The organism is Stenotrophomonas sp. CCNWLW162, assembly GCF_037203745.1.
Classification (GTDB): Bacteria; Pseudomonadota; Gammaproteobacteria; order Xanthomonadales; family Xanthomonadaceae; genus Stenotrophomonas; species Stenotrophomonas maltophilia_AQ.
Window position 1 is genome coordinate 739,182 of the sequence record NZ_JBBCBL010000002.1, and the last position, 57,136, is coordinate 796,317.

The 57,136-nt window shown below is 66.2% G+C and carries 51 protein-coding genes, 1 tRNA gene and 2 pseudogenes (1 of these 54 running past the window's edge); 15 read left to right on the forward strand and 39 right to left on the reverse strand.

The features are described 5' to 3' along the window. Positions 1 to 639: 639 nt before the first annotated feature. The 3 genes from V9K93_RS08370 (at position 640) to V9K93_RS08380 (ending at position 3,467) form a co-directional block, all read left to right on the forward strand. Positions 640 to 710 (forward strand) — tRNA-Gln (locus V9K93_RS08370). 355 nt (positions 711 to 1,065) lie between these two features. Further along, positions 1,066 to 2,190 (forward strand): slipin family protein, encoded by a 1,125-nt coding sequence (locus tag V9K93_RS08375; RefSeq protein ID WP_337302363.1) that lies wholly within the window; start codon positions 1,066 to 1,068, stop codon positions 2,188 to 2,190. A 56-nt stretch (positions 2,191 to 2,246) separates the two neighbouring features. After that, positions 2,247 to 3,467 carry an RtcB family protein gene (locus V9K93_RS08380; protein WP_337302364.1) on the forward strand — a complete coding sequence of 407 codons (1,221 nt, stop codon included), beginning with the start codon at positions 2,247 to 2,249 and terminating at the stop codon, positions 3,465 to 3,467. Positions 3,468 to 3,618: 151 nt separating this feature from the next. Here the strand turns inward: V9K93_RS08380 and V9K93_RS08385 are convergent, their stop codons facing one another. Both V9K93_RS08385 and V9K93_RS08390 read right to left on the reverse strand, forming a co-directional pair. After that, positions 3,619 to 4,524, reverse strand: a complete 906-nt coding sequence (locus V9K93_RS08385) for an NAD(P)/FAD-dependent oxidoreductase (protein ID WP_337302365.1) — start codon at positions 4,522 to 4,524, stop codon at positions 3,619 to 3,621. Then, complete coding sequence (locus tag V9K93_RS08390; protein WP_337302366.1) at positions 4,514 to 4,969, reverse strand: Rrf2 family transcriptional regulator; 456 nt, start codon at positions 4,967 to 4,969, stop codon at positions 4,514 to 4,516. Before V9K93_RS08390 ends, V9K93_RS08385 begins: the two co-directional genes overlap by 11 nt. A 183-nt stretch (positions 4,970 to 5,152) precedes the next feature. Between V9K93_RS08390 and V9K93_RS08395 the strand changes: the two genes are divergently transcribed. After that, entirely contained in the window at positions 5,153 to 7,273 is a 2,121-nt protein-coding gene (locus tag V9K93_RS08395; RefSeq protein ID WP_337302367.1) for a methyl-accepting chemotaxis protein, read from the forward strand. Positions 7,274 to 7,356: 83 nt separating this feature from the next. Here V9K93_RS08395 and V9K93_RS08400 read toward each other — a convergent pair whose 3' ends face one another. Further along, positions 7,357 to 8,259, reverse strand: a complete 903-nt coding sequence (locus V9K93_RS08400; RefSeq protein WP_337302368.1) for a LysR substrate-binding domain-containing protein — start codon at positions 8,257 to 8,259, stop codon at positions 7,357 to 7,359. A 107-nt stretch (positions 8,260 to 8,366) separates the two neighbouring features. Here V9K93_RS08400 and V9K93_RS08405 point away from each other — a divergent pair, with 107 nt between their 5' ends. Next, a complete protein-coding gene (locus tag V9K93_RS08405; protein ID WP_337302369.1) occupies positions 8,367 to 9,581 on the forward strand; it encodes an MFS transporter in 1,215 nt (404 codons plus the stop codon). An 88-nt stretch (positions 9,582 to 9,669) separates the two neighbouring features. Beyond that, positions 9,670 to 10,479: a 2,5-didehydrogluconate reductase DkgB gene (dkgB, locus tag V9K93_RS08410; RefSeq protein WP_136639702.1), complete on the forward strand. Its 810-nt coding sequence runs from the start codon at positions 9,670 to 9,672 to the stop codon at positions 10,477 to 10,479. A 119-nt stretch (positions 10,480 to 10,598) separates the two neighbouring features. Here the strand turns inward: dkgB and V9K93_RS08415 are convergent, their stop codons facing one another. The 3 genes and pseudogenes from V9K93_RS08415 to V9K93_RS08425 form a co-directional block, all read right to left on the reverse strand. Further along, positions 10,599 to 11,300: an alpha/beta fold hydrolase gene (locus V9K93_RS08415; RefSeq protein ID WP_337302370.1), complete on the reverse strand. Its 702-nt coding sequence runs from the start codon at positions 11,298 to 11,300 to the stop codon at positions 10,599 to 10,601. A gap of 40 nt (positions 11,301 to 11,340) precedes the next feature. Then, positions 11,341 to 11,616 (reverse strand): annotated as a pseudogene (locus tag V9K93_RS20795) (ATP-binding cassette domain-containing protein); the annotation flags it as partial. 365 nt (positions 11,617 to 11,981) lie between these two features. Next, on the reverse strand, positions 11,982 to 12,359 hold the full coding sequence (locus V9K93_RS08425; RefSeq protein WP_295378172.1) for a hypothetical protein: 378 nt from the start codon (positions 12,357 to 12,359) through the stop codon (positions 11,982 to 11,984). A 973-nt stretch (positions 12,360 to 13,332) separates the two neighbouring features. On the opposite strand from V9K93_RS08425, the pseudogene V9K93_RS08430 reads away from it, so the two are divergent. Further along, a pseudogene (locus V9K93_RS08430) lies at positions 13,333 to 13,440 on the forward strand (YbjQ family protein); the annotation flags it as partial. A gap of 24 nt (positions 13,441 to 13,464) precedes the next feature. On the opposite strand, the gene V9K93_RS08435 reads toward V9K93_RS08430, so the two are convergent. Together V9K93_RS08435 and mgtE are read right to left on the reverse strand one after the other, a co-directional pair. Then, positions 13,465 to 16,191 carry a bifunctional acetate--CoA ligase family protein/GNAT family N-acetyltransferase gene (locus tag V9K93_RS08435; protein ID WP_337302371.1) on the reverse strand — a complete coding sequence of 909 codons (2,727 nt, stop codon included), beginning with the start codon at positions 16,189 to 16,191 and terminating at the stop codon, positions 13,465 to 13,467. 84 nt (positions 16,192 to 16,275) lie between these two features. After that, a complete protein-coding gene (gene mgtE / locus V9K93_RS08440; RefSeq protein ID WP_136639698.1) occupies positions 16,276 to 17,646 on the reverse strand; it encodes a magnesium transporter in 1,371 nt (456 codons plus the stop codon). 340 nt (positions 17,647 to 17,986) lie between these two features. On the opposite strand from mgtE, the gene V9K93_RS08445 reads away from it, so the two are divergent. Further along, on the forward strand, positions 17,987 to 19,774 hold the full coding sequence (locus tag V9K93_RS08445; RefSeq protein ID WP_046983490.1) for a monovalent cation:proton antiporter-2 (CPA2) family protein: 1,788 nt from the start codon (positions 17,987 to 17,989) through the stop codon (positions 19,772 to 19,774). Positions 19,775 to 19,979: 205 nt separating this feature from the next. On the opposite strand, the gene V9K93_RS08450 is transcribed toward V9K93_RS08445, so the two are convergent. The 30 genes from V9K93_RS08450 to V9K93_RS08595 form a co-directional block, all read right to left on the reverse strand. Beyond that, entirely contained in the window at positions 19,980 to 23,318 is a 3,339-nt protein-coding gene (locus V9K93_RS08450) for an ankyrin repeat domain-containing protein (protein WP_337302372.1), read from the reverse strand. After that, positions 23,311 to 23,571 (reverse strand): YcgL domain-containing protein, encoded by a 261-nt coding sequence (locus V9K93_RS08455; RefSeq protein WP_012512459.1) that lies wholly within the window; start codon positions 23,569 to 23,571, stop codon positions 23,311 to 23,313. Before V9K93_RS08455 ends, V9K93_RS08450 begins: the two co-directional genes overlap by 8 nt. A 163-nt stretch (positions 23,572 to 23,734) precedes the next feature. Continuing rightward, positions 23,735 to 24,973, reverse strand: a complete 1,239-nt coding sequence (locus tag V9K93_RS08460) for a beta-ketoacyl-ACP synthase (protein ID WP_046983488.1) — start codon at positions 24,971 to 24,973, stop codon at positions 23,735 to 23,737. Next, positions 24,973 to 25,704 (reverse strand): 3-ketoacyl-ACP reductase FabG2, encoded by a 732-nt coding sequence (locus tag V9K93_RS08465; protein ID WP_046983487.1) that lies wholly within the window; start codon positions 25,702 to 25,704, stop codon positions 24,973 to 24,975. The genes V9K93_RS08460 and V9K93_RS08465 overlap by 1 nt, the downstream gene beginning before the upstream one ends. Then, positions 25,701 to 26,156 (reverse strand): hotdog family protein, encoded by a 456-nt coding sequence (locus V9K93_RS08470; protein WP_136639696.1) that lies wholly within the window; start codon positions 26,154 to 26,156, stop codon positions 25,701 to 25,703. The genes V9K93_RS08465 and V9K93_RS08470 overlap by 4 nt, the downstream gene beginning before the upstream one ends. Continuing rightward, on the reverse strand, positions 26,153 to 27,337 hold the full coding sequence (locus V9K93_RS08475) for a beta-ketoacyl-ACP synthase (RefSeq protein ID WP_295378156.1): 1,185 nt from the start codon (positions 27,335 to 27,337) through the stop codon (positions 26,153 to 26,155). Before V9K93_RS08475 ends, V9K93_RS08470 begins: the two co-directional genes overlap by 4 nt. Then, on the reverse strand, positions 27,337 to 27,822 hold the full coding sequence (locus tag V9K93_RS08480) for a DUF3261 domain-containing protein (protein ID WP_489686267.1): 486 nt from the start codon (positions 27,820 to 27,822) through the stop codon (positions 27,337 to 27,339). Before V9K93_RS08480 ends, V9K93_RS08475 begins: the two co-directional genes overlap by 1 nt. Positions 27,823 to 28,037: 215 nt before the next feature. Continuing rightward, complete coding sequence (locus V9K93_RS08485) at positions 28,038 to 30,392, reverse strand: MMPL family transporter (RefSeq protein WP_337302374.1); 2,355 nt, start codon at positions 30,390 to 30,392, stop codon at positions 28,038 to 28,040. Beyond that, a complete protein-coding gene (locus tag V9K93_RS08490) occupies positions 30,385 to 31,014 on the reverse strand; it encodes an outer membrane lipoprotein carrier protein LolA (RefSeq protein ID WP_136639766.1) in 630 nt (209 codons plus the stop codon). The genes V9K93_RS08485 and V9K93_RS08490 overlap by 8 nt, the downstream gene beginning before the upstream one ends. After that, positions 31,011 to 31,442 (reverse strand): acyl-CoA thioesterase, encoded by a 432-nt coding sequence (locus V9K93_RS08495; protein ID WP_136639767.1) that lies wholly within the window; start codon positions 31,440 to 31,442, stop codon positions 31,011 to 31,013. The genes V9K93_RS08490 and V9K93_RS08495 overlap by 4 nt, the downstream gene beginning before the upstream one ends. After that, positions 31,429 to 32,979, reverse strand: a complete 1,551-nt coding sequence (locus V9K93_RS08500; RefSeq protein ID WP_337302375.1) for an HAL/PAL/TAL family ammonia-lyase — start codon at positions 32,977 to 32,979, stop codon at positions 31,429 to 31,431. The genes V9K93_RS08495 and V9K93_RS08500 overlap by 14 nt, the downstream gene beginning before the upstream one ends. Continuing rightward, positions 32,969 to 33,910 carry a lysophospholipid acyltransferase family protein gene (locus V9K93_RS08505; RefSeq protein WP_046983480.1) on the reverse strand — a complete coding sequence of 314 codons (942 nt, stop codon included), beginning with the start codon at positions 33,908 to 33,910 and terminating at the stop codon, positions 32,969 to 32,971. Before V9K93_RS08505 ends, V9K93_RS08500 begins: the two co-directional genes overlap by 11 nt. Before the next feature lies 1 nt (position 33,911). Further along, on the reverse strand, positions 33,912 to 34,682 hold the full coding sequence (locus V9K93_RS08510; protein ID WP_337302376.1) for a glycosyltransferase family 2 protein: 771 nt from the start codon (positions 34,680 to 34,682) through the stop codon (positions 33,912 to 33,914). Further along, complete coding sequence (locus tag V9K93_RS08515) at positions 34,672 to 35,439, reverse strand: ApeI family dehydratase (RefSeq protein ID WP_337302377.1); 768 nt, start codon at positions 35,437 to 35,439, stop codon at positions 34,672 to 34,674. Before V9K93_RS08515 ends, V9K93_RS08510 begins: the two co-directional genes overlap by 11 nt. 27 nt (positions 35,440 to 35,466) lie before the next feature. Then, positions 35,467 to 36,357, reverse strand: coding sequence for an AMP-binding protein (locus V9K93_RS08520; protein ID WP_337302378.1), 891 nt, complete (start codon positions 36,355 to 36,357; stop codon positions 35,467 to 35,469). Continuing rightward, positions 36,350 to 36,901: a COG4648 family protein gene (locus V9K93_RS08525; RefSeq protein ID WP_136639770.1), complete on the reverse strand. Its 552-nt coding sequence runs from the start codon at positions 36,899 to 36,901 to the stop codon at positions 36,350 to 36,352. The genes V9K93_RS08520 and V9K93_RS08525 overlap by 8 nt, the downstream gene beginning before the upstream one ends. 22 nt (positions 36,902 to 36,923) lie before the next feature. Continuing rightward, complete coding sequence (locus tag V9K93_RS08530; protein ID WP_046983476.1) at positions 36,924 to 37,181, reverse strand: acyl carrier protein; 258 nt, start codon at positions 37,179 to 37,181, stop codon at positions 36,924 to 36,926. Between the two features lie 18 nt (positions 37,182 to 37,199). Further along, positions 37,200 to 37,457: a phosphopantetheine-binding protein gene (locus V9K93_RS08535; protein WP_046983475.1), complete on the reverse strand. Its 258-nt coding sequence runs from the start codon at positions 37,455 to 37,457 to the stop codon at positions 37,200 to 37,202. Then, complete coding sequence (locus V9K93_RS08540) at positions 37,444 to 38,241, reverse strand: lysophospholipid acyltransferase family protein (protein WP_136639771.1); 798 nt, start codon at positions 38,239 to 38,241, stop codon at positions 37,444 to 37,446. The genes V9K93_RS08535 and V9K93_RS08540 overlap by 14 nt, the downstream gene beginning before the upstream one ends. Then, positions 38,234 to 38,974: a beta-ketoacyl synthase chain length factor gene (locus V9K93_RS08545; protein WP_046983473.1), complete on the reverse strand. Its 741-nt coding sequence runs from the start codon at positions 38,972 to 38,974 to the stop codon at positions 38,234 to 38,236. The genes V9K93_RS08540 and V9K93_RS08545 overlap by 8 nt, the downstream gene beginning before the upstream one ends. Positions 38,975 to 39,188: 214 nt before the next feature. After that, positions 39,189 to 40,202: a cytochrome d ubiquinol oxidase subunit II gene (cydB, locus tag V9K93_RS08550; protein ID WP_046983472.1), complete on the reverse strand. Its 1,014-nt coding sequence runs from the start codon at positions 40,200 to 40,202 to the stop codon at positions 39,189 to 39,191. Position 40,203: 1 nt separating this feature from the next. Then, a complete protein-coding gene (locus V9K93_RS08555; protein ID WP_136639772.1) occupies positions 40,204 to 41,601 on the reverse strand; it encodes a cytochrome ubiquinol oxidase subunit I in 1,398 nt (465 codons plus the stop codon). Between the two features lie 128 nt (positions 41,602 to 41,729). After that, positions 41,730 to 42,929 carry an ABC transporter permease gene (locus tag V9K93_RS08560; protein ID WP_046983470.1) on the reverse strand — a complete coding sequence of 400 codons (1,200 nt, stop codon included), beginning with the start codon at positions 42,927 to 42,929 and terminating at the stop codon, positions 41,730 to 41,732. A 1-nt stretch (position 42,930) separates the two neighbouring features. Next, the gene (locus tag V9K93_RS08565; RefSeq protein ID WP_337302379.1) at positions 42,931 to 44,229 is read right to left on the reverse strand and encodes an ABC transporter permease; all 1,299 of its coding nucleotides are present in this window, start codon (positions 44,227 to 44,229) and stop codon (positions 42,931 to 42,933) included. A 33-nt stretch (positions 44,230 to 44,262) separates the two neighbouring features. Next, positions 44,263 to 45,081 (reverse strand): hypothetical protein, encoded by an 819-nt coding sequence (locus V9K93_RS08570; protein ID WP_337302380.1) that lies wholly within the window; start codon positions 45,079 to 45,081, stop codon positions 44,263 to 44,265. Beyond that, complete coding sequence (locus tag V9K93_RS08575) at positions 45,078 to 46,289, reverse strand: hypothetical protein (protein ID WP_337302381.1); 1,212 nt, start codon at positions 46,287 to 46,289, stop codon at positions 45,078 to 45,080. The genes V9K93_RS08570 and V9K93_RS08575 overlap by 4 nt, the downstream gene beginning before the upstream one ends. A gap of 51 nt (positions 46,290 to 46,340) precedes the next feature. Next, positions 46,341 to 46,652, reverse strand: coding sequence for a hypothetical protein (locus V9K93_RS08580; protein ID WP_253078574.1), 312 nt, complete (start codon positions 46,650 to 46,652; stop codon positions 46,341 to 46,343). A 278-nt stretch (positions 46,653 to 46,930) separates the two neighbouring features. Then, a complete protein-coding gene (locus tag V9K93_RS08585) occupies positions 46,931 to 47,146 on the reverse strand; it encodes a hypothetical protein (protein WP_337302382.1) in 216 nt (71 codons plus the stop codon). Further along, the gene (locus V9K93_RS08590; protein ID WP_337302383.1) at positions 47,143 to 47,796 is read right to left on the reverse strand and encodes an RNA polymerase sigma factor; all 654 of its coding nucleotides are present in this window, start codon (positions 47,794 to 47,796) and stop codon (positions 47,143 to 47,145) included. The genes V9K93_RS08585 and V9K93_RS08590 overlap by 4 nt, the downstream gene beginning before the upstream one ends. Before the next feature lie 37 nt (positions 47,797 to 47,833). Next, a complete protein-coding gene (locus V9K93_RS08595; RefSeq protein WP_295378109.1) occupies positions 47,834 to 48,163 on the reverse strand; it encodes a hypothetical protein in 330 nt (109 codons plus the stop codon). Between the two features lie 167 nt (positions 48,164 to 48,330). Between V9K93_RS08595 and V9K93_RS08600 the strand changes: the two genes are divergently transcribed. The 7 genes from V9K93_RS08600 (at position 48,331) to V9K93_RS08630 (ending at position 56,723) form a co-directional block, all read left to right on the forward strand. Next, entirely contained in the window at positions 48,331 to 50,700 is a 2,370-nt protein-coding gene (locus V9K93_RS08600) for a S9 family peptidase (RefSeq protein ID WP_337302384.1), read from the forward strand. Beyond that, complete coding sequence (locus V9K93_RS08605) at positions 50,697 to 51,116, forward strand: NUDIX hydrolase (RefSeq protein ID WP_136639777.1); 420 nt, start codon at positions 50,697 to 50,699, stop codon at positions 51,114 to 51,116. The genes V9K93_RS08600 and V9K93_RS08605 overlap by 4 nt, the downstream gene beginning before the upstream one ends. 27 nt (positions 51,117 to 51,143) lie before the next feature. After that, positions 51,144 to 51,704 (forward strand): hypothetical protein, encoded by a 561-nt coding sequence (locus V9K93_RS08610; RefSeq protein WP_295378102.1) that lies wholly within the window; start codon positions 51,144 to 51,146, stop codon positions 51,702 to 51,704. A gap of 35 nt (positions 51,705 to 51,739) precedes the next feature. Beyond that, on the forward strand, positions 51,740 to 52,861 hold the full coding sequence (locus tag V9K93_RS08615; RefSeq protein WP_337302385.1) for a hypothetical protein: 1,122 nt from the start codon (positions 51,740 to 51,742) through the stop codon (positions 52,859 to 52,861). A gap of 37 nt (positions 52,862 to 52,898) precedes the next feature. After that, positions 52,899 to 54,515: a hypothetical protein gene (locus V9K93_RS08620; protein ID WP_337302386.1), complete on the forward strand. Its 1,617-nt coding sequence runs from the start codon at positions 52,899 to 52,901 to the stop codon at positions 54,513 to 54,515. 54 nt (positions 54,516 to 54,569) lie between these two features. Then, positions 54,570 to 55,466, forward strand: a complete 897-nt coding sequence (gene hemF / locus V9K93_RS08625) for an oxygen-dependent coproporphyrinogen oxidase (protein WP_136639781.1) — start codon at positions 54,570 to 54,572, stop codon at positions 55,464 to 55,466. Positions 55,467 to 55,559: 93 nt separating this feature from the next. Then, positions 55,560 to 56,723 (forward strand): hypothetical protein, encoded by a 1,164-nt coding sequence (locus V9K93_RS08630; RefSeq protein ID WP_337302387.1) that lies wholly within the window; start codon positions 55,560 to 55,562, stop codon positions 56,721 to 56,723. Between the two features lie 71 nt (positions 56,724 to 56,794). On the opposite strand, the gene V9K93_RS08635 is transcribed toward V9K93_RS08630, so the two are convergent. Then, positions 56,795 to 57,136, reverse strand: the 3' portion of a protein-coding gene (locus tag V9K93_RS08635) for a DUF421 domain-containing protein (RefSeq protein WP_046983458.1). It continues 138 nt past the right edge of the window; 342 of the gene's 480 nt are visible here — the last part of the coding sequence; the start codon falls outside the window, past its right edge; it ends in the stop codon at positions 56,795 to 56,797.

Here is a 57,136-nt window from a genome sequence, read left to right on the forward strand (position 1 = left end):
GTGCCGGCCGCTGGCCGACATGACACGCGCACCGAAGAAAATAATTGAACAAAATGGTTGCGCACGACTAAATCGTGGTTTATCGTGCGCACCTCGTTTCAACAACCACTGGAAACTTCCCTTGAACGCGCATTCCGTCGCCATCGCCAAACTGCTGCCATGCCTGCGCATGGACGTGCTGGCGCGCGCGTTCGGCAAGGAAGTCCAGCTGACAACGGCCTGATACCCGCCCTGCGGAGATCGGCCACCCCGATCTCCGAGGCCTGACGACGCCCTCGGAACGCAAGTCCCGGGGGCGTTTTCGTTTGCGTCGGCACAAGGACCCGCGATGCCAGAACTGCACCCCGCGCGGCAACCCGCCGCTCACTGACCCAGATTTTCCCGCCCCGCCGAAGTATTTACTTCGCGCGAGTGGCGACGCCTGGACATTATCTGCATCGCTCCCAAACATTATCGCTCGCGATAATGTCGGTGGTCTGCACCCTCGATTCTCCAACGGTCCCGTTTCCACCACGGGCTGGTGCGCGCGGCGTTGCCGTGGCGTATGCCGGAGGTCGCGGACATGCCATCGCCTGGATCGCCTGCTGGAGGCAGGCACCGGTTCGCCGGTACGTGGTTCGATTCCGCGCGGTCCCCAACTGGATAGCTCAGTAGGGTAGAGCAACGGATCCTGATTCCGTCTGTCGTGGGTTCGATTCCCACTCCAACCACATGACCTCTCGCGTCATGACTTGAAGCAACACCCGGGGCGCAAGCCCCAGCGGCCATCGTCGCCGTCCACGGACATCGCCTTCGGGCAGGAACGTGGAAGGCAACGGACCGCACGCCGGGCCCCGGCCCGCCGCCACTGCCAGCCACGTTCCGCACCGGTGCTGCCTGCCGGGAATGACGGTGGCAGCAGTGCCGGTGCACCGAAGGCTCCGCGTGCGGACCGTCCGCCGATGGCCGCCCTCTTCCGCCAGCTGCACAAGGTGTGCAGCCAGCCCTGCCACGACCTGATCGACCCGGGTCATGGCATTCATTCCATCGGGTCGAACCACCAGAGCCATACAAGGAGAGACTCCCATGTTCTGGACCATCAAGGTCGTGATCGGCGACGGCGAGCGCGGCCTGGTGTATCGCAACCGTCGTTTCCAGCAGATCCTGCTGCCGGGCGTGCACCGCCTGTCGCCGTTCGGCGGCCGCCCGCACGTGGACATCCTCACTGCATCGAAGGGCGCGGCCTACACCGGCAGCGACCAGGACAGCCTGATCGAGGCGCTGGGCGCACGGCTGGACACGCACTTCGTGCTGGCCAACGTCGGCGCCGACGAGGTCGGCCTGTTGCTGCGCAACGGCCGCATCGACGAGGTGCTGCCGCCGGGCAGCCGCCGTCTGTACTGGCGCGGTTCGGTCGACACCCGGGTGCGCGTGCTGGCGCTGGGTGACGAGCCGTACGTGCCGGTGGACGTGCAGCAGCGCCTGGGCCAGCTGGGCGTGCTGCCGCGTGTAGCGGTGATCAGTACCGTGCCGAGCGAATCGGTCGGCCTGCTGTTCATCGATGGCACGCTGCGGCAGACGCTGGACGCCGGCCTGCACGCGTTCTGGAACTTCAACGGCAACGTGTCGGTGGAGCGTGTGGAGCTGCGTGCGCGTTCGCTGGACGTGTCCGGCCAGGAACTGCTCAGCCGCGACAAGGTGACCCTACGGGTGAACCTGGCCGCGACCGTGCAGGTGGTCGACCCGGTGCGTGCACACCGCACGCTCAGCAATGCCGATGAGTTCATCTATCGGCAGCTGCAGTTCGGCCTGCGCCAGGCGATTGCCGCGCGCAGCCTGGACGAGCTGCTGGGCGACAAGGCGGCACTGGACGGCGAGATCGCCGCCCATGTGCAGGCGGCGATCGAGGGCCACGGCGTGCGGCTGCTCGGCGTGGGCATCAAGGACGTGATCCTGCCGGGCGAGATGAAGGAGATCCTCAACGGTGTGGTGCTGGCCGAGAAGCAGGCCCAGGCCAGCGTGATCCGCCGCCGCGAGGAGGCCAACGCCACGCGTTCGCAGCTCAACACCGCAAAGCTGATCGAGGACAACCCGGTGCTGATGCGCTTGAAGGAGCTGGAGGCACTGGAGAAGGTCACCGAGAAGATCGACAAGCTCACCGTGTTCGGCGGCCTGGATGGCGTGCTGAAGCAGCTGGTGACGATGAAGTAGGGGGTTGCGGTGGCGCAGGGACGCGCCACCGGCCCATCAAGGACATACACGAAGACATGGACACTCAACAGAACTATCAATGGCTGCATGCCGAGGGCACCACGCCGATCAAGGGCTGGGTCAACGGTGTGCCGCTGGAAGCGCAGGCCCATGAGCAGCTGCGCAATATCGCCGCGATTCCGTTCGTCGGGCCGTGGGTGGCGGTGATGCCGGACGTGCACCTGGGCAAGGGCGCGACCGTGGGCTCGGTGATCCCGACCCAGGGCGCGATCATCCCGGCCGCGGTCGGCGTCGACATCGGCTGCGGCATGGCCGCGGTGCGCACTACGTTGCGCGCCAACGATCTGCCTGATGACCTGCGGCAGCTGCGCAACAGCATCGAGCGCAGCATTCCGGTCGGCAACGGCCGTGGCGGCGAGCACCACCGCATGCCCGACAGCATCCACACCCGGCTGGTGCAGTCCGGGCTGGCCGCCGGCCTGGAGAAGATCAAGGACAAGCACCGCAGGATCCGCACCGACAAGCTCGACCGCCAGCTGGGTACGCTGGGCGGTGGCAATCACTTCATCGAACTGTGCCTGGATGAAACAGACACAGTGTGGGTGATGCTGCACAGCGGTTCGCGCGGCACCGGCAACCTGATCGGCACCTACTTCATCGAGAAGGCGCGCGAAGAGCTTGCACGCCGTGTGCTCGGCTTCCACCTGCCGGACAAGGACCTGGCGTTCTTCATGGAAGGCGAGGCGCTGTTCGATGACTACGTCGAGGCGGTGTCGTGGGCGCAGGACTACGCCCGGCACAACCGCGAGGCAATGATGTCGCGCGTGCTGGCCGAGATGCGGCATCGACTGCCGAAGTTCCAGCTGGCAACGATGGCGGTGAACTGCCACCACAACTACGTGCAGAAGGAGACGCACAACGGCCAGGAGCTGCTGGTGACGCGCAAGGGTGCGGTCAGCGCCCGCGAGGGCGAGCTGGGCATCATTCCCGGCAGCATGGGCACGCGCAGCTACATCGTGCGTGGCAAGGGCAACGCGGACAGCTTCCACAGCTGCAGCCACGGTGCCGGCCGGGTAATGAGCCGTGGCGCTGCGCGCCAGCAGATCACGCTGGCCCAGCACCGCGAGGCCACCGCGCATGTGGAATGCCGCAAGGACAGCGGCGTGCTGGATGAGTCGCCGGCCGCGTACAAGTCGATCGACGATGTAATGGCCGCACAGCTGGACCTGGTCGACGTGCTGCACACCCTGCGCCAGGTGCTGTGCGTGAAGGGATGATGGAGCGGTGCCGGCCTCGGCCGGCACCTGCTCGACGGGCACGGGCGAATGGATGCCCGGGATCCGTAGCGTCGAGCTTGCTCGACTGCTCTTCCACGCCATGCGTGGATGGAGCGGCGCCGACCGAGGTCGGCGGCTACCGGTGCTGCGATCAGCGCGGCACGCTGTCCTCGGCCACCAGCGCATGATGCACGCCGATCCCCGCCCGCACGCCTTCGGCGGCGGCCAGGGTGATGTTGCCTACCGTGGTCGCATCGCCTGCGGCATACACGTTCGGCACCGAGGTCTGCTTCATCATGTCGACCTCGATCAGCACGCCCAGCGGGCTCTCGACCAATGTGCACCCCAGCTGCTGCACCAGCGGCGTGGCCATCGCCTGGGTGGCCGGCACGAACAGCGCACGCTGTGCGATGCGGCGGCCGTCGGCCAGCTCCACTTCCAGCCAGGTCGGTTGGTCGCCGTGTACGCCCAGCACCGGCGAGGTCTCGATGTGCACGCCACGCTGCTGCATGGCGGCGCGTTCCTCATCGGTGATCTCCAGACCCATGCTGAAGAACGTGACGTTGCCCCAGTCGGCGAACAGCGGCGCCTTGCTGGCGGACATCGGATGGCCGCCGAGCAGGCCGATGGCACCACCACCGACTTCATAGCCGTGGCAGTAGGGGCAGTGCAGCACAGTGCTGCCCCAGCGCTCGGCCAGTCCGGGCAGTTCCGGCAGCTGGTCGGCGATGCCGCTTGCCAGCAGCAGCTTGCGCGCGGCCAGCACCTGGCCATCGGCGGTACGCACTTCCACGCCTTCGGCGGTGGTGCGGGCGTGCTCTACTTCGGCATGCACCCAACGCACCGTGGGGTAGTCCAGCAATTGCTGACGCGCGGTCTTCAGCAGCTCGGCGCCACTGATGCCATCCAGCCCCATCACCCCGTGCGAATGACTGGCGAAACGATTGCGCGGTGAACCGGCGTCGATGACGGTGACCGGGCGACGGGCACGGGCCAGGATCAGGCCGGCGGCAATGCCGGCATAGCTGCCGCCGACGATGAGCACATCAGGATTCATGGTGACCTTCCAGGGAACGGTGATGGGCGAGATGGCGGGCGAAGTCGGCGCCGAGCTGGTCCAGCGTGGTCGCCTGCAGGCGCTGCTCAAGCAACCGCTGCGCCTCGCGCGCGCCTTCGAGCAGGGCGCTGTTGACCAGCTGCTGGATCGGGCAGCCACCACCGGAATCGCGGGCACCGACCTGCACCAGCGGCGGTGCACCCACGGCCAGGTAGATGTCATGCAGGGTGATCGCTGCGGCGTCGCGGGCCAGCACGCTGCCGCCACCATGGCCGCGCGTGCTGCGCACCAGGCCGGCCCTGTGCAGCTGCGCCAGCAGGCGGCGGATCACTACCGGATGGGTCGGCAGGCACGACGCCAGCTGTTCGGACGTACGCGGTGCGGCATGGCCGACCAGGTGCGCCATCACATGCAGAGCGTCGGAAAGCGGGTTCGCGGATTTCATGTAACGACAATAGTTACATTTAATTCCTCTGTCGAGGGTCTGCTTTCGTTCCATATGGACATATCTGTCCTATGAAATAGTTTCTTCACATCACTAAACGAAACGCGAATGTGATGAACATCCCACTTCAGGGCGTGCGCAGCGGGTCGATACCGCAGTGCCCCTTCCCGAGAGTGCTTCCCCATGAATGCGTCTGTCCGTGCTCCGCGCCTGCAGTCCAAGCTGCTCGGCGCGGTTTCCGTTGGTCTGGCCGTGGTCCTGCTGTGTGCTCTGGCCGGCCTCGCCTCCGCCTGGTTGAAACTGTCCACCGAGGTTCCGCCCGAAGTCGCCCACAGCCGCGACGCCGAGCGCCTGCAGCGCGAGTTCCGCGGGCAGGTGCAGGAATGGAAGAACGTACTGCTGCGCGGTCACGACGACGCACTGCGCCAGCGCCACCTGGAGGCGTTCGACAGCGAGGGCCGTCTGGTGGAGCAGCTGGCCAAGGGCCTGGTCAGCAGCCCGGATGCACGCACGCGCGAACTGGCTCAGGCGTTCATCGGCCTGCACGCGCGGCTGCAGCAGGACTATCACGCGGCGCTGCAGGCGTTCGCCGAGGCCAGCTACGATCCCGCCGCCGGCGACAACCTCGTGCGCGGCAAGGACCGCCCGGTGGCAACCGCGCTGGATGCGTTGAGTACGCACGCCACGCAGGTGGCCGAAGCGGCGGTAGCAGCCCGTTCGCAGCAAGCGCGGCAGACGCTGCTGCTGTGCGCGGCGCTGACCGTGCTGGCCGCCGTGCTGCTGCTGATCGGCCTGGGCTGGTGGCTGCGGCGTGCGGTGGTGCAGCCGGTGCTGGCGGTGGAAGCCGCCGCGCGCGCAGTGGCTGCCGGCGATCTGCAGCATGTTGTGCAGGTGCGCAGCCGCGATGAGATCGGTCGGCTCGCGCAGGCCATGCAGGCCGTGCAGTCCACGCTGCGCGGTGTGCTCGATGCACAGGCCACGATGGCACAGGCGCATGAAGCCGGCACCATCAGCCACCGCATGGATGCCAGTGCCTTCCCCGGCGCATTCGGCACGATGGTGGCCGACAGCAACGCGCTGGTCGATGCGCACATCCAGGTAAAGCTGCGCGCGATTGCGATCATGGGCCGTTACGCGATCGGTGACCTCAGCCAGGACATGGAACGCCTGCCCGGCGAGAAGGCAGTGATCACCGACGCACTGGATACCGCCAAGGTTAATCTCGGCATGATCAATGGCGAGATCCGCCGCCTGGCCGAAGCCGCTGCCGCCGGTGACTTTAGCCAGCGCGGCGACAGCGCAGGCTTCGAGCACGATTTCCGCGCGATGGTCGATGGCCTGAACCGGTTGATGCAGACCACCGAGCAGAACCTCGGCGAGGTCTCCAGCATGCTGCGTGCGATCGCCGATGGTCGCCTCGGCGCGCGCATGCACGGCGATTTCCAGGGCGTGTTCGCACGCATCGCCGGCGATGCCAACACCACTGCCGCGCAGCTGGCCACCATCGTCACCGACATCAAGCACGCCTCGGGCAACATCCACACTGCGGCTGCAGAGATCGCCGCCGGCAACAACGATCTGTCGCGTCGTACCGAGCAGCAGGCGGCCAATCTGGAAGAGACCGCCGCGTCGATGGAGGAACTGACCTCCACCGTGCGCCAGAACGCCGAGCATGCACGCCAGGCCAACCAGCTGGCGATCGGCGCGCATACCGTTGCCTCTCACGGCGGCAGCGTGGTCGGCCAGGTGGTGACGACGATGGGCGCGATCGAAACCTCGTCGCGGCAGATCGCCGAGATCATCAGCGTGATCGATGGCATAGCGTTCCAGACCAACATCCTGGCATTGAACGCTGCGGTGGAAGCGGCGCGTGCCGGCGAACAGGGTCGCGGCTTCGCGGTGGTCGCCAGTGAAGTACGCACGCTGGCGCAGCGCTCGGCCGCTGCCGCGAAGGAGATCAAGGCGTTGATCGAAGCGTCGGTGGAACAGGTCGGGCACGGTGCACAGCGCGTGCGCGAGGCCGGTGACACCATGGCCGAGATCGTGGCGTCGGTGCAGCGTGTGACCGACATCATGGCCGAGATTTCCGCTGCCTCGCAGGAGCAGAGCGCGGGCATTGAACAGGTCAGCCAGACGGTGATCCAGATGGATGGCACCACCCAGCAGAACGCCGCGCTGGTGGAGGAAGCCAGCGCTGCGGCACGCAGCCTGGAACAACAGGCGAACCGGTTGATCGACGCGGTGGATGTGTTCGATCTGTCGACTACGGCGGCAGCGAAGGACGCGTTGGCGCGCGCGGCCTGAGGGATCCGGTTGCCGGCCAGCGGCCGGCACTACCCGTGCGATGAGCGGTAGTGCCGGCCGCTGGCCGGCAACCCACCACGACTTCAGCGCACGTAATCACTCTGCGCCATCGCGTCGGCCAGGTAATCCACGAACGAGCTGATCCGCGACGACACGGCGGTGTTGCGGTAGTACACCGCATGGATCGGCTGGTACACATCCAGCGTCTGCGCCGCCAGCACCTGCACCAGGGTGCCGGCGCTGCGGTCACGATCGGTGACGAAGTCGGACAGGCAGGTGATGCCCACACCTTCCACCGCCAGCCGGCGCAACGTCTCGCCACTGGACACGGCGATATCCGGCCGCACCAGCAGCAGCCCATCCGATTCTCCGGGCAGCGGCCAACGGTTGAGTGATTCCGGCTCGTTGAAGCTGAGCAGCGTGTGCTGGCCCAGCGCGGCGACGCTGGCCGGTTCGCCGTGCCTGGCCAGGTAGGCCGGGCTGGCCACCAGCCGCAGCTGGCAGCGGCCCAGCAGCCGCGCATGCAGGGTGGAGTCGGCCAGCGGGCCGATCCGGATCGCCAGATCGGTGCGCCGTTCGAGCAGGTCGATGTAGCGGTCGGAACTGTTCAACTCCAGCTGCACTTCCGGGTAACGCGCGCGATAGCCGGCCACCAGCGGCGCGATCACGTGCAGCACGAACGGCATCGCCGCATCCACGCGCAGGCGCCCCGCCGGGCGCTCGCGGCGCGCCGCCATCTGTTCCTCGGCCGATTCCACCGCATCGACGATCGCGCGCGCATGGCGCAGGAACGCCTCGCCCTCGGCGGTCAGGTGCAGGCGGCGGGTGGTACGGGTCAGCAGGGTGATCCCCAACTTGTCCTCCAGCCGCCCCAGGGCGCGGCTCACGCCCGAGGGCGTCTGCCCCAGCTGCTCGGCGGCGGCACTGATCGAGCCGCTGTCGATCACCGAAAGGAACGCCTGCATTTCATCGAGAGTGGTCTTCATGTCCCTATTATTGACTGCACGGCAATAGTGATTGGCGTGAAGACCGGTTTTTCGGCAAAGGTCGGCGGCGCAGACTGCGCAGCCTCTTCCTCCTGCTGGACCCTGTCATGACCCGTGGCATTCCCCTCGCCCTGCTGGCGTTGACCCTCGGTGCCTTCGCCATCGGCACCACCGAATTCGTCATCGTCGGCCTGATCCCGACCATCGCCGGCGACCTGCAGGTCAGCCTGCCCTCGGCCGGCCTGCTGGTCTCGCTGTACGCGCTGGGTGTGGCCATCGGTGCGCCGGTGCTGACTGCGCTGACCGGACGCGTACCGCGCAAGCAACTGCTGGTGGCACTGATGGTGTTGTTCACGCTCGGCAATGTCGTCGCCTGGATGGCACCCGGCTATACCTCGCTGATCATCGCCCGCATCCTGACCGGCCTGGCGCACGGCGTGTTCTTCTCGATCGGCGCGATCATCGCCACCGCCGTGGTACCGAAGGAGAAGGCAGCCAGCGCGATCGCCATCATGTTCACCGGCCTGACCGTGGCACTGGTGACCGGCGTGCCGCTGGGCACCTTCATCGGCCAGCATCTGGGCTGGCGCGCGACCTTCCTGGCGGTGGCCGGCCTCGGCGTGGTCGCCCTTATCGGCGCGCTGTTGTTCGTTCCGCGCAACCTGCCGCAGAGTGCGCCGGCCAGCCTTCGCCAACAGCTGGCCGTGCTCGGCCAGCCACGCCTGCTGCTGGTCTATGCGATGACCGCGCTGGGCTACGGTGGCACCTTCCTGGCCTTCACCTATCTGGCGCCGATCCTGCAGGACGTCACCGGCCTTCCGGCCAACGCCGTGAGCCTGGTGCTGCTGGTGTACGGCGTGTCGGTGGCGATCGGCAACCTGTGGGGCGGGCGCATGGCCGACCGCTTGGGTCCAGTGCCCGCGCTGAAGCGCATCTTCGGACTGCTGGCATTGGTGTTGTTCGTCCTCACGTTCACTGCCTACAACACCTGGTTGATGCTGCTGACGGTGCTGGCGCTGGGCGCGGTAGCGTTCGGCAACGTGCCCGGCCTGCAGGTCTACGTGGTCAAGCAGGCGCAGCGCTATGCGCCGCAGGCGGCCGACGTGGCCTCGGGCCTGAACATCGCCGCGTTCAACGTCGGCATCGCGATGGGCGCCTCGCTGGGCGGCCTGGTGGTGGAGCACATCGGCCTGATGCATACGCCCTGGCTGGGCGCGCTGGTGGTCGTACTGGCCTACGCGCTGACCGTGCTCAGTGGCCGCCTCGACCGCCGCGATGGCGTCAACCACCGCGCCGACGGTATTGCCGCCACCGCGCATTGATCCATGCAATGCACCGTTGCCGGCATGCATACGGTGCCTGTCCTACCCTCTTCCCTCTGCTACTCCCTTCCCCCCGTTGGAGCTTCCCATGACTGTCCCCGCTTTCGGTCTCGGCACCTTCCGCCTCAAAGACCAGACCGTGATCGACTCGGTGCGCAATGCGCTGGAGGTCGGTTACCGCGCCATTGATACCGCGCAGATCTACGGCAACGAAGCCGAAGTCGGCCAGGCCATCGCCGAGTCCGGCGTGCCGCGTGATGATCTGTACCTGACCACCAAGGTGTGGATCACCGAGTTCAAGCGCGATGCGCTGCTGGCCAGCCTGCGCATCAGCCTGGAGAAGCTGCGCACTGACCGCGTCGACCTGGCGCTGATCCACTGGCCGTCACCGAATGACAAGGTCGATGTGCCGATGGAGGAATACCTGCCAGCACTGGCCGAGGCCAAGGCGCAGGGGCTGACCAAGGCGATCGGCATCTCCAATTTCACCATCGCGCAGACCCGCAAGGCGATCGAGATCCTCGGTGCCGAAGCCATCGCCACCAACCAGATCGAGATCCACCCGTACCTGCAGAACCGCCTGCTGGTGAAGTTCCTGCAGGACAACGGCATCCACATCACCGCCTACATGAGCCTGGCTTATGGCGAAGTGCTGAAGGACCCGGTGATCCAGGCCATTGCCGGCCGTCACCAGGCCACCCCGGCGCAGGTTGCGCTGGCCTGGGCGCTGCAGCAGGGCTTCTCGGTGATCCCGTCGTCGACCAAGCGCGAAAACCTGGCAGCCAACCTGGAAGCAGCGGCCGTGCGACTGACCGACGAAGACATGGCACAGATCGCCAAGCTGGATCGTGGCCATCGCCTGGCGAATCCGGAAGGGATTGCCCCGGCCTGGGATTGAGGCCAACCGCGGTTACGGATTGGAATCGGTAGGTGCCGACCTTGGTCGGCACTGACCTCTGATCGATCATTGAAACACCGTGCGGACCAAGGTCCGCACCCACCAGAAGCGGCTTTGGTCTACTCCTGTAGCAACCACTCGCGCATCGATGCACTCACTTCATCTGGTTTCTCCATCGGTGCCAGGTGCCCGCAATCGGGCACCACCACCAGCTGCGAGTGCGGCACCATCGCATGCATCTCTTCGCTCACTACCAGCGGCGTGATGCGGTCATTCGCACCGCAGAGGATCAGCAGCGGATCGCGGTACCCGGCCAGCACATCGTGGCCATCACGGCGTTCCAGCGCACTCTGGCGCAGGAAGACTTCCGCGCCCATGCGGGCGGTCATATCACGCACACGCTGCACCAGCACGTAGTCGTCCAGCCGCGAGGCGTCGATGTAGCTGCGCATCAGCGCGTCACCGAAGCCGTGGAACTTCCCCGGCAGGCGCACGCTGGCACGTTGGCTGCGGCGCTGCTCGGCACGTTCCGGTGAATCGGCGTGGATCGAGGTGTCGATCAGCGCCAGCTGCAGCACACGTTCCGGAGCGATGCGCAGGACCTGCTGGGCGACGAAACCGCCCAGCGAGAAACCGGCCAGCGCAAAGCGCTCGGGCGCTTGCGCCAACACGTCCTCGGCCACTGCCTGCAGGGTTTCACCACGGGTCTGGTCGCCCACCGTGCATTCGGCGATGTCGGCCAAGTCGGCCAACTGCGCGCGCCACAGCTCGGCATCGTTGAGCAGGCCGGGTAGCAGCAACAGGGGGATACGGTCGGTCATGGGGGTATTGTCGCGCCATCACGGTGACGGAGCCATGCCAGCGACCGCGCATGACATCAAGATGGCTGGCGGCCTCATGCAGAAACAGAATCCGAGGCCGGCGGTAGAGGGCACGGGCCAGAATCACTCGCTGTTTCTGACCGCCTGAAAGCGAGTTGCCCATGTCTCCGATAAGACCGTGATAACCCATCGGCAGCCCCGTGATATCGTCGTGCACGGCTGCCATCCGAGCAGCTTCCTCGATGCGCTGTTCATCGAAGGCGCTATCGAAGCCGCTGATGTTGTCGGCAATGCTTCCGGCAAACAACTGGTCATCCGGGATCGCATTAAGCTCGCTGACCCGGGCGAACAGCCGCATCGAATCAATCTCGTTCAGCGCTTACTACATGCGCGGATCGCTCAATGCACATCACTGCTGCAGCAGGTGGGTCCATCTCGTAAAGGAGAATCTCGAGCCGGGTCTGCTTGCGCTTGCCCAGACCCTGCGTATCGCCAAATGTCAGCTGCATGGATGGCTTCTCAACGTGTGCCTCTATTGTCTCTCAGGCCGCCGGCCAGCGGACAGCACTACCGAAGTAGTTGTTCAGAGCATCCGTAGATGCAGGTCATGAGGACGGCAAATATCGCTCAGCCATCAGCGACCAATGGACTAGGAATAGATCATTCTATAGATAAGAAACGTCAGTCATCCCTCTCGACCTGCACATCGACCTTATCCCGAAGAATAACTGAAATTAAAGACAATAGCAGAGCTGGGAGCCCCAAAAGCAGCACGAACGACAAAGGCGCACCGAACGACCATAGAGCGGCAGAAAATACGGCAGCCGAAATCCCAAGCAGCAGGAACGAGCACTTAATTTTCCCTATTGACAGGTAACTTGCCGTCGAACACAGCAGCGAAAATGCGGCAACAAAAACTCCGACCTCCTGAGGAACCTGCAAAGGCTCAGCACCTCGAAGCGCCGCCACCAGCATCAGCGCTGAGGCAGACGCCATTGCTACCAGGGAAATGAAATAGAACCTGCCATGCCGCCCATCAAATCCATCAGTAATCTTCATATCGACCCTCAAAGGATCGCAGGGCGAAAGCGCCGCGATCCAGCTAATGATTTACCAGAGCTAAGGATGTTCTGAACAGCTCCCTGCGAACTTTGCAGCAGTGCCCGCCACAGATTTCCGCTTTGGGGGACACTACTAAGTCGCATAGTGGAATACATCATACGACTGACATTTGGGGATGCGCAGGGCCTGGGCAAGCGCAAGCAGACCCGGCTCGAGATTCTCCTTTACGAGATGGACCCACCTGCTGCTGCAGTGATATGCGTTTGAGCGATCCGGGCGTGTAGCAAGCGCTGCACGAGATTGATTCGATGCGGCTGTTCGAACGGCTCACCAGTCTTTCTCAGGTCAAGATACCCTGCATGACTCGCGCGGACTCCATGCCAAGCGTCGAGAAGAGTCATGACGATTGCTCTGGTCCATCAACTGCCGCATTGAAACCAGTACGGACTTGGCGTCCTTTCAGGAATCAGCCGCAGGAGCAGCTCAAGCGGCATCCTTGCAAAGTGATCATTTCGACGCGTGCTCTTCCCGAATCCGCTCGCGCCTGACTTCGGCACGCCTCGCTATCACAATGACAACCGCTCCTATGAACAAGAACGGCAAGATCCGACCGCCTGCAGTTGCCGCCACCATAGCTAGGCAGCACATGCAGCTGGTGAAGGTCTTTTCGTTGATACCTTGGATCCTCACAAATTTCCTCGTGCCTGCAACATCGGGAAACATCTTCTTTCAATAAGGTCACGGAGGGCCGCCGCCACACAGTGGCGCAATGGTAGCGTTGCTTCTTCGCTGAGTTGAAGAGCGAAATGCGTCAGTAGCCGCTTCTTTCCTTCTGGTGATTCAGTCACTCCTACGCAAGAGACACAGCAGGCACCCGGTACGCCGACATGCGTGGACCACTCGGACATCACTGGCGCAGGGTACAAGCCATCGTTGTAGTCTGTATTCAATCGTCAGAACGACTGACAGCAGCGCAATCATCAGCATGAGCTTGCTTTACGACGCCACCGACGTGATGATCGGGCTGACCGAGGTGCTGTGCTATGGCACGGGGGTGGTGGTGGAACCGATGCGGTGAGACCGGTGCATCGCCCAGCGCGGATCACGCCGCCGGCGGCACTTCGGGCACCTCAACCTGCTGCACCGGCAGGGTCACCATCATCACCGTCGGGTCGTCCGGATCGAGTTTGGTCTTGAAGCCCAGGCTCTGGCACATCGCCAGCATGGTGCTGTTCTCGCGCAGCACCTGGCCTTCGACCACGTCCAGGCCCAGCCACTTGGCGTACTCGATCATGATCGCCATCAGGCGCCAGCCGATGCCGTGGCCTTTCAGGTCCGAGCGGATCAGGATGCCGTACTCGCCGCGGTGGTAGTCGGCGTCGGCATGCAGCCGCACCGCGCCCAGCATTTCGCCGCTGCGCGGTTCGATCGCCACCAGCGCGATCGAGCGTGCGTAGTCGAGCTGGGTCAGGCGCGCGATGAACTCGTGGCTGAAGTGCTTCACCGACTGGAAGAAACGCAGGCGCAGGTCCTCGTCGCTGACGCGGGCGAAGAACGCACGGAACAGCGCATCGTCTTCCGGCCGCACTGGGCGCACGAAGGCACGGCCACCGTCTGACAGCTCGATGGTGCGCTCCCACTCCTTCGGGTACGGGAACACCGAGAAGCGCGGATGGCCACGGCCCTTGTGCAGGATGCGCGACGGCGCCACCGCCACGCGTGCGTCGAGGGCGAGGATGCCCTTGCTGTCGACCAGCAGCGGGTTGATGTCCAGCGTACGCACTTCGGGGATGTCGGCGGCCAGCTGCGCCAGCTTCACCAGCGCCAGCGCCAGTGCGCGCTCGTCGGCGGCGGGCACATCACCATAGGCCTTGAGGATGCGCGAGGCGCGGGTCTGGCCGATCAGTTCATGGGCCAGGCGCAGGTCCAATGGCGGCAGCGCCAGTGCCTTGTCGTTGATCACTTCGACCGCGGTACCACCACGGCCGACCACGATCACCGGGCCGAACGTCGCGTCATCAGCGATACCGACGATGATCTCGCGTGCCTTCGGGCGAACGATGGTCGGCTGCACCAGCAGGCCGTCGATGCGGGCGTCGGGACGCAGTTGGCGCGCGCGCGACAGGATCGTATGGGCGGCACTCTGCACCGCCGGCAGCGTCGCCAGGTTCAGGCGCACACCATCCACTTCGGACTTGTGCGGAATATCCGGCGACAGAATCTTCAGTGCGACCGTGGCACCGCGTTCCAGCAGCGGCTGCGCCAGGTCCATCGCCTCGTGCGCATCGCGTGCATGTATCACCGGCGCGGAAGGAATGCCGTAGGCCTTCAGCAGTTCATGCGTGGCCAGCGGGTCCAGCCACTGCTGGCCGTTGGCCAGCGCGGCATCAACCAGCGCGCGTGCGGCCGCCGCATCCACGCTGAAGTCCTGCGGCAGGCTGGGCGGTGTTTCCATCAGCGCGTTCTGCGCTTCGCGGTAACGCACCAGATGCTGGAAGCCACGTACTGCCTCCGCCTCGGTCGGATAGGTCGGCACCCGCGCCGCGTTGAGCGTGGCGGTTGCCTGGTCATCGTTGCCCAGCCACACAGCGAACACCGGCTTGTCGCGGTGTTGGCGCGGGCGCAGGCCCAGCGTGCGGGTCAGTGCTTGTGCGGCGTCGGCCGACGAGGTGAATGCGGTCGGCACATTGACCACCATCACCGCGTCGTTCTCGTTGTCGGCCAGCAGCGCTTCGATGGCCGCGGCATAGCGATCACCATCCGCGTCAACCACGATGTCGACCGGATTGCTGCGCGACCAGCCCTGCGGCAGCACCGCGTCGAGTTTCTCCACCGTGCTGTCAGACAGGTTGGCCAGCGTGCCACGCAATGCGATCAGCTGGTCCACGGCAAGGCGCCCAACGCCGCCACCGTTGCTGAGGATGGCCAAGCGGCGGCCCGGGAACGTCCCCAGCCGTCCCAGCGACTCGGCGGCGGTGAACAGCTCATCCAGCGCGCTCACGCGCAGCAGGCCGGCACGGTTGAACGCCGCTCCGTAGACATCGTCGGCACGGGCCAGCGCCTGCACATGGGTATCGCGGCTGCCCGGCTGCACACGCTCGGCGCGGCCGGACTTCACCACCACCACCGGCTTGGCACGAGCGGCGGCACGCGCAGCCGACATGAACTTGCGCGCGTCCTTGATCTGCTCCACGTAGAGCAGGATGGCGCGGGTACGGTAGTCGGTGGCGAAGTAATCGAGCAGGTCGCCGAAATCCACATCCAGTGTGTCGCCCAGCGAAACAACGGCGGAGAAGCCGACCGAACGCGCCACGCCCCATTCCACCAGCGCGGCGGCAATGGCCGAGGACTCGGAGATCAGGGCGAGGTCGCCGGCCTGCGGGAAATGCGCGGCGATGCTGGCATTGAGCCGTGCATGCGGTGCGATCACGCCCAGGCAGTGCGGGCCAAGGATGCGCAGGCCATGCTTGCGCGCGACCGCTTCAACCTGCGCCGACAACGAGCCCGGGCCTTCGCCGAGGTGCGCGGTCAGGATGATCGCCGACTGCACGCCGCGCTCGGCGGCGGTGCGTATCACCTGCGGCACGATCGCCGCCGGGGCGGTGATCACCACCAGCTCGGGCACCCAGTCCAGGTCCTTCAACCGCTTGACCGTGCGGATGCCATCGATCTCGGCGTGCCGCGGGTTGATCCACGCCACCTTGCCGGGGAAGCCGGTGCCGCGCAGGTTGCGCATCACCGCGCGGCCGGCAGAGCGCTCACGCGGGCTGCCGCCGATCACCGCGACCGACTGCGGACGGAACACAGACTGCAGGTGGTAGGTACTCATGCGCCTACGGTAACCAAAAAAGGGGACGGAGGGGATTAAGTCGTTTGTGCCACAAACGACTTAATCCCCTCCGTCCCCTTTTTGTTACAGCAGCGTGCCGTGCAGGATCATCGCGGCGATGCTGAAATAGATCACCAGCCCGGTCACGTCCACCAGGGTGGCCACGAACGGGGCCGAGGCGCTTGCGGGATCGAAGCCCAGCCGCTTGAGGATGAAGGGCAGCATCGAGCCGGACAGCGAACCGAAGGTAACGATGCCGACCAGCGCGGCACCGATGGTGATCGCCAGCAGGATCCAGTGCTCGCCGTAGTCGTGCAGGCCACCCAGCTGCCAGATGACGATGCGTACGATGGCCAGGCAACCGAGGATGGCGCCGAGCACCATGCCGGTGGGCACTTCGCGCAGGGCCACCTTCCACCAGTCGCGCAGGCGCAGTTCGCGCAGCGCCAGGCTGCGGATCAGCAGCGAGGTGGCCTGCGAGCCGGAGTTGCCGCCCGAACTCATGATCAGCGGAATGAACAGGGTCAGCACCACCGCGCGCGCCAGTTCATCCTCGTAGTGCTGCATCGCGCTGGCGGTCAGCATCTCACCCAGGAACAGCACGCTCAGCCAGCCGGCGCGCTTGCGCAGCATCTCGAAGAAGCCGATCTGCATGTACGGCTTGTCCAGTGCTTCCATGCCGCCGAACTTGTGCGCGTCTTCGGTGGACTCTTCGATCAGCGCATCGAGCACGTCGTCTACGGTGACGATGCCAAGCATCTGCTGCTGCGCGTCGACCACCGGAATCGCCAGCAGATCGTGGCGGCGGATCAGCCGCGCCACTTCCTCCTGGTCCATCAGCGCATCCACCGTCACCGGCGGATTGACCTGGGCCACGTCCAGGATCGACTCCTCGGGCAGGCCGGTGATCAGCCGGCGCATGGTCACCACCTGTTGCAGCTGCTGGCTGGCCGGGTCCAGCACGTATATCGCGTACACCGTCTCGCGGGTGCGCTCGACTTGGCGGATGTGCTGCAGTGTCTGCGCCACGGTCCAGCTGGCGGGTACCGCCACGTACTCGGTGGTCATCAGCGCGCCGGCGGTGTTCGGTGGGTAGCTGAGCAGCTTCTGGATGGCCTGGCGGGCATCGGTGCCGAGCAGCGGGATCAGCCGCGCGCGTTCTTCTTCGTCCAGCTCGTGGACGATGTCGGTGGCACGGTCGTCGGCCATCAGCCCCAGCAGCGCCGCGGCACGGGCCGGCGGCAGTGCCGCCACCAGCTCGCCACTGCGGTGCAGCTCCGGTGCTTCGAGCATCTTCACCGCACGCGGCAATGACAGCGCCGCCAGCGTTTCCGCGGCGCGCGTCAGTTCCAGCGTATTGAGGAATTCCACCGCGTCGGCGGTGTTGTAGTTCGCCAGGGGTGCGGCCAGTGCGGCGGCATCGGCCACCGGGCGCAGCAATTGCTTCTGGTTCATCGGATTGCCTTGTGGGGGTGCGACCTCGCGCAACGCCAACGCAGGCAAACCGTCCCGATGTCAGGCGGTGGCCATCACTGGCGTCGAACGAGGTCGACTTCTACTGTCGCTGGACATGGGTTGGGGACTCCGGGATGCGTGTGCTGGCAGACGCGCCGCCAGCGGCGGGCAGTCTGGACCCGGTGGCATTGCAGGTCAACCCGTGCCGCGCGGCGTGGCCCGGCCCCGCAGGTCGTTCTCGTGCCTGTACGGAGCGGCGCGCATAATGGAGGGGTGGCGCTCGCCACGCTTTTCCTACCCGAACGGACGCGCAGCGGCTTCCCGATGACCAGGTATTCCCATGCATAGCGGTGGTCTGGAACTGGCCCTGGTGCTGCTGCTGGCGGCGGTCATCGCCGTGCCGGTGTTCAAGAAATTCGGCTTCGGCGCGGTGCTGGGTTACCTGGCGGCCGGCGTGGTGCTGGGCCCGGACGGGTTGGGCTTCGTGCAGGACGCCGATCGCATTCTCGGCGCCGCCGAGATCGGCGTAGTGATGCTGCTGTTCGTCATCGGGCTGGAGCTATCGCCCGCACGCCTGAAGGTGATGCGGCGCTCGGTATTCGGTGCCGGTGCGGCGCAGGTGGCGCTGTCCGGGCTGGTGCTGGGCGGCCTGCTGCTGCTCGACCACTTCCAGTGGAAAAGCGCGCTGGTGGTGGGCGTGGCGCTGGCACTGTCATCCACTGCGGTGGGCCTGCAGCTGCTGTCAGAGCACAAGGCGATCAACAGCGACCACGGCCGCCTGGGCTTTGCCATCCTGCTGTTCCAGGACCTGATCGCGATTCCGCTGCTGGCGGCCATCCCGCTGCTGGGCGGGGTGAAGAACGAGACGCTGCGCTGGGAAGATGCGGCCGTGGCGCTGGGTGCGCTGGCGGTGGTGATCCTGTGCGGGCGGCCGGTGCTGCGCAGGGTGTTCGGCATCATCGCGCGCACCCGCAGCCCGGAAGTATTCACTGCCACTGCCCTGCTGGTGGTGCTGGGTACCGCCTGGTTCATGCAGGAGGCCGGTCTCAGCCCCAGCCTGGGCGCGTTCCTGGCTGGCGTACTGCTGTCCGATTCGGAGTTCCGGCATGAGCTGGAAGCGCAGATCGAGCCGTTCAAGGGCCTGCTGCTGGGCCTGTTCTTCATTGCAGTTGGCATGGGCATCGACCTGGACCGCATCGTTGCCGAGCCGTGGCTGATCGCCGCCGGCGTGGCGATCCTGCTGGTGGTCAAGTTCAGCCTGCTGTACGTGATCGGGCGCATCGCAAAGCTCAGTTCACGGCACTCGCTGCTGCTGGGCAGCGTGCTGTGGCTGGGCGGCGAGTTCGCCTTCGTGGTGTTCAACGAAGCGCAGCGCGCGCACCTGCTGGGCAACGCCAACCATGACCGTCTGGTGGCGATCGTCGGCCTGTCGATGGCGATCACGCCACTGCTGATGATCGCGCTCCTCAAGCTGCTCGGCCAGGAGAAGGCGGCGCCGCGCGAGGCGGCCGAGGCCGACAAGGTGGCGCCGGACAACCGGCCGAAGGTGCTGATTGCCGGCATGGGCCGCTTCGGCCAGGTCATCGCGCGCCTGTTGACCGCGCAGAAGGTGCCGTTCGTGGCACTGGAAGCGAACCCGGATACCGTGGCCGACCTGCGCCGCTTCGGCAACCAGCTGTATTACGGCGACCCGACCCGGCCGGAGATGCTGCGCGCAGCCGGCGGCGAACACATCGATGTGTTCGTGATCACCGTGGATGACCCGGAGACCAACCTGCGTGCGGTGCGCATGGTGCGCCGGCTGTATCCGGACGCAAAGGTGCTGGCGCGCGCACGTAACCGCCAGCACGCGTGGCGCCTGATGGACATGTCGGCCGAGCCGTTCCGCGAAGTGTTCGGCACCAGCCTGGAAATGAGCGGCCGCGTGCTGACCGCGCTGGGCGTGGCGGCGGACGTGGCTGAACGCCACGTGCAGCGCTTCCGCGAGCACGACGAACAGCTGCTGCGCGACCAGTACCTGGTGTACGACGACGAGGCCGCGGTGATCCAGACCTCGCGCGATGCGCGCAACGACCTGATGCACCTGTTTGAAGCCGACGCGGAAAGCGACGGCGACAAGGAGCGGTGACAGCCAGCCGGTGTGCCGACCAACGGTCGGCACCCACCCGATGGACGCGGGCCCGGTAGTGCTGGCCGCTGGCCGGCAGCCTCTGGATCCCGGAAGGTTTCATGGGGTTGCTGGCCAGCGGCCGGCACTACCCACTGCAGATTCCGGCAGCACGGTGTTGGGGTCAGAGCTCTTTCCGCTGGAAAGGGATCCGACCCCGGCCTGATCAGCCGTTGTCGCGCAGGAACCGCGCCATCGACGAGACGCCCGGCACGCGCGGTTCGAATTCGCCGGCCACGTCGATGAAGCCACGCATCACCGCGATCTCGCGCGGGCTGCGGTTGAGGCTGTCGCGTACTTCCGGATCGGCACCGGCACGCAACAGGCGCTGCACCAGCAGCGGCAGTCCATGCAGAGCGGCCAGGTGCAGCGGGCCGAAGCCACGCGGATCACGCACCTCCAGGCTCACTTCCTCGTCCAGCAGGCGCTCCACCGCGGCCATCACGACCTGCTCGTCGCACGCGGTACCCGGTTCGGCGCGTGCGCCCAGCAGCAGCAGCAGCGGCGTGACCGAGCCCGCCGCAGCCTGGTCCGGTTCGGCACCGGCCAGCAGCAGGGTGTCGAGCAGGGCCAGCAGGCGCGAGCGGTCGCGGGCACTGAAGCCGTACAGCGCCGCGCAATGCAGCGGGCCCAGCTGCTGCGCGTCACCGGCATGCACGTCGGCACCAGCGGTGAGCAGGCGCGCGACGATGTCCGGCAGGCCCAGCGCCGAGGCCAGCATCAGCACGGTCACCCCGCCCGGCAGGCGGTGTTCCAGCTTGGCGCCGGCGTCGAGCAGGGCCGAAACGATGTCCACCTGGCGCATGCTGACCGCAGCCGACAGCGGCGTCGCGCCACTGGCAGCGGCGTGCTGCGGATCGGCACCACGTGCCAGCAGCAGGTCGGTCACCGCCAGATGGCCACCACCGGCCGCACGCAGCAGCGCGGTGCAGCCCTGTGCATCGACCGCGTCGACGGCGAACCCAAGATCGATCAGGCGGCGCACCGCATCGACGTCACCGGCCATCGCAGCGGCCGGAAGGTCGGCCTCGCGCAGGGTGCGGCGCGGCAACGGCCACACCCGCCAGTCCAGCCAGTCGGCCAGATCACGACGACCGATCGACAGCGCCACGCCCAGCGGCGTCTGTCCGTCGGCCGCCCGTGCTTCCGGCGAGGCACCGTGCTGCACCAGCAGCTTCAGTGCGCCTTCGCGGGCCAGTGCGGTGGCCAGGTGCAAAGCGGTCATGCCGTGGCTGTCGCGCGCTTCGCGGTCGACCCCGGCTTTGAGCAGGGCCTGCTGCAGGCGCAGCCAGCCCAGACGCACCGCCAGCGACAACGGCGGATCGCCCGCCGGCGAAGCCGCGAACGGATCGGCGCCACGTTCCAGCAGTTCCAGCGCCAGCTGTTCCAAGCCACGGGCGGCCTGGTCGTGCTGCGCGCAGGCGGCAAGGAAGCGCGCCAGGCCACCGCGGCCGGCCGGTGACAGGCCACGCTGCAGCATCACCTGCAGCGCAGGCACTGCATCGATGCCGCGCGACAGCAGCGCGAACATCGGCGTATCGGAGCAGGCGTCGCGCACATAGGGATCCGCACCGTGGGCCAGCAGCCAATCGACCGCGGCCGGCTCCAGCGCCAGTTCGGGGTCGAGCAGCAGCCCGCCCAGCTCTTCCGGCTGGCACAGCTTGGCCAGCGCGGCCATGCCGTCGGTGTTGCCGAAGCCCAGCGCCTCGCGCAGCAGGGTCAACGGCGGACGGTCCGGCAGCAGGCCGCTGGCCGTGGCCGCTTCGCCGCGCTCGGCCAGACCATCGCTGACCGCCGCCGGCAACGGATAGGACGGATCCAGCAGCGCCACGATCGCCCAGCGGCCGGCTTCGGCGGCGTAGTCCACCGCACGGCGGCCGACCGGATCGGTGGCATCGGCGGCAATGCCCAGATCGACCAGGCGCTTGATCAGCAGCGGCGAGACATCCTCGGCCATGACGGCCAGCTGCACCGCATTGCGGCCTTCGCCGTCCACCGCGACCAGGTCGGGCTTGTGCGGCAGCAGATGTTCCATCACACCGGCGCGGCCGGCGCGGGCCGCTTCCAGCCACGGCGTGCGGCCGAGCGCGTCGCGCGCTTCCAGGTTGGCGCCAGCGCCCAGCAGCACGCCGATGATCTCGACGTGGCCGGCCAGTGCCGCCTCATGCAGCGCACTGCGGCGCTGGCGGTCACGGGCATCGGCCCGGGCCTTGTGCTTCAGCAGCAGCTGCACGCCGGCCGGATCATCGTCTTCGGTGGCGGCGGCGGCCAGCAGCACCGGCGTACCCTCGGCCGGTTCGCTGCGCGCACCGCGCTCCAGCAGGAAGCGGGCCAGGCGCCAGTTGCCGACCTGGCAGGCCACCGCAAGCGGCGACCATCCGTCACTGTTCAGCGCATCCACTTCGGCGGCGGCATCGCGCAGCAGCGCGGCCACGCCCGGGTCGGAACTGCGCGCGGCATGATGCAGCGGGGTGTTGCCATCGCTGTCGATGGCACGCGAATCGGCGCCGTTGGCGAGCAGGGTCATCACCGCTTCCGGGCGGCCGTGCCAGCTGTCACGGGTGGCGGCCAGCAGCGGGGTCATGCCCCGGTGCGGCGCGTTCACGTCGACGCCTCGGGCGATCAGTTCGCGCAGCAGGCGCAGGTCCGGCAGCACAGCGGCCAGCACCGCCAGGCTGCGCTGGTCGCGCCAGTTCGGGTCCGGCAGCGCATAGGGATCGGCGCCGGCCTGCAGCAGCTGCAGGCCACGGTCGATGCGGCCGTGGCGCGCGGCTTCATACAGCGCCGGAGTCAGCTCCTGCGGCGCCATCGCCTCAAGCGGCACGGTTTCGACCGCGGCGGAGAACATCGGTTCGTGCTCGCTGCTGGCCGTGGCCAACGGGCTCGCACGCAGTGACACCAACGGCGCCGGGGCCACCCGTTGCAACAACAGGTGCAGCAGCGGCGACAGCACCAGCACTGCCAGTGTGGCGGGCCAACGCGCGCTTTCCGGCAGCAGGTCCGGCCAGGCCGGCAGTACCACCAGTGCCGCCAGGGCAATCACCAGCGCGGCCACACCGAGGCCGCGCCAGGCGGTCAGGTCGCGCCCGGCCAGTGCCTGCCAATGCTGGGCCAGGCTGCCATCAAGCCGTTCAATGTCGTTCCACAACGGCCAGGTACGCCAGGCCGCCAGCAGGCCTGCACTGACCAGCACGCTCAGGCCCAGCACTGCGGCCAGGCTGCCACTGTCGCGCAGCGCCGCCAGCGGCCAGGCCAGCAGCAGCGCCAGCAGCAGCGGTGCGGCGGCCCACAGCGCCAACAGCGCGGGCAGGTCCTGCCGCGCGACCACCTTCAGTGGCAGCAGCGCGCGGCTGCGCCGCCACCAGGACACGCCCAGCGCGAACGCCGGTTGCGCCAGTGCGGCAAGGATGGCCCCCGGAATGCCGCCCACAGCGGCACCCAGCGCCAGCACGGCACCCACGGCAAAGGCGATCGACAGGACGCGTGGACGGGAGGCGTCAGTCATAGTGTCGCGGCATCAGGCTGGACACCGACGGCGGCACCTGCAGGTAGAAACCACGTTCGTTCATTTCGCTGCGGACCTTGTCCGGATCAGCCTGGGCCAGGCGGCGCCGGGCCTCCAGGGCCACGTCCAGGACGAAGGTGAGCGCCCCCAGCGAGGTGAGCAGCGGCGCGGGCAGCGCGCTGAAATCATCGCGTCGGGGGACGTAGACGTAGGTGTCTGGCTTGAGTTGGCTTTTATAGACGTAGGCGTGCATGTCCGCGGGACGATAACCCGGGAAGAGCCATGATTGTGTCGGAAAGCCGACACCGGGGAAAGCCGTCAGCCGACGATGGCGGCGTGATCGACGGCGTTTCCCCGACGGGATTCAGCAATGTGGCGGCGGCGTTCAGCCACACGCACCGTTGCCGGCTGCAGGATCACTCGCTCCAGCGGCGGAACACCAGGGAGGTGTTGATGCCGCCGAAAGCGAAATTGTTGCTCATCACATACTCGGCCTGGAGTTCGCGGCCCTGACCGGTGATGAAGTCCAGCTGGCCGCAGCGCGGATCGACCTCCACCAGGTTCAGGGTCGGGGCAAACCAGCCGGCACGCATCATCTCAATGCTCACCCAGGCCTCGAATGCACCGCAGGCGCCCAGCATGTGGCCGACGTAGCTCTTCAGCGAACTGATCGGCATCCGTGGACCGAACACCTGCGCGGTGGCCTGGGTTTCGGCGATGTCGCCGTGATCGGTCGCGGTGCCGTGGGCGTTGACGTAGTCGATCTGCGCCGCATCCAGTCCGGCATCCTCCAGCGCCAGTCGCATGGCCTGGGCCATGGTGTCGGCACTGGGCTGGGTGACGTGCTGGCCGTCGCTGTTGGTGCCGTAGCCCACCACTTCGGCGAGGATGGTCGCGCCGCGAGCCTGCGCGTGGCCCAGTTCCTCCAGGATCAGGGTGCAGGCGCCCTCGCCCAGCACCAGGCCGTCGCGGCCGGCATCGAAGGGACGTGGCGTCGACTGCGGGGCATCGTTCTGCACGCTGGTCGCGAACAGGGTATCGAACACGGCAGCCGCGGCGGCGTCCAGCTGCTCGGCGCCGCCGGCCACCATCACCGTCTGCTTTCCGCTGCGGATCGCCTCATAGGCCGCGCCGACGCCCTGGCTGCCGGACGTACAGGCACTGGACGTGGTGTAGACGCGCCCGGACAGGCCGAAGAACACACCGATGTTGACCGGCGCGGTGTGGCTCATCATCTTCAGGTAGGTGGTGGCGCTGATGCCTTCGGTGGTGAACTCGTTGAGCATGCGGCCGAGTTCGCCGATGGCCTCATGACTGCCGGAGGAGGAGCCATAGGCCACCCCGGTGCGCCCGCTACGCAGCACCGGATGATCAATCAGTCCAGCTTCGCACAGCGCGATTTCGGTGGCACGCACCGACATGATCGCCACCTTGCCCATCGAACGGGTGCTTTTACGGTTGTAGGTCGGCGGCAACTCGAATGGCTGCGCCGGTGCGGCCAGTTTGGTGTTCAGCCCGGCATAGACATCCCACTCGGGCATTGCGCGCACAGCGTTGCGGCCGCTGCGCAGCTGCGCGTGAATGGTCGGCCAGTCGTGGCCAAGCGGACTGATGGCCGCGGCACCGGTCACCACCACGCGATGATCGGTGGCCATCAGAGCATGCCTCCGTTGACCGAAATCACCTGCCGGGTGATGTAGCCGGCCGGCTCGGACAGCAGGAAGGCCACCGTCGCCGCCACTTCATCGGGACGGCCGATGCGGCCGGCAGGAATCAGTTTCAGGGCATGCGCCACCACGTCCTCGCTGAGCATCTCCGTCTCGATCAGGCCCGGAGCCACGCAGTTGACCGTGATCTGGCGGCTGGCCAGCTCCAGTGCGAGGGCCTTGCTGGCGCCGATGATGCCGGCCTTGGCCGCACTGTAGTTGACCTGGCCACGGTTGCCGGCAATGCCGGACACCGACGACAGGGTGACGATGCGGCCTGGTTTGCGCCGCCGCACCATCGGCATGATCAACGGATGCAGCACGTTGTAGAAGCCATCCAGGTTGGTGTGGATGACCTGGTCCCAATCCTCCGACGACAACGCCGGGAAAGCGCCGTCACGGGCGATGCCCGCATTGCAGACCACGCCGTAATACGCGCCATGCGCGTCCACGTCGGCCTCCAGCGCCGCGCGCGCGGCATCACGATTGGACACGTCGAAGGTGAGCACGCGCGCCTGCACGCCCAGCGCCTGGATCTCGGCCACAACGGCCTGTGCCTCCTCCACACGGCTGCGGCAATGCACCGCCACGTCGAATCCATCGTGGGCAACACGTAGCGCAATGGCGCGGCCGATCCCCCGGCTGGCGCCCGTCACCAACACGCATCGATTCCCGGTCATGCCTGTCCACTCTCCAGATAGGCCTTCGCGTCGGCCGGTTCGTACACCGACACGTTGGCAACCGCCCATTCTTCCTCGCCCGCCAGGATCCGGCAGGCGAACAACCCCAGCCCATTGTCGCCCAGCAGTTCACGACGCGCCTGCACGCGCAGCCGGGAGCCACTGGGGAAACCACTACGCTGGCTGCTGTAGCGCCGGCTGCCCAGCAGGAACCCCAACTGCGGCGCAATGCCGGCCGCGCGCGCGCGGCAACCTGCCCAGGCGGCAATTGCCTGTGCCATGTACTCAATGCCGATCCAGGCCGGCATTTCGCCGTCTTGGATGAACAAGCCCCTCGCGGGTACCACCAGTTCGGCCTCGATGCTGTCCTGGTCCCATCGCAGTATCCGCTGCAGCAGGCACATGTCCTGGCGATGCGGCACCACCTCCTCGATCGCGTAGAGAGGATTCATCGGCGTTCCAGTGCCAACACCGCATTGCTGCCGCCGAAGGCAAACGAGTTGCTCAGTATCCGTCGCAGCGGCCGTGCCAGGCGGGTGCCCGGCGCCACCAGTGACAGTTCCGGCAGCGCCTCATCCACGGCGCCATCCCACCAGTGCGGTGGCAGCCGCTGCAGCGGGTTCTCGGCCAGCATCATCCAGCACAATGCCGCCTCGATCGCGCCGGAGGCGCCGAGCGTATGCCCGGTGAGCGGCTTGGTCGAGCTGGCCGGTACACCGGTACCGAGCACCTCCGAAACCGCCAGGCTTTCCATGGCATCGTTGTGGTCGGTGGCGGTGCCATGCAGGTTCACGTAATCGACATCAGTGGGCGACCAGCCAGCGCGCTTCAGTGCCTGTTGCAGCGCATCGATGGCGCCCTGGCCTTGCGGGTCGGGTGCGGACATGTGGTGGGCGTCGGACGATTCACCCCAGCCCGCAAGAACCACCGGACCGATCTCGCGGGTGAGCAGGAACAGCGCGGCTCCTTCCCCGATGTTGATGCCGGATCGATGCTGCGAGAACGGATTGCAGCGTAGCGCGGACACCGACTCAAGCGCGCTGAAACCCGCCACGGTAAAGCGGCACAGGGAATCGGAGCCGCCAGCGATGACCGCATCGACAACGCCGGCGCGCAACAGGCGCGCAGCCGACGCCAGGGCCTTGGCACTGGATGAACATGCCGTGGACAGCGTCCATGCCGGGCCCTGCGCACCACTGCGCAGCCGCACGAACTGCGCGGCGGCTCCCATTTCCTGCTGCGCGTAGTCGTAGTCCGCCGGCCAATGACCGTTGCTGGCGTGGGAGCACATGGCCCGCTCACCTTCACCAATTCCCGAAGTGCTGGTCCCCATCACCACAGCCACGCGCTCGGCGCCATAGCGGGCGATGGCCGCGGCCACCGCAGGCGCGATCTGCGCCAGCGCAACCGCCAGCAGCGCGTTGTTGCGCCCGCGCAGGGCCAGCGGGAGTTCGTCCAGCGACGGCAGCGGCGTGCACACCTCCCCCAGCGCCAGGGTCCGCCCCGGCAACAGGCTGTCGTTGTTGCTCAACCCACCCGGCACCTCGGCGAACATCGCCTCCGCCACCGCCGCGCGGCCATCACCCAGCGCGCAGACAATGCCCAGATCGTTGAGGAAAACGGCGGTATCCATCAATCCTGTCCAGCCATTTCGATCGATTCGATGCGCAGCGCGTAGCCCTCTGCGCGGTTGTCCAGCTGCAGGCTGCCGTCCTGCAGGCGCTGCAGCTGCAGCCACACCGTACCGTCGCGCGACAGACTGCGCTGGTGGCCGTCATCACCGACCTGCCAGCCAGCCGGCAGCACGGCGGCGATCGCGGCCGTCGGCCACAGCGCGAACTGCAGATCGTCCAGCACACGCTCCGCGCGAACCTGCGGCGGCAGCCACGATGTACGTTGCTCGGTCAACTGCCGGCCATCCCAGCGCAGACGAACGCCGGTCTGGCCCATGGCCTGCACCGCCAGCTGCACCTGCTGCGCATCGGCTTCCAGCAGAGCGTCGAGATCACGTTCGTGGCGCCCGAAGCGGAAATGCAGCTGCTGCTGCAGCGCCAGTGGCGTCGGCAGGCTGGACGGTGCCAACCGCAGCGGCGGCAGCTCGACCTGCGGCCTCGGCATGCGCCCGGCGCAGGCGGACAGCAGCGCACACAGCAGCAGCGCTGCAATGCCGCGCACGATCAGCTGCGGCACGCGGCCTCCAGCACACGTGTAGGGCAGCCGCTGTAGATGGAATTGTTCATGTAACGCCCTTCCGGATACGGGTCGAGGGGGGTAGATGATGTTCCCGAAGTGGTCGCCACGCCAGCGTCGGGCTGTGGCGTACGCACTCCGATTCAGGACGGCGGCAATGCATGGGGTGACGGTCGGAACAATGGCGAGATCAGCCAGACCAGGCCGATGCCGAACAACAGCGTGAGGCCGAAGGCGCGCAGCGCCGGGGTCTGCGACAGCCCCAGCAGGCCGAACGACAGCCAGGTGCTGGCCGCGCCCACGCACACCGCCAGCCATGCGCTGGCATCGCCACGGTGCTCGATCAGGAAGATGCCGTAGTCGATGCCCATGCCGAGCAGCAGCATCAGCGCCAGTACGTTGAACAGCTGCAGCGGCTGGCCGAACAGGCCCAGCAAACCCAGGGTCAGCGCACCGGCAATGAGCGTCGGCGCGAATACTCGCCAGGCCTGGCGGCGGTAGCGCAGCCACAGCGCGCCGAACACCAGCACGATACCGACCAGCAGCAGCCCACCCATCAGCTTGCGGTAGTGACCCAGCAGCTGCGAGAAATCGGCGGTGCGGTCCACCCAGCGCACGCCCGGCAGGCCTTCGGCCGCGCCCTGCAGGGTGGCCAGCGCATCGGCACGCGACAGGTCATCGACCATCACCACGCTGATCATCTGCCCGCCCACGTCGCCCACCCACAGGTGGCGGAACGGCTGCGAGGCCGGCGAGGCCAGGAAGGCTTCGGCGGTGAGCGGCGCGCTCGCGAACTGCGGTCGCTGCAGCCGCTCGCCCACGGCCTCGGACACGGCCGACAGCACACCCGGTTCCACCTTCGCGGTCAGCCCGGCATCGGCCTGCTGGCGCGATGGCGACGGCAGCCAATCGCTGATCGCGCGGTAGCCACCAATGCGCTTGTCGTTGGCCAATACACGCAGGCGCTCGGTCAGTGCTTCCTCACGCTGCAACAGCTGCGCGGCATCCGCACCCTGCACCAGGTAGAACTGCGCCGGGCTGGGCATGCCCAGCAACTGGCTGAGGCGGATCTGCTGTGCCATCAATGCCGGCGGCGAGGACTGCAGGCTGCGCAGGTCATCGTTGCTCTGCAGGCGGGCGATGCCGATCGCAGACAGCGCCAGCGTGATCACCACGAACATCGTCACCGGACGGCGGCCATGCAGACGCGGGAAGCGCTCCAGCGTGCTGCCCAGCCACTGCGAGAAACGGGTCTGGCGGATCTCACCACCATCCAGCCACGGGAACCAGAAGATCACCGTCAGGAACGCGGCCGCCAGGCCGACCACCGAGAACAGCGCCATCTGGCGCAGCCCGGGGAACGGAGCCAGGCCCAGTGCCAGATAGGCCAGCGCACTGGTCAGCAGCGCCAGCCACAGGCCAGGCAGCAGGTGCCGCAGCAGCTTCCAGCGGCGATCAGCCGGTTCGGCCTGCCGCGACGCAAACCAGTGGATGCCATAGTCCTCGGCCACGCCCACCAGCGATGCACCGAACACCAGGGTCAACACGTGCACGTTGCCGAACACCAGCACGGTCACCGCCAGCGCCACGCCACAGCCGATCAGCAGCGAGGCGGCCACCAGCAGGATCGGCCGCAGCGATCGGAACGCGAGCCACACCAGCAGCAGCACAGCCGCCAGCGAACCCCAGCCGATGGTATTGATCTCCCGGTTGGCCTGCACCGCCGCAGCTTCGGCATGCAGCGGCACGCCCGCATGCAGGATCTCCAGATCCGGAGCGGCCGCCTTCGCCGCCTGCCCGGCACGTTCCAGCAATCCATCCAGATGGCGCTCGCCATCGAGCTTGAACGCCGAACCCGGCGTATCGAACTGCAGTGCAGCCCAGTGCCTGCCTTCGGCGTCGAGCAGGCCATCATCGCCCAGCCGCAGGCCCGAGCCCTGCGCCTGCTGCTGCCACCACTGCGGCCACAGCGACAACGGGTCCTGTCGCCACTCGGTCAGGCGTGGGGCCCCCATCGGGCCATACAGCGCAGCCAGCGCCTGCTCGGCCAGCGCGCCCGGCTCGCCGCCCTGCAGCTGCTTGCGCTGGGCCGGGGTCAGCAGGCGGTCGCGGTACGGCGCGTAGAACGCGCGCGCCTCATCGAACCAGCCTTCGATCGAGCCGCTGGGCACCAGCAACGCGTGATCGGCGTCCTTGGCCATGGCCGCGGCAAACGCGGCCTGCGCACGCTTGGCGGCAGCGCCGTCCTTGCTGCCCAGCAGCACCACCACCTGCCGCGAACTGCCATCGGCGATGCGCCGGGTGACGTCGCTCAACAGACGGTCGTGCGCGTCCTGCGGCAACAGTGCGAGGATGTCGGTGTCGATCCGCGATTGCTGGCTCCACAGGTGCCACTGCTGCACGCCCAGCGCCAGCAGCAGCACCAGCCAGGCGATGCCCAGCCAATGCCACCAGCGCCGCAACCGGTCCGGTGCATTCAACGCAACGTCCTCACTCAAAGCGGCGCGCCTCGTCTGCGCTGAGCGCGGCCGGAGCCTCGCTGAGCGCGTCGAAATGGATCAGCGTGCGGTCTTTGCTGGCCTCGACGATCTCGACCTGGCGCACGTAACGGTCGCCCTGCAGGGTCAGCGACTGGAACGCCTTGGCCAGCATCGCTGACTTCGGCCTCAGCTGCAGCCGCCAGCCCTGCCCTTCGCGGCTGACTGTCACGTTGAACGGGCCGGACAGTGCCTGCACGTCGCCACTCATCAGCGCGAACATGATCGCGTTCACCGAGCGCATCGCCGGCTGCTGCCGCGCATCGAGCTCGACGCGGGTGCTGCCGTCACGCTGGCGGCTCAGGATGCGGTCGGCAGTAACCACCACCTCGGAGGGAAACGGCTTCAGCGTGGTCCAGATCACGCCATGCTGGCGCGCGACCACGAACCGGCCCTGCGAGCGCAACGGATTCTTGAAGCCGCTGACCTGCTTTTCCTGCGTGAACTGGCCACGCAGTACGTCCGGCCGCGCCACCGCCTGGGTGATCGCGTCGATGGCCGGATCGGCGGCCTGCACCAGCGGTGCGGCCAGCAGCAACACCGCGCCCAGCAGCGCACGCGCAAAACGGTTGGCTCGGTTCATGGCGCAGGCACTCCCAGGCGCTCCCACAGTACAGGCGGGCACTGGTACAGCATTTCCCTGCTGGCCGCGTCCACCGCCACCTGGATGGTCATTGCGCGGGTCAGCACCTGGCCGCTCTGCGCATCGAGGATTTCATAGTCGATCTTCAGCCGGTTCTCCCATTCCACGAGGCGTGCGACCACGCGCAGGGGCTGGTTGAACAGCAGCGGGCGCACATACTTCACCCGTGCGTCGACCACCGGCCAGAGGTAACCCGATTCGAGCATCTGCGGGTAGTCGTAGTTGTAACGACCCAGCAGTGCACAACGCGCGATCTCGAAGTACTTGAAGTAATGGCCATGCCAGACCACGTTCATCGGGTCGCAGTCATGGAAGGGCGGGGCCAACGCTACTTCGGCCATCCGTTCGATTGCTTCATTCACCGGCATACAGCTCCCAACGTTGCGCGCGGATCTCCACCAGCAGGTCCCGCAGTTCGCGATCCAGCGCGCGGTCTTCTTCGACCAGGGCGATGCGCTGCCCCAGGTCGGCGTACATGTTGGCCAGACTGCCATGCAGCTGCGCGTTCATGCCAACCCGTGCGCGCAGCGCCAGGCCCTGACGGGCGGCGATCAGCATGGCCGCCACCACCTGTTCGGTCAGCTCGATCACCCGCAGGCAGTCGCGCGCAGCGATCGTGCCCATGCTGACCTTGTCCTGGTTGTGGCATTCGGTGGAACGGGAGAACACGCTGGCCGGCATTGTCTGCTTCAGTGCTTCGGCAGTCCACGCCGAAACGCTGATCTGCAGTGCCTTCAGGCCATGGTTGATGGCCGCACGCGGGCCGGTGGCGGCCGACAGGTTGGCCGGCAGTCCATGGCTGTAGCGCGCATCGACCACCAGCGCCAGCTGGCGGTCGAGCAGGTCGGCAACGTTGGCTACCGTGTTCTTCAGGGTATCCATCGCCAGCGCGATGTGGCCTCCGTAGAAGTGGCCACCGTGCAGGATGCGTTCGCCGTCGGCATCGATCAGCGGATTGTCGTTGGCGCTGTTCAGTTCGGTTTCGATCAGCTGGCGCAGGAACGGCAGGCTGTCTTCCAGCACGCCGATCACATGCGGCGCGCAGCGCAGCGAATAACGGTCCTGCAGGCGCTGTTCATTGCGCGGCGGGCACTCGCTGTGCAGGTCGCTGCGCAGGCGCGCAGCAATGCGCATCTGGCCCGGGTGTGGTTTGGCTGCGAACAGGTCTTCGTCGAAGTGGTGCGCGTTGCCGTCGCTGGCCAGCACATTGAAGGCGGTCAGGCGCGTGGCCATGCGTGCCAGATAGTCGGCGCGCTGCCAGGCCAGGCAGGCCAGGCCGGTCATCACCGCGGTGCCGTTCATGATCGCCAGGCCTTCCTTCGGCCGCAGCTTCAGTGGCGCCATGCCGATCTTCGCCAGCACGTCGGCCGCCGGCTGCACGCGGCCGTCGTGCAGCACCTCGCGCTCGCCACACAGCACCGCCGCCACGTAGGACAGTGGGGTCAGGTCACCGCTGGCGCCGACCGAACCTTCGGCCGGAATCAGCGGCAGTACATCGTGCTGCAGCAGCGTAGCCAGCCCTTCCAGCAGCGGTACGCTGACACCGGACATGCCACGCACCAGCGACGCCAGGCGCGCGGCCAGCGCCGCGCGGGTCTCGGCCGGGTCCAGGTAACGGCCCAGGCCGCAGCCATGGTAGGTGTACAGATGGTGCGGCAGCTCGGCTACCAGCGCCGGCGGGATGTTGACCGTGCACGAGTCGCCGTAGCCGGTGGTCACGCCGTAGATCACGCCGTCATCGCGCAGCAGGCGATCGAGGAAGTCGGCACCGCGCTGGATGTGCGCGCGGAACGCCGGCGCCTCGCTCAGTGCGGCTTCGCAACGGCGCTGAGCCAGGGCAACCACGTCTTCGATGGTCAAGGGTGCATCGCCAAAGCGGCACACGGGTACGGCGTCAGTCGTCATGCGGAGCCTGATCCCAGAAGGGAAAGAAATTGAACCAGTCCAGCGGCGACTGGATGACCTGGCGTTCGAGCCAACCCGCGTAGCGCTGCACCTGCCCGGACAGCGCGGCATCACGCGACCCGCGTGGCAGCACGATGCGATCGGCGAACGGCTCGAACACGACCCGGTAACCTTCGCCCTCATGCAGGCAGGCCATGGTGTAGACCGGGCAGCCCAGTGCAGCGGCCAGCACATAACCACCAATCGGGAACGGCGCACGCTGCCCGAGGAAATCGACGCTGATGCTGCGCCCGCCGCCGACCGGCGTGCGGTCGCCGACAATGGCCACGAAACCGCCGGCGGCGACCTTGTCGGCCAGCATCATTGCCGTGGCAGGCCCCATTTCGGTGACCTGCACAAGCTCCACCGCTGCCAGCGGATCCAGCCGGCGCAGCAGGCGGTTGAAGCGCTGCGCATGCGCGGTGTGCACCAGCACGGTGATGCGCAGGCCGGGAACCCGCTCGGCCAGCACCTGGCACAGTTCCAGGCAGCCGATGTGCGCGGTGAGGATCAGCCCGCCTTCGCGCTGCGCGATCCTTTCCAGCACCGGGGTGCGATGCAGGTGGATGCGTTCGGGCGGATAGCGCCCGCCGATGCCGAGGATCTTGTCCAGCATCGTGTCGGCAAACGCAAAGAAGTGGCGCAGGCTGTCGCGCCGGGTCGGCACCCGTCCCAGCACGCCGCTGTAGGCCTGCAGCCGCTGCAGATACTGCATCGAAGCCTCGCGGCCAACGCGGTTGCCCAGCCAGTGGCAGGCCACCACCGGCCACACGCACATGCGGAACGGCCAGCGCCCGAACCAGCGGTGCACCCAGTACAGGACCAGCACGCCGGCCACCGAGGTGGATTCACCGATATCGGCCCAGTGCGGGGCACCCTGCGGGGTCGCCATTTCAGCGCTGCCCTCGCAGGCGGCGGCGCAGCAGGCGCGGTGCGCGCCAGAGCATGCCGAAGAAAAGGCGGGTGTGCATGCGGGTGATGCGCACGTTGTCGCGCCACATGTCAAAGTGCGACACGCCATCGGAAGGATAGGTCACGCGCGTGGCCAGGTGCTCGACCGGCACCTGCCGCCAGTACAGGCGAACGATCACCTCGGTATCGAAATCCATGCGCCGGCCGATGGTCTCTTCGCCGATCAGGCGCAGAACCGGTGGCAACGGGTACACGCGGAAGCCGCACATGGTGTCGCGCAGGTGCAGCGACAGCGTATTGATCCAGACCCAGATGTGGGTGGCGTAGCGGCCGTACAGGCGCGCCTTCGGCACGCTGGCGTCGTAGGCCGGGATACCGCAGATCACCGCATCCGGATGCGCACGCGCCGCCTCGATGAAGCGCGGCATGTCTCCGGTGTCGTGCTGGCCATCGGCATCGATCTGCAGCACGTGGCTGTAGCCACGCGCGTGGGCCTCGGCGAAACCGGCCAGCATCGCCCCGCCCTTGCCCTGGTTGATGTCCAGGCGCAGCAGGTCGACCCCCTGACGCTGCGCCAGCGAGCGCAGCACTGCCGCACATGCGTCATGTGAGCCGTCGTCCACCAGCAGGCACGGAAGGCCGGATGCCAGCACGCCGTCGACCACCGCCGCGATCGCATGTTCGTGGTCGTAGACAGGAATAACCACCAATGGCGCGAACGCGGCTTTGGCAATGGAGGGATCAATCCGCATCGGCAAACACCACTTTTCCGCTCGAGTGCATCCCGTGGCTGGAGGTATAGCGGAAGGCCAGCACACTGCGCGCGGCATCCCAGTCCAGCTGCAGGGTCAGCACGTCACCCGGGCGGGCCACGTGCTGGAACTTCACCGCGTCCATGCGCAGGAAACCCGCCGGCATCGCGAACGCCTGGCGGCCGAAACGCACCGCCCAGTCCAACTGGGCCACACCAGGCAGGATAGCTGCCTGCGGGAAGTGGCCCTGGAACGGCCGCAGCGCCGGGTCGAGGGTCATGCGCAATGTCGCGCTGGATGTATCGCGGTGATCCCACTGCGGTACCGGCATCAGCGGCTGGAACAGTGCCGCCAGCGCTGCCTGGGTGACCTTGCCCTGCGCATTGAACGGCAGCGACGGGACCAGTCGCCAGCGACGTGGACGGCTCACTGCGTCGTGGCCGTTGGCCAGCCGCGCGCCCAGGCGCTGACCGAAAGCACGACGCGCCGCATCACCGCCGTCCAGCAGCGCGGGATCTGCCGGCACCACCACCGCTGCAAGCTGTTCGCGTTGGCCCGGCAGCACCAGCACGCGTGCATCCTCCACTTCGGTGTCTTCGCGCAGCGCACGTTCCAGCGCATCCAGCGAGACGCGCCGCTCTTCGATCTTGACGATGCGATCGGTTCGGCCCAGCAGGCGGAAGCGTCCGTCGGCCAGCGCTTCGACGCGGTCCTGGGTGCGCCACCAATCGGCGTTTTCCAGATGCGGCGATGCCACGGCCAGGCAATCGTCCTCGATCCGCCACTACACGCCCGGCAGCGGTTGCCACGGCGGCAGATCGGTATCCCAGCGCCGCCAGGCAATGCCGCCGGTCTCGCTGCTGCCATAGACCTCGGTCGGGGCCACACCCAGCCACTGCCGTACCTGCCGGGCCGCCTCTTCCGGCAACGGCCCGCCAGAGGAGAACACCGCACGCAGGCGGCCGCGCAGGCTGGCCCAATCCAACTGTTCGGGCAGGCGTTTGAGGTGGGCCGGAGTCGCCACCAGCACCGTATCGGTACCGGACAGCGCCGCCACCAGATCTTCATGGAAGAACCGGCGTGGATGGATCAGGCGACCGGCCGCCAGCGGCCACAGCACGCGGAACAGCAGGCCGTAGATGTGCTGGTGCGAAACCGTACCATGCACCTCCACCCCCTCCAGCTGCGCGCCGAAGGCAGCCTGCAGCGCGTCGACTTCGCGCGCCAGCTGGTCCAGGCGCTTGCTGATCGCGCTGGGTTGGCCGGTGCTGCCGGAGGTGAACACGCACAGTTCGCAGGCGCGCTCGTCCAGCATCCGCAACGCGCCGTCCGCAGCTGCATCCACCGCCGCCAGCGGGCGGCAGTCGGCGGAGACATCGCCGGCAAAACCACTCACCTGTGACTGCAGGGCCTGCAGCGTGGCCGGCAGGTTGTCGGCAGCCAGGAACACCCGCTTGCCGGCATGCCAGGCACCGTACAGCGCTGCGGCGAAGGCCACGGCATCGTCGAAGTAGAGGGCCCAGTCGCGCCCCTCGGCAGCGGCAAAGGCCGAGCGCCACGCCAACACGCGCCGGCGGAACCCGGCGTGATCGAGCAGCACACCGTCGCAGACGCCGACCGGGCGTTGCGGCCGCGCATCCAGCAGCAGCCGGTCCAGGGCAATCCACTCAGCCATGCGTGTGCACCGCCCTGACCCGTTGCCGCACCAGCCACTCACCCGCAAACAGGATTCCCATCAACACGTACGCCAGCAATCCGTTGTAGAGCATCCAGACCCGGTCCGACGCACACAGCGCGGTAAGCAGGGCCAGGCTGCCGTTGAAGACGAAGAAGCCGCACCACACCTGGGTGACGCGACGGGTATAGGGCACCGCCGACGCCGGCAGGTCCGGCTCCTGCAACCGGGCCAGGCGCTCGACCACGGGAGGACCGAATCGAAGGCTGCCGGCAAACACGACCAGCATTACGGCATTGACCAGCGCCGGGTACAGCTTCAATGGCAGCGCCTGATTGAGTACCGTCGCCAGCACCGCGAGCAGGCCGGCACCCGCTGCCGCGCCCCACCACACCGGTTGGCGCGTGCCGAGTGCCCGCAGCAGGGCCAGTGCGAACAGCAGCAGCGACGACCAGCGCGGCTCGAAACGGCCCATCGCCAGATAGACCAGCAGCGGATAGGCCAACGAGATCGCAGCCACCGCCACCGTGCGTGCGCGTGCCATGGGAACGACGCCCGCGCTGCGGTCAGGCGGCCGCCTGGTCCGGCAGCAGGCCATGCGTCACATCGACGATGTCCTGCACCGTACGCACGGCCTTGAATGCTTCCGGCTGCAGGTTGCGACCCAGCAGCGGCTTGAGCTGGACGATCAGATCGACCGCATCGATGCTGTCGATGTCCAGATCGTCGTACAGGCGGGCCTGGGGCGTGACCCGGGCCGGTTCGATCTCGAAGCTGTCGGTGAGGATGGAAACGATGCGATCGAACAGTTCATTCTTGGTCATGGCAGTTCCTGGCACCGGTTACGACCGATGGGCGGCGACGAACTCGCCAAGCGCGCGCACGCTGGAAAAATGGCGGCGGGTCTCTTCCGAGTCGGATGACAGGCTCACACCGTACTTCTTCTGCAGCGCCAGGCCCAGTTCCAGCGCATCGATCGAATCCAGGCCAAGGCCCTCGACGAACAGCGGCGCAACCGGATCGATATCCTCCGGCGTGATGTCCTCCAATGAAAGCGAGGAAATGATCAATACCTTGATCTCGTGCTCAAGTGCTTGCACGGGTGGGGTCTCCAGACAGGTCGAAGTAACGGGAAAGGTGCTCGGTGACGCGACGTGCCGCCAGGGCATTCCCTCCTGGCGAGTCGTCTTCGACCAGAAATGGCGAGATCGGGATATCTTCGCCGATCTGCAGCCGAACGTGAAAGCAACGTGAGGGGATACGATACCACTTCTGCCCTTTGGCCAGGGCTGGCGGCGTACAGGTGATCCGCACCGGCGTGATGTCCAGACGGCCGCGGACGGCGATGTTGGCGGCGCCGCGCTGCAGCCGCAGTGGCTGCCCGGGCACGCTGCGGGTGCCCTCCGGAAAGATGACCAGGCTGCCACCCGCACGGACCGCCTTCACGCAGTCATCGACCAGGCCGGGCCCATCGTCGTTGGCAATGTAGCCGGCGGCCCGCACCGCACCGCGCATGAACGGGTTGCTGGCCACCGCGCGCTTGACCACGCACTCCGCGTTGGGCATCAGTGACACAAGGCAGACCACATCGATGAGCGTTGGATGGTTGGCCAGCACCAACAGACCGTCGCGCTGCAGGCGTTCGCGCCCTTCGATCTCGCAGGTCATCACACCCAGGCTGCGCATCAGCCGCAGCTGGCCGGCAAAGGCGAGCTGGACCAGACGGCGGGCACGGCGGCGGCGCGCGAGTGGGTCGCGCATCAACAGCAGCAGCGGCATTACCACCGTTCCCAGCACCAGCCCGCCCAGGCCAAAAGCAAGAAAGCACAGCGCCGTGCCGAACACACGCCACGCATGATCGAGGCGGCGCAGCCTCTCAGCCACGGCGGCCCCAGGACCAGCGTTGTCCCTGCGTTACATGCTCAAGCGCCGGCATTCCCGACAACAGGAAGCGGTGCAGGTCCAGTGCGTGCGGCAGATGGCCCGGCACGCCCTCGGCGGCACTCGCCGGCTCCCAGCGCAATGACAGGGTCGGGCAGCCTTCGCGAGGCTGGGTGAGACGCCAGCACCATGCGAAGAACACGTCGGGTTCGTCGGCGAACGGCGCGTATATGCCCGGCAGGGGCGATTCGTACACCACCACACGCACCTCACGGGCGCCGTCGGCCAGCAGCCCGACCGCTTCCAGGCAGGCGGCTTCTGCCGTGGCCTGGCCCGCGGCCAACGCCAGGTAGTTGCCTCGGTGACCGCGGGCAATCGAGTACAGCGCTGCAATGGCGTTGTGCACAGACAGCCCGAAGGTCGTGGGCGACATGGGTTCTCCGCTTGCCAGCGATGCCAGCAGATCCATCGAGCGCGCCACGTCGCCATGGCGGCTGGCGAAAACCAGCGGCACCTGGCTGTCGGCACCCTGCGCGTCCTCGCACCAGCATGCGGCCTGGATCGCCATCCGGCCCAGCCGTTCGATACGCCGACGCTGCATCGCCGGGACTTCGGTGAGCGCTGGCGCGCCCTCGCCCACGGGCAGGAACGGCACATCGGCCCAGCGCAGCCATTGGCTGCGCTCGGTCAGGCCAGGCGCCCAGGCGGCCCAGTCGACGACGGAGAATTCAATCATCTAGCGGTGGTGTTTCACTGGGGGAACGATAGGCACGGGCCACTCAAGGCGACGCGCGGCTCCCCCTTCCTGCAGCCGTGCGTCCGTCCAGGACGTTGCCGGCTACCCCCTTGGCTGCCGGAAAGGAGCGCACGCTATCACGTCCAACGCAGGGAATGCAGTCTTCACAAACAACAACGCGGGAACTGCCAGCCGCAGTTCCCGCGCAGGATTCTCAGTGGTAGCCCGCGTCAGCGTGCACTTTGCCGCGGAATACCCGGTAGGACCACGCTGTATAGCCGAGGATGACTGGCAGCAATATGACCAGCCCAACCAGCGTGAAGCCCAGCGAAGACGCCGGCGCGGCGGCCTGCCACAGCGTCATCGACGGCGGCAGCAGGTACGGCCACATGCCCAGCACCAGGCCAAGGAAGCCGAGCACGAACAGGGCCAGGCTGAGCAGGAACGGCGGCAGGTCGCGGCGCGGGTGAGTGGCACTGCGCCACAGCGCGGCAGCCACCGCCAGGGTCAGCAGCGGCACCGGCGACAGCCACCAGAAGTTGCCATCGCTGAACCAGCGTTCCATCAGGCGCGAATCGAGGAACGGCAACCAGCTGCTGACCAGGCCCATCGCCGCGATCACCGCCACCACCAGTGGCCGGGTCATCTGCCGCGCCAGCGCCTGCACGCGCCCTTCGGTCTTCAGGATCAGCCACGTGCTGCCGAGCAGCGCGTAACCAGCCACCAGTGCAGCACCGGTCAGCATCGCGAAGGGGCTGAACCAGGCAAACGCGCCGCCCTGGTAGACACCATCCACCAGCGGAATGCCCTGCACCAGGGTGCCCAGGATCACGCCTTGGGCGAAGGTCGCCAGCAGCGAACCGAGGCCGAACGCCACACTCCACAGTCGGCGCGAACGATGCGCCTTGAAACGGAATTCGAACGCCACGCCGCGGAACACCAGCGCCACCACCAGCAGCAGCACCGGCAGGTACAGCGCCGACAGCAGCACCGCATACGCCTTGGGGAAGGCCGCCAGCAGGCCGGCACCGCCCAGCACCAGCCAGGTCTCGTTGCCGTCCCAGATCGGCGCGGCAGTGTTCATCATCAGGTCCAGCTGTTCCTCGTCCTCGGCGAACGGGGCGAGGATGCCGATGCCGAGCACGAAGCCGTCCAGCACCACGTACATCAGCACGCCGAAGCCGATCACCGCGAACCATGCCACCGGCAGCCAGGTCATCAGGTCCATGTCAGTGCTCCTCCAACGGTTCGTCGGCGGCCGACAACGGACGTGCCGGGGTATGGCTGCCATGGTCCAGCGACGGCCCCTCGGCATACGGCTGCGGCCCATGGCGCAGGATCTTCACCAGGTACCAGATGCCCCAGCCAAATACGAATGCGTAGCCGACCACGTAGACACCCAGCGACAGCGCGGTCATCCACGCGCTCTGTGGGCCGACCGCATCAGCGGTGCGCAGAACGCCATAGACCACCCACGGCTGGCGCCCCATTTCGGTGACGAACCAGCCCGACAGCAGCGCGATGAAGCCGCTCGGCAGCATCCAGTTCCAGCCGCGCAGCAGCCACGGCGAGTCCAGCAGCTTCTTCCGCCAGAGCTGGAAGGCCGAGACCCAGGCCAGCAACAGCATCAACGTACCCATCCCGACCATGATGCGGAAGGCGAAGAACACCGGCGTCACCGGCGGGCGCTCGCTGGCCGGCACCGAGGTGAGCGGATCGAAGGTGCCGTCCAGGCTGTGGGTGAGGATCACGCTGCCCAGCTTCGGAATGGCCACTTCGAAGTCGTTGCGCTCTTCCTTCTCGTTCGGCAGCGCGAACACCACCAGCGGCACGCCCTCGCCTTCCTTGGTTTCATGCCAGTGCGCCTCCATCGCCGCGATCTTCATCGGCTGATGCTTGAGCGTGTTCAGGCCATGCATGTCGCCGACGAAAATCTGCACCGGTACGGTCAGCGCCGCGAACGCCACCGCCGCGATCAGCATGCGCCGACCCGCTTCCACGTGCGTGCCCTTGCGCAGGTACCACGCGCCCACACCACCGATCACGAAACAGGTGGTGATGAACGAACCCAGCGCCATGTGCGCCAGCCGGTACGGGAAGGACGGATTGAACACCACCTGCCACCAATCGACGGGATGCACGATGCCGTTGACCATCTCGTAACCGGCTGGCGTATGCAGCCAGCTGTTGGACGAGAGGATCCAGAAGGTAGAGAACAGCGTGCCCAGCGCCACCATGCAGGTGGACAGGAAATGCAGGCGCGGCGAGACCCGGCCCCAGCCGAACATCATCACGCCGAGGAAGCTGGCTTCCAGGAAGAAGGCGGTCAGCACTTCATAGGTCAGCAGCGGGCCGATGACCGTGCCGGCGACCTCGCTCAGCCTCGGCCAGTTGGTGCCGAACTGGAAGGCCATGACGATGCCGCTGACCACGCCCATGCCGAACGACACCGCGAAGATCTTCTGCCAGAAGAAATACAGTTCGCGCCAGACCGGCAGCTTCGTGCGCAGCCAGCGCCATTCGATGAAGGCCAGCCAGCTGGCCGTACCGATGGTGAAGGCGGGGAACAGCACGTGGAAACTGATGACGAATCCGAACTGGATCCGGGACAACAACAACGCGTCCAAGGGACGCCTCCTGCCAGCTGCCGGTGGGATACCGCACCACTTTAGGTGGATATTGTTAAAACGGGATGCGACCGGGTGACGCGCTGCTTCACTTTGTCGCAGGGAAGCTGGATGACAGGATGAATGGGCTACAGGGGCTTGAGCAAGGTCAAGGGCGGCTCCTTGGCGATTCGCAGGGCACGGGGTACCAGTGCAGTCAAGCAGGCCGCCATCACCAGCACGACAGCGATCGATATCGAGAACCACAGTGAACCTGTGATGCCATCCTGTGGCGGCCCTATCCACTGCAACGACGACGCGCCGAGCAGGGCGCCCAGTGTGGTGAACAGTGAAACTTCGAACATGATTTCGGCAAAGATCACGGAGCCGCGAGCACCCAGTGTCCGTCGAACCCCAATGGAGTGCCGGCGCCGATCAAGCCAGGCGCCTACGACACCGGAAACTCCGGCCATCAGCACACCGAGAACAACGGCCGTCATGACCGCGAGCACGGTCGTAGCGAAGCGATCAGCTTTGACGTAGGCGTCGCGATATCCCGCCAGCGTCTCGACACCGGTCGGATTCACGATCCGATAAGGCCGCTGCAGCGCATCGACACTGCGATCAAGCGATGAACGATCAACCTCCGACTTCCACTTCGCCAGATAATAGCGACTGGCGCCCATGGGAAGGCCCGGAAGCAGCGCCCACTGCGAGTCCCGCTCATTGCCTCCTGGTGCCGGTCCTGCAACAGACGCAAATACGCCCACGATGACCCGGCTGCTGCCGGGGCCGAAATACAGGTGGCGACCAACAGCACTCTCCGTTCCGAACAGACGGGCAGCCAGCGCTTCACTGATCAGCACTACCGGAGCACCTTCAGCCATGTCGTCCTCTGTGGCATCCCGTCCCAGGACGATTCCCGCTCCCAGCATCGCCAGCAAGCCAGAGCTGGCAGTTGCCACGGGAATGCGATCACATCCAGCAACGTCTGTCGTACCCGCGTTCATCGAGTACGCCATGGCCGACTCGCTGGTGCACACGCCGTATCGATGGGCTCTTCCCCCGAACGGAACGGAGTCGCTCACAACCGTGTCCTGAACACCGGGCAGCCGGATCGCGGACAGGTCTGCACGCAGCACTGCAGCATCCGCGCCTTCTTCGACATCCGAGACCCTGACCACACCAATCGATACTGCCTCCTGGATGCTCCCGGTGTTCAATCTGGCGAAGCTGTCCAGCGCCGATTGCAGTGCGAACGCACATGCCAGGCTTGCAAGCGCAGCCTGCACTGCAAGCAATGCGGCGCTTCCCAGATGTCGTCGGGTCTCCCTCATTGATTCGAACATTTCAGGCAGCCCCCTTCGCGAAGGCACTCGACAGTGAGCTGACCCTGCAGATTTCAAACGATGGGACCAATGAGCAGAGCAACGTCGTGACGACTCCCAGGGCAGCCGCCATCAGCATTGCCCCAGCATGCATCGCTGTTATCGCGCTGGGCAGAACGTCTCCCGCAGCAACCACCCGGATTCCCAGCGCATAGGCGACGACAGCGAGTGCACTGCTTGCGACTCCCGCCGCGATGGATTCCCACATGAGCTGGACGAACACGTCTCGGCGTCGCGCTCCCAGCGCACGTCGTATCGCAAGCTCCCGCCTACGGCGCCCCAGACTGAAGCTCAGCAGTGCCGCCGCGTTGACGACGCACACACCGAGAAGGATCAGTGACAGCCGAAGCTGCATCCTGGCCCGCTCCGGAACCAATCCCAGCCTGTCCAGCCAATCCATCAACGGCCAGAGTGCCACCTGCTGCGTGTCTGGTTCGATCCGAAGGCCCTTTGCCTGCGCATAGGCGTTCAGACTCGCGCGGTAGGCGGCGACATCATCTGCGGTAGGCAGCCACGCCCACAGTTGAAGCCATGAAACGTTGCCCCCTGCAAGATCCGTGTCCTGGTCACCCCCCCAGATCGCCGTCCCGTCCACAACAGTCAACTTGTCCGCGATTGCGGTTTCAACTGGCAGGTAGATCTCGTCAGGCTCCACAAACGGCCGGCGCGTGAGATCTCCCTGAAACATCGGCACCGGATGCCAATCCTCTGCGACACCCACAACGGTATAGGTGCGTCTGCCCAGTTCCAACGGATGACCAATGCAATCCTGTGCACATTCGCGCTGGGCGAGCGCACGCGACAGGACCACCATTCGACTCGCAGCATGTCCCTCCTCGGTAGTCCATGCCCGCCCTTGAACAACGGCAATGCCAAGGACACTGAAGACTTCGGACGTGGCGAACCTGGCGCGCAGTCTTGCGCTGGACTCTCCCGGCCGGGAGAGCGTCACCGCCCCCCCTGCCATTGCTGCCTGTTTCCACGTCCGGCCTTGATTCAGAAGCGCCTTCGCGTCCGGCCAGGTCAGTGCCTGACCAGGATCCGGAGAGCCACTGCGCAGTGCATCTGGACGCGCGTCAAGGTACGGGCGGAACAATGCCGAGCTCCGGCCTGGTGCGGGATCGGACGATGCCTGGAGAACAATGGAAAGCATCACGGTGGTGATCCCTACCCCTGCACCCAACATAAGAGCGATTGCCAGATGAGTGCCGACTCTCTGCTTGAATCGAATCAACGACATCTTGATGTAGTAACCGTGCACGTACCCTCCTTGGCCTTTGCAGAGCCCTCAACTTCAACTCGAAGGAATTCCCTGTAGAAGAAGTTGCTCCCTTTCCCCCAGCTCACCTATTCCAGCCATGTATGGGCTGCAAGCGCAGAAGGTTAGGATTTCGTCCTCTTGGTACACCAGAATCTCGCCCATCCTGCTGTCGAAAAGTTCCCGGCATGCGTGTATGAGAGCGGGAAAGGTCCCAAGATCTGCCTTGGGTCGCCCCCTTGGGAAACTCAGTGCAAACACGTCTCCATGGTAGCTACAAATGATTGGGATGCCTTGCGGCTGTTCGACGAAGAATGGATGCCACTGCTGCTCCCCTTCTGCGACATCAGAATCACCATCCCACCGGAAGTAGGACCAGACAGACTTCTGTACGAATTTGTCCAGATGCGACATATCAGGCATTCGATGACCGAACCCAAAAGCAAAACGTGGCGTTTTAATGCCTGGAACACGCTCAGAAAGAAGCTTCCACTGCACATTCAAGGGTAGAAGCGATCTACTCACTCCGCGAGGACCAATTCCGTGCGCCAGTGCGTGCGCTCGCGATAGAACCGAACCCAAAGCTGTGTGTGCCCAGTTCTCATGCAATCCGAATGCGCGAAGACGCTTGCCAATCTCGGTGCAAGAGAGATCGAAGACTCTGTTGATGATGTAGGCGGACCACATGTTAGGAATCGACGTTTCCACTACGGGTTCAATGATCTCAGCCTCCTGAACACACCAGCTTTGAGTCAGCTCGTCCAGATGGATCACACTCACACCCTCGACATCTCTCAGCTCGGTTGCGACAACGTCTTCCGGATCGGAGTGGATGACAATGGTTGGAATCTTCATGCCACGCTCTCCAGCATTTCCCTTGGCACTTTTGGGGTGTACTGGGCCCTGATCTCCTCCTGAATTTCATCCACGACCGCCATCAGCTGCAATGAGGCGGGTGACTCCAGAACAAATAGCGTCGAGATCTTCCGTTCGATGAAGAATCCGCCCGCTACGTGCATCAGTCGTCGCTTCATTCTCCTCCCGGCTTCTTCTCCAATCTCACCGCCGAAACCAGCCAATCTCCCGAGAAGCTGATGGATGGCGTAGTAAACAAAAACCGCGTGTGCCAGCGAATGGTTGGGAATGAAATTTCCTGACCATGGTGAAACCGGGCGCACCCTGATTGCACCTGACATGAACTTCCCGTGCACCTCTTCATAGGCGGAGAGATACGAGTGGACGGACTCATGCAGAATTGCCTCTGCGCAAAGATCTACGGTCATTTCTGGCCTGTGAACATTGAGAATTCGGATGCAACCAACATGAATCGGCCGATACTCGGATCCAAGATTGAGTGGTGAAACCTGATCACCCAGCTGGATCGACTTCCTCACAAACACACGCCTTGTGAATATTCGAATCAGCAGACCCAGATGTGGAGTGGCTTTATCCACGAGCTCCATGGCGGCTTCCAGCTTCTCCTGGATTACCAAATGCTCTTCTGGTGAAATACTCATGAATGGATTGCAGAACGTTCCGCTCTCAGGTTCGTTCCGGCGTGCCAGTCCACTATCCACGTCCAGAGCGATCACGCCCCCCACTTTTGCGCGCTCAACCTTTTCAAATCCGAAATCACGCTGCCTGACTACCCACTCCCCTAGTGGGCTTTCGACTCCCTTCCTATGGTGCAACCCTCCCGTTTCTTCATGGTTTGGAGAAATTGGACACTCCGCCCTTGCAGCGAGATGAAGTGCTTCGATGGTCGAGACGGGCCTTCCATCTGGATCTTCATGAGAAACTCCATCTGGATCATCCATGAATCCAGAAACCCACGGGGAGCCAAGCAATCTTCTTCTTGCCGCGGGATCCAAGCTCTTGAACGTTCTTTCAAATTTCTCCACACATTCGTGGTTCTCGAGCTTCTCCGCTCTGAATTTCGAAAGAGCTTCACCCAAACGACGCGGAGTAACTTCAAACCATGCATCCAGAAGCACCGAGCAAACGTCAACCGTTCTACGCGGATCTTCAATCGCTCTCCTGATTTCCTCTATGGAAGTTCTCATCAACCTCTCCTTGGTGGCGGACGGCCGCCCCAAGGGCGGCCGTCCGCGTTCTTAGACGTTGAACTTCTGTGCTTCAGGAACAACATGCGCGAACTGGAGCTCTTCTGCGTCACCCGATGAGTAGTGACCGCAGTGGGTTCCACCGCTTGAGTAGTTGGTACATTGCACACCAGCGATCTCGCTATCGCTGATTACCTCTTGCAGCTCCGTCCCGCTGACGAAGTTGATGTCCAGCACAGAGACGTTCTGGATCTGCGTGAGACCATTGGTCGCACTTTCCTGCGCAGCGGATGCGATTCCGGATAGACCAAGCATTGCAATGAGTGCCGGAGGGAGAAGCACGGATTTGCAGATCTTCGACATTGTTCAGCTCCTTTGAAGTTGATACTGCGGGATATGGCCGTGAGCTTGCGCGGCTGCTGGCCAGCGTCAGCGGTTGCTGACGATTTAGATTTTTCCAGCAGGGTCATCGACATCAATAGCAGCAGATCTCTTTGCAACTATCCTCAGTGCGAGGACCGTCACGTAGCGTCTGGAGCTGACGCAATCCGTCGGGTGCGGGGGATTGTCCGAGTCAGCGACCTCGGGAATGGCGTAGGAAGATTCACGCCGTATGCGACTGACGTCGGCCTATCAATCGCTTAATGCCAGAAATACCAGACAGCCGCCGCCACCAACGCCCCCAGCAACAGCACCTGCACCACCACATAACCCACGCCACTGTCGCGCGACTCAACGGCAATGCGCTTCTGCAGCGCTTCGCTCACATCCGGCGTTTCTTCCTGCCGCGCCTGCTCACGCAACGCCTGTGCCAGTGCGCGTTCTTCCGCGTCACGAGGGTCGGTCGATTGGGTCACAGCAGTTCTCCGGCGGAGGCGTGCCGCGTCAGTTCCTGCTTCAGGACCTGGCGCGCGCGGTGCAGGTGGCTCTTGATGGTACCGCGTGCCAGCCCGGTCACCTGCTCGATTTCGGCCAGGTCGAAGTCCTCCAGGTAGTGCAGGCCGACAATCAATCGTTGCGGTGCACTCAGCCGCTCCAGCGCCACGCCAAGATGACGACCGGCCTGCAGCGCCTCGCTCAAATCACCCGGCCCCGGCCCTTCATCGCCAATGCCCAGCTCCTCGGGTACTTCCACTGCCACCATCCATTGCGCCTCCAGCCGGCGCCGGCGCAGGTGCTGCAACGCGGTGGTGTAGGCGATCCGCGAGACCCAGGTGCGCAATGAAGATTCAAAACGAAACCGGTGCAGCTGTCGGAACACGGCCAGGAAGGTCTCCTGCAGCAGGTCGGCCACCTGATCGCGGTCGCCCACCATGCGCCCGATCACATGTGCGCAGGTGCGCTGATGGGTCTCGACCAGTTGCGAAAACGCCGCCTGCGAGCCGTCGATGATGGCCCGCACCAGGGCCTGGTCCGCATCCAGCGGTGCGGCGGGTGCCGCCATCGCCGCTGCTTCGTGGCGACGACGGCCCCGCAGTGCCGACAATGCTTCGCCGAGCAGGCTCATCTGCGGGGCGCCCCCTGTGCCCGTGGCATGGGCCGGCTCAGCCCTTGCGTGCGGCAGGACGGGTGAAGTGCCAGGCCAGCAGCTGGCCGAGGCCGGCGCTGCCGACCAGCGCGGCAGCGGCACCGAAGGTCAGGTCACGGGCACCGATGACTTCCAGCAGGGCCATGGCCAGCGCCAGGCAGACCAGGCTGATGCCCCAGCGCAACGCGCCCTGGCGGCGGCGCTCTTCCTCCAGCATGGCCAGCGAGCGGATCACTTCCTCGGGCACATGGGGAGCGACCAGCTTGCTGCGGGCGCGGGCATCGGCAATGGCGTGGATCGCATAGGCGATGCAGATGAAGAGGGTGATCGGGATCAGTTCCTGCATGGTCGGGCTCCTGTTCGGTGGATGATGCGGGTTCAGAAGGATGGATGCGCAACCCTGGCAACCGGTTGCACCACTTTGCCAATCCCGCTGCCATGACCTGTGGCCCCCTCCCCCGGCCCGGGCGGCTGCTACCCTTGCCCGGTTTCCTCTACTGGTGCCGTCCGCCCATGTCCCGAGTGCTGCCCCTGTCCCTCCTGCTGTCGGCCGTGCTGGCCGCACCGGCTGCGCATGCCGCGCCGACGCCGATCACCATCGAACAGGCCATGGCCGACCCGGACTGGATCGGTCCGCCGGTCGAGAAGGCCTGGTGGTCGTGGAACAGCCAGCAGGTGGAATACCAGCTCAAGCGCAACGGCAGCCCGGTGCGCGACACCTTCCGCCAGCCGGTGGCCGGTGGCGTGGCCGCGCAGGTGGCCGATGACCAGCGCGGCACCCTCGACGTGGCCGAGCCGGTCTACGACCGCAGCCGCAGCCGCAGCGCCTTCGTGCGCAATGGCGACGTGTTCGTGCGCGACCTGCGCAGCGGCGCGCTGACCCAGCTGACCCGCAGCAACGAGCGCGCGGGCAACGTGAACTTCGCCGCCGACAATGGCGTGATCTGGCGGGTGGGCCAGAACTGGTTCCACTGGACCGCCGCCAGCGGCGTGCAGCAGGTGGCCAGCCTGAAGGCCGAGAAGGATCCGCGTACGGCGCCGAAGGCCGATGTGCTGCGCGACCAGCAGCTGCGCACGCTGGAAACCCTGCGCCGCGACCGTGACCAGCGCGAAGCGCTGAAGGACCAGGACCAGCGCTGGCGCCAGGCCGACCCGACCCGCGCGCCGGGTCCGGTGTACCTGGGTGCCGACGTGGAGATCGGTGACAGCGTGCTGTCGCCGGACCTGACCCACCTGATCGTGGTGACCAAGCCGAAGGACTTCGACGACGGCCGTGGCGGCAAGATGCCGCTGTACGTGACCGAATCAGGCTACGAGGAAACCGAGGACACCCGCACCCGCGTCGGTCGCAACGGCTTCGAACCGCACACCCTGTGGTATGTGGACGTGCGCACCGGCAAGGCCGAGAAGGTCTCGCTGTCCAGCCTGCCCGGCATCGCCACCGACCCGCTGGCCGAGCTGCGCCGCAAGGCCGGCAAGGATGCGCTGAAGGGCGACCGCAGCGTGCAGGTGATGAGCGACTTCATGGGCGGTGGCATCCGCTGGAGCCCCGATGGCCAACAGGCCGCGGTGATGCTGCGCGCCAACGACAACAAGGACCGCTGGATCGTCAGCATCAACGCCGCCGATGGCCGCGTGCAGAACCGTCATCGCCTGACCGACAACGGCTGGATCAACTGGGGATTCAACGATTTCGGCTGGATGGCCGATGGCCGCACGCTGTGGCTGTTATCCGAGGAATCCGGCTTCTCGCACCTGTACACCCAGGCCGGTGGCGGCAAGCCGCAGGCGCTGACCAGCGGCAAGTGGGAAACCTCGGCTCCGGTGCCGTCGGCCGATGGCAAGGGCTTCTATTTCCTGTGCAACCAGCAGGCACCGCATGACTACGAAGTCTGCGCGGTCGACACCGGCAGCCGCCAGGTGCGCGAGCTGACCAGCCTCAACGGCGTGGAAGACTTCTCGCTGTCGCCGGACGGCCAGCAGCTGCTGGTGCGCTACTCCGGCGCCTACCTGCCGCCGCAGCTGGCCGTGCTGCCGAGCACCGGTGGCCAAGCCCGCGTGCTGACCGACACCCGCACTGCCGACTACAAGGCACGCCAGTGGATCCAGCCGAAGCTGGTGGCGGTGCCGTCCAAGCACGGTGCCGGCGTGGTCTGGGCCAAGTACTACGAGCCCGAGAACAAGGAACCCGGCAGGAAGTATCCGATCGTCATGTTCGTGCACGGCGCCGGCTACCTGCAGAACGTGCACCAGCGCTACCCGGCCTACTTCCGCGAGCAGATGTTCCACAACCTGCTGGTGCAGAAGGGCTACATCGTGCTGGACATGGATTACCGCGGCAGCGAGGGCTACGGCCGCGACTGGCGTACGGCGATCTACCGCAACATGGGCCACCCGGAACTGGAAGATTACAAGGACGGCCTGGACTGGCTGGTCGACACCCAGCAGGGTGACCGTGACCATGCCGGCATCTACGGTGGTTCCTACGGCGGTTTCATGACCTTCATGGCCCTGTTCCGTTCGCCGGGCACGTTCAAGGCCGGCGCCGCGCTGCGCCCGGTGGTCGACTGGCACCAGTACAACCACGGCTATACCAGCAACATCCTCAACACCCCGGACATCGATCCGGAGGCGTACCGCGTGTCGTCGCCGATCGAGTACGCGCAGAACCTGCAGGACAACCTGCTGATCGCCCACGGCATGATGGATGACAACGTGTTCTTCCAGGACTCGGTGAACCTCACCCAGCGCCTGATCGAACTGCACAAGGACAACTGGTCGATCGCACCGTACCCGCTGGAGCGCCACGGCTACGTGCGCGCCGATTCCTGGCTGGACCAGTACAAGCGCATCCTCAAGCTGTTCGAGCAGAACCTGAAGTGAGCAACGCCGCGGCCACGATCCATATCGTGGCTGCGGTCATCCTGGATGATCGCGGCCGGGCGCTGGTGGTGCGCAAGCACGGCGCCAGCCGCTTCATCCAGCCGGGCGGCAAGCCCGAATCCGGCGAAGCGCCGCTGCAGGCGCTGGCCCGCGAACTGGACGAGGAACTCGGTGTGCAGGTATGCGCCGAGACCGCCGTCGCGCTGGGCCACTTCGAGGACTGGGCAGTGAACGAACCCGGTCACCGCGTGCAGGCCCAGGCATGGTGGGTGCAGGTGGACGGCACGCCACGGGCACGCGCCGAGATCGCCGAACTGGCCTGGGTACCGTTGCAGCCGCCGCATGGCCTGCCCTTGGCACCGTTGAGCGAACACCATATCCTGCCGGCCGTCGCCACCCGGGTGACGGCCCGCTGACTACTCCACTGCTGCCCAGGACATCGGATGTCGCTTCAATCTCCCCAAGGCCGTCCTACCAGCGCAGTCGCCGCCCAGGATTTCATCCGACCGCTGGGCTTGGCTTCCCTGCTGGTCTGCGCAGGGTTCGTCGTAATCATTGCACTTCAAGCAGTGCTGCTTTCGCAGCTGGCTGACAGTCCGCTCTGGCAGAGAATGATCATGACGGCCACTGAGCAGGGGTTTCCACGCAGCGTGCAGTGGATACTGAAGGGCCCGGTCGCCGCCACATTATGGCTGGCGCTGCCCGGCATACCTGCCGTGCTTTCAAGCTGGGGTTTCTACCGGCAGCGTCGCTGGGGCCTCTGGAGCTATGTGGCATTGCTGTGGTTGTCCGCCGTTGCGAATTTCGCAGTCGTCTGGTGGCTGGACAGCATCTTCGCTGACCTCATGACGCATATCGTCGATCCACATACGCTGCGCGAAGCCCAGGTCCAACGAATCCTGATGTCACTGACCTTGTTCGGAGGTGCCGTGGCCATACTCGTTGCACAGGGCTGGCTGGCCTGGCGCCTGTTGCGGCCGGATATCCGCTCGCGCTTCCACTGAGCCCATCCCCTTCCCCGCACGACAAGGACCGTCGCATGCGCCTGTTGAACCTTCTCCCCGCGCTGCTGTTGCTCGCCGCGCTGCCTGCCAGCGCCGATGCCCTGCGCTGCGGCGAGTACCGCAGCATCGATGACGGCATGGCACTGGTGTTCACCACCCCCAGCAGCGGCTACCGCCACAACGGCATCGGTGAGCCGGAGCCGCTGTGGGTCGATCGCAGTGCGGCGCAGACGCGCCTGGTCATGCTCGACGATGGCGTGGCCGAGCCGATCCGGATCAGTGTCGATGGGCAGCGCATCGAAGACGACGTGGTGGTGACCTACACCCTGCGCCGGTCCCGCGCCTGCGCCAGCGAGCCCACCGCGGTGGCTGGCAGCTGCCGCGCTGCTGGCAGCTACTGCATGGCGCAACTGCCAACGGCCTCGCCCGGCCAGGCCCGGCGCGCCTGCGACGAGGGCGTAGGCTCCGGCTGCTCAACGTTGCTGCGGTTGATGCGTGATGGCAGCGCATCGGATGCAGCCGGTGACGCCGGCCCGACGGTCTTCGAGCGCCCGCCGCCGTGCCACGAACACACGGCCGGGCACGATCCGCAGGCCTGTGAAGTCATGACCGACGATGCACTGGCCGCCGCGATGTGGCGGGTGGACCAGCGCCTTCAACAGGAAGACGAGGACACACTGGCTTCGCCTCTTCCCGTTGCTGCACGCGATCGCCTGCAGCAGTTGTGCCTGCAACACCGTGGTGGGCGCTTCTGCGTGGAAGTGGCCGCGCAACAGTTGGACGCGCTGCAACCTGCATTGGCGGTGCAGGCCCTGCAGGTGGTCTGCGATGTTGGACGCATCAGTGCCTGCGAACGTACCGCACCGCTGCGTGAACTCGGCACCGACCTGCGCCTGGTAACGCTCCAACATGTGCCGTGTGGCCGCTACCAGGCCGACGGTGGCGTGATCGACATGCTCGATTTCGGCGATGGCACGCAGGCCCGCCTGCACGAAGGCGCCGTCCAGCTGCAACAGAACGGCGAAACGTTCGTACTGCGCCAGCTCGGCAACGGCGACCTGCTCGGCATGGACAACCAGACGGCCTACCAGCGTTACCAGCCCGTGCCCGGCACGGCACAATGCACGCCCCCGCGCGAGGGCCGTGGTTCGCCGTAGCGCCGGGAGTTTCCCGTTAGATCGTCAAGGAGACGACATGCATTCACCCGCACCGCGCCGCCGCTGGCTGGCCTGGGCGTTGCTGCTGGCCGCGCCGATGGCCGCCGCACAGTCACCGCAATGCGGCCTGTTCAAGGCCGATGAAGGCAGCAGCACGCTGCGCATCAGCGCACCCAACCGTGGCGAGCAGAAGCACTTCGGCAGTGCGCCGTCTCCGGTCGTGTTCCAGCAGATCGACGGAAAGCTGCAACTGGTGAACCTGGAGTACGGCCTGCCCAGCACGCTGCAGGTGCGCGATCGTGGCCGCACGGTCGAGGTGGATGGCACGGTCTACACCCTGCAGGCCCCCGCACAGTGCGCCGCAGCAGCGATGCCGGCTGAAGGCAGCTGCCTGGCTGATGCGGCGGCGTGCCTGGACAACCGTCGCGAAGCGACCCCGACCGCGCTGGAAGCAGGGTGCCGGGAAGGTGTGCCCGGCATGTGCCTGCAACTGGCTGATCGTTGGCAGGAGGAGGCCAAACCCACGGTCGAGGCCGATCCCGACCTGGCAAAGGCAGCGCTCGACGCCGCTCTGTCTGGCATCAAACTCCCCGCCGCCTGTGACGATGGTGGCTTCGAACAGGAAACCCCGGCGTGTGCCGCCGCACTCGAGGCCGACCCTGCAGTGCAGGAGCAGCTGGTCAAGGCCGCGATGACGGCCGCCATGACCGAAGCCATGGTGACGATGACGGCGCCGACCGTGCCGGTGATCATTCCGGCTGAGCGGCGGCAACAGTTGTTGCGGCTATGCCGCGAGGTACCGCATGGCGGCTTCTGCACCCGCGTAGCTGAGCTGTCCTGGGAGGCAGGAGATCCCCTGCAGGCAGTGCAGGCCCTGGCTGCGGCCTGCCCCCCCGGCAATGACACCGCCACCTGCGAGCGCCTGCCGGCATTGCAGGCGGTGGGTGCATCGTTGCAGCCGCAACCGGCAACGGCCCTGCCCTGCGGCAACTACCGGGCCGACGGCGGCCTGATGGACACGCTCGATTTCGGTGATGCCGGCCTGGTTGGTGTTGGCTGGGGCAGCCATCTTCGTGCGCGTGTCGAAGAGGGTGACATCCGCATCCACCACGACCGGGGCGGCGACTTCGTGCTGCGCCCGCTGCCGGGCGGCCAGCTGCTGGGCCTGGATACCTGGACCCGCTTCCAGGTGTTCACCCCCACCGGTGAAGGCCCGACCAGGTGCAGTGCGCCGAAGCAGTTCAAGGTGCTGCCACTGCCACAGGATTGCCCGCTGGCGCTGGCCAACGAGGACGGGGCCGAAGCCTGCTGCACGCAGGGCAAGCTGCAGGGCTGCAACATTCTCGGCAACCGCCTTGCGCTGTCCGGGAACTGGCTGCAGGCCGCCGGGCACTACACCACGGTCTGCCGGGCTGGCGTCCGCGAAGGGTGCGAGAACCTGGTCACCGCGCAAGGCAACGGTGCGGAGGTGGATGCACGGGCAACCCTGGAGCAACTGTGCAAGGCCGACCGCAGCGGCCTGCACGTGGCCTGCGACGTGCTCGGCACCCAGAACTGGGAGCTGATCACGCTGGGCGGTGCCTTGCAGAAGGCGGTTGACGAGGCGGCTGTGGACAACGCTCCGACGCCGCGCAACTCCAACCGCAAGCGCTGAGCCCGCCAGGGCCTGTCCGCAGCTTCGGGCGGGCCCTGCGGTAAAGTACGCGCCATGAACGAATTCGAGCGCGTGCGCGCCTACCTCACCGACCTGCAGGACCGCATCTGTGCGGCGATCGAGGCCGCCGATGGCCAGGCCCGCTTCCAGGAAGACCTGTGGCAGCGTGCCGAGGGCGGTGGTGGGCGCACCCGCGTGCTGCGCGACGGTGCGGTGTTCGAACAGGCCGGCATCGGTTTCTCCGACGTGGCTGGCAGCCGCCTGCCGCCGTCGGCCTCGGCCAACCGTCCGGAACTGGCAGGTGCCTCCTGGCGCGCCACCGGCGTGTCGCTGGTGTTCCACCCGCTCAATCCTTACGTGCCGACCACCCATGCCAACGTGCGCTTCTTCCAGGCGCAGCGCGACGGCGAGGTGGTGGCCAGCTGGTTCGGCGGCGGTTTCGACCTGACCCCGTTCTATCCGTTCGACGAGGACGTGCAGCACTGGCACCGGGTCGCGCGCGATCTGTGTGCGCCATTTGGTGACGAGCGCTACGCCGCGCACAAGCGCTGGTGCGACGAGTACTTCTTCCTGCGCCACCGCAATGAAACGCGCGGCGTCGGCGGCCTGTTCTTCGACGACCTGCACGGCGATTTCGAGCGCGATTTCGACTACCTGCGCGCGGTCGGCGATGGCTTCCTTGATGCCTACCTGCCGATCGTGCAGCAGCGCAAGGACACCGCCTACGGCGAGCGCGAACGCGAGTTCCAGCTGTACCGTCGCGGCCGCTACGTGGAGTTCAACCTGGTCTACGACCGTGGCACCCTGTTCGGGCTGCAGAGCGGTGGCCGCAGCGAAAGCATCCTCATGAGCCTGCCGCCGCGGGTGCGCTGGGAGTACGGCTTTGCCCCCGAAGCGGGCAGCGCCGAGGCACGCCTGGCCGATTACCTGGTGCCGCGCGACTGGCTCTGATCTTCCGGCGCCACGCCTGAGGCGTGGTGCTTTCCCCTGCCTGGTCCGTCCTGTATCGGCGGATCGTGTTTTTTCTTCTTCAAGGATGACGTCATGCCTGCTGCTGTTCCCCTTCGTCCCCGCGCTGCGGGCTGGCGCTCCCTGCTGTTGCTCGCGCTGGCCTCGGCCAGCCTGCCGGCGGCCGCGCAATCGATGGCCTGCGGCACCTACAAGGACAGCGGCGGCAATATCACGCTGACCATCGAGAGCGAAGGCCACGCCTTCCTGTCCGGCCCCTACCAGGCCACCGAGGAACTGCGCATCGCCCGCCAGGAAGACGTGCTCGGCACCGGCAACCTGTCCACGGGACGCCTGGAAAACTGGTTCTTTTCGGACAGCGACCGCACGATCAACACGCCCTATCGTGAGTTCACCCGTGAGCACGCCGCCGCCTGCAGGACGATGCCCGAGCCCATCGAAGATGGTTGCGTGATGAACACCTCCGAGTGCCTGGAGGCGCTGCCGGAGGCCGCACCGGTGAAGCTGCACGCCTGGTGTGCCGAAGGCGTAGGCGCCGCCTGCACGCAGCTGCTGGAGACTTACCAGGAACAGGCCAATGCAGCGGCGCCGAAGGTGGCGGACCCGCCGATGCCTGAGATATGCAAGGAAGAATCACCGTCCTTCGATGCCGAAGGTTGCATGGCGACGGCCAGGAAGGTCGCCTCGCAGATGATGGGAGAGACACTGCTGGGCCTGCGGCATTCGGTCGATGCACCCTTGCCGCCGGCGCAGCTGGATGAGCTGGCTGGCCTTTGCCGCGAGCAGCACGGCGAGACGTTCTGTGAGGAGGCGGCCGAGTCCCTGTGGAGCAGTGGGCGCCTGCAGCAGGCGCGCGATGCATTGCAACTGGCCTGTGCACAGCGCACCGATGCCCCGTCCTGCGCACCGGCCAAGGGCCTCGCTGCGCTTGCCGGTGCGACCGCATCGGCACTCACGCCGATTGCCGCCATCACCCTGCCCTGCGGCAGCTTTGTCGCCGAACGCAGCGTACTGTCGCAGCTGCGTTTCCTCGACGGCGGCGTCGTGAAAGTCGGTGGTGACGACGTGCGCCTGCGCGCGAGCCTGCGCGACGGCCGGATCGTCCTGCACCGCGATGTCGGCAGCGACTTCGTGCTGCAGCTGCTGCAGAACGGCAACCTGGTGGGCATCGACAGCGGCAATCGCTTCGCGTACTACCAGCGCGAGGCGACCGCGGGCAACGCCCACTGCGCCCCCTGACCAGAGGTAGAGCCGGGCCGATGCTCGGCTGATGAGCAAGCGGAGCCGAGCACAGGCTCGGTTCTACAGGGTCAGGTGCTCTTCCTGGGGATGATGGTGATGTGCCCGTTGATCTCCAGCAGGGCCAGCTCCACATCCTCCACGCCCAGGCAGCCCTGCTGGCGCATGGCGGCCTCGAAATCGGCACGGGTGACCTGCTCACGGCGCAGAACGGCTTCGAACAGATGCCCATCGCGTGCGATCACCACCGGTTCTCCTTCAACCAGGCGCTCGATCCGCCGGCTGCGGGTACTCACCCAGCCTACGCCGTAGTTGAGCAGGATCAGGGTCGCCGCCAGCAGCAGGCCGCCGCCCAGCGAGGTATCGGTACCCAGCAGCGCGTTCTGCACCGCGTTGCCCAGCAGCACCACCAG

Excerpts from the sequence above, each read along its gene's own strand:
- V9K93_RS08375 (WP_337302363.1), top strand. The coding sequence starts at position 1,066 with ATGTTCTGGACCATCAAGGTCGTGATCGGCGACGGCGAGCGCGGCCTG.
- V9K93_RS08380 (WP_337302364.1), top strand. The coding sequence starts at position 2,247 with ATGGACACTCAACAGAACTATCAATGGCTGCATGCCGAGGGCACCACG.
- V9K93_RS08385 (WP_337302365.1), bottom strand. The coding sequence starts at position 4,524 with ATGAATCCTGATGTGCTCATCGTCGGCGGCAGCTATGCCGGCATTGCC.
- V9K93_RS08390 (WP_337302366.1), bottom strand. The coding sequence starts at position 4,969 with ATGAAATCCGCGAACCCGCTTTCCGACGCTCTGCATGTGATGGCGCAC.
- V9K93_RS08395 (WP_337302367.1), top strand. The coding sequence starts at position 5,153 with ATGAATGCGTCTGTCCGTGCTCCGCGCCTGCAGTCCAAGCTGCTCGGC.
- V9K93_RS08400 (WP_337302368.1), bottom strand. The coding sequence starts at position 8,259 with ATGAAGACCACTCTCGATGAAATGCAGGCGTTCCTTTCGGTGATCGAC.
- V9K93_RS08405 (WP_337302369.1), top strand. The coding sequence starts at position 8,367 with ATGACCCGTGGCATTCCCCTCGCCCTGCTGGCGTTGACCCTCGGTGCC.
- dkgB (WP_136639702.1), top strand. The coding sequence starts at position 9,670 with ATGACTGTCCCCGCTTTCGGTCTCGGCACCTTCCGCCTCAAAGACCAG.
- V9K93_RS08415 (WP_337302370.1), bottom strand. The coding sequence starts at position 11,300 with ATGACCGACCGTATCCCCCTGTTGCTGCTACCCGGCCTGCTCAACGAT.
- V9K93_RS08425 (WP_295378172.1), bottom strand. The coding sequence starts at position 12,359 with ATGAAGATTACTGATGGATTTGATGGGCGGCATGGCAGGTTCTATTTC.
- V9K93_RS08435 (WP_337302371.1), bottom strand. The coding sequence starts at position 16,191 with ATGAGTACCTACCACCTGCAGTCTGTGTTCCGTCCGCAGTCGGTCGCG.
- mgtE (WP_136639698.1), bottom strand. The coding sequence starts at position 17,646 with ATGAACCAGAAGCAATTGCTGCGCCCGGTGGCCGATGCCGCCGCACTG.
- V9K93_RS08445 (WP_046983490.1), top strand. The coding sequence starts at position 17,987 with ATGCATAGCGGTGGTCTGGAACTGGCCCTGGTGCTGCTGCTGGCGGCG.
- V9K93_RS08450 (WP_337302372.1), bottom strand. The coding sequence starts at position 23,318 with ATGACTGACGCCTCCCGTCCACGCGTCCTGTCGATCGCCTTTGCCGTG.
- V9K93_RS08455 (WP_012512459.1), bottom strand. The coding sequence starts at position 23,571 with ATGCACGCCTACGTCTATAAAAGCCAACTCAAGCCAGACACCTACGTC.
- V9K93_RS08460 (WP_046983488.1), bottom strand. The coding sequence starts at position 24,973 with ATGGCCACCGATCATCGCGTGGTGGTGACCGGTGCCGCGGCCATCAGT.
- V9K93_RS08465 (WP_046983487.1), bottom strand. The coding sequence starts at position 25,704 with ATGACCGGGAATCGATGCGTGTTGGTGACGGGCGCCAGCCGGGGGATC.
- V9K93_RS08470 (WP_136639696.1), bottom strand. The coding sequence starts at position 26,156 with ATGAATCCTCTCTACGCGATCGAGGAGGTGGTGCCGCATCGCCAGGAC.
- V9K93_RS08475 (WP_295378156.1), bottom strand. The coding sequence starts at position 27,337 with ATGGATACCGCCGTTTTCCTCAACGATCTGGGCATTGTCTGCGCGCTG.
- V9K93_RS08480 (WP_489686267.1), bottom strand. The coding sequence starts at position 27,822 with ATGCCGAGGCCGCAGGTCGAGCTGCCGCCGCTGCGGTTGGCACCGTCC.
- V9K93_RS08490 (WP_136639766.1), bottom strand. The coding sequence starts at position 31,014 with ATGAACCGAGCCAACCGTTTTGCGCGTGCGCTGCTGGGCGCGGTGTTG.
- V9K93_RS08495 (WP_136639767.1), bottom strand. The coding sequence starts at position 31,442 with ATGCCGGTGAATGAAGCAATCGAACGGATGGCCGAAGTAGCGTTGGCC.
- V9K93_RS08500 (WP_337302375.1), bottom strand. The coding sequence starts at position 32,979 with ATGACGACTGACGCCGTACCCGTGTGCCGCTTTGGCGATGCACCCTTG.
- V9K93_RS08505 (WP_046983480.1), bottom strand. The coding sequence starts at position 33,910 with ATGGCGACCCCGCAGGGTGCCCCGCACTGGGCCGATATCGGTGAATCC.
- V9K93_RS08510 (WP_337302376.1), bottom strand. The coding sequence starts at position 34,682 with ATGCGGATTGATCCCTCCATTGCCAAAGCCGCGTTCGCGCCATTGGTG.
- V9K93_RS08520 (WP_337302378.1), bottom strand. The coding sequence starts at position 36,357 with ATGGCTGAGTGGATTGCCCTGGACCGGCTGCTGCTGGATGCGCGGCCG.
- V9K93_RS08525 (WP_136639770.1), bottom strand. The coding sequence starts at position 36,901 with ATGGCACGCGCACGCACGGTGGCGGTGGCTGCGATCTCGTTGGCCTAT.
- V9K93_RS08530 (WP_046983476.1), bottom strand. The coding sequence starts at position 37,181 with ATGACCAAGAATGAACTGTTCGATCGCATCGTTTCCATCCTCACCGAC.
- V9K93_RS08545 (WP_046983473.1), bottom strand. The coding sequence starts at position 38,974 with ATGATTGAATTCTCCGTCGTCGACTGGGCCGCCTGGGCGCCTGGCCTG.
- cydB (WP_046983472.1), bottom strand. The coding sequence starts at position 40,202 with ATGGACCTGATGACCTGGCTGCCGGTGGCATGGTTCGCGGTGATCGGC.
- V9K93_RS08560 (WP_046983470.1), bottom strand. The coding sequence starts at position 42,929 with ATGTTCGAATCAATGAGGGAGACCCGACGACATCTGGGAAGCGCCGCA.
- V9K93_RS08570 (WP_337302380.1), bottom strand. The coding sequence starts at position 45,081 with ATGAAGATTCCAACCATTGTCATCCACTCCGATCCGGAAGACGTTGTC.
- V9K93_RS08575 (WP_337302381.1), bottom strand. The coding sequence starts at position 46,289 with ATGAGAACTTCCATAGAGGAAATCAGGAGAGCGATTGAAGATCCGCGT.
- V9K93_RS08580 (WP_253078574.1), bottom strand. The coding sequence starts at position 46,652 with ATGTCGAAGATCTGCAAATCCGTGCTTCTCCCTCCGGCACTCATTGCA.
- V9K93_RS08590 (WP_337302383.1), bottom strand. The coding sequence starts at position 47,796 with ATGAGCCTGCTCGGCGAAGCATTGTCGGCACTGCGGGGCCGTCGTCGC.
- V9K93_RS08595 (WP_295378109.1), bottom strand. The coding sequence starts at position 48,163 with ATGCAGGAACTGATCCCGATCACCCTCTTCATCTGCATCGCCTATGCG.
- V9K93_RS08600 (WP_337302384.1), top strand. The coding sequence starts at position 48,331 with ATGTCCCGAGTGCTGCCCCTGTCCCTCCTGCTGTCGGCCGTGCTGGCC.
- V9K93_RS08610 (WP_295378102.1), top strand. The coding sequence starts at position 51,144 with ATGTCGCTTCAATCTCCCCAAGGCCGTCCTACCAGCGCAGTCGCCGCC.
- V9K93_RS08615 (WP_337302385.1), top strand. The coding sequence starts at position 51,740 with ATGCGCCTGTTGAACCTTCTCCCCGCGCTGCTGTTGCTCGCCGCGCTG.
- V9K93_RS08620 (WP_337302386.1), top strand. The coding sequence starts at position 52,899 with ATGCATTCACCCGCACCGCGCCGCCGCTGGCTGGCCTGGGCGTTGCTG.
- hemF (WP_136639781.1), top strand. The coding sequence starts at position 54,570 with ATGAACGAATTCGAGCGCGTGCGCGCCTACCTCACCGACCTGCAGGAC.
- V9K93_RS08630 (WP_337302387.1), top strand. The coding sequence starts at position 55,560 with ATGCCTGCTGCTGTTCCCCTTCGTCCCCGCGCTGCGGGCTGGCGCTCC.